We start from the raw sequence: 57,671 nt of genomic DNA, 5'->3' as shown, positions 1-57,671 counted from the left end.
AAAAGCCATACGTTATACCCGCCAGGTGACCATCGCCTGGAGTGTGTTTTTCCTTTGTAACGGAGTAATCGCCGCGGCCCTGACCCTCTGGGCGCCGCTGAGCTGGTGGACGTTGTACAACGGCCTGATCGCCTACGGGCTGATGGGTTTGCTGTTTGCCATTGAGTGGCTTTTACGACAACGGGTACGAGGCCGTAGATGAACTGGATTGCCCTTGAGCGGCTATTGCTCAGGACCCAAGCACCGCGGGTGGTCAGCGCCCACCCCGATATCGACCTGGAAGGCTTGCAGACCCGGGCCCTGGGCCTGGCCGCGGCCTTGCAAGCGCGCGGCGTGCGACGCCTGGCGCTGCATCTGGAAGATGCCGTCGACCTGGCCGTAGCCCTGCTGGGTGCCTGGCGCGCCGGGGTCAGTGTGTTGCTGCCCGCCGACCTGCAGGCCCAGACCCGCCAGCGCTGGGCGGCGGACGTCGACCTGTGGCTGACCGACCAGGACCCGCCCTTGCAGCCACTGCAGGCTGCGCCGCTGGAACCGGCGGAGCTGGACCTGGACGCCTGCCAACTGAGCCTGTGCACCTCAGGCTCCAGCGGCGAACCCAAGCGCATCGAGAAAAACCTGCGCCAGTTGGCCAACGAGGTCAGCGCCCTGGAACAGCTCTGGGGCGCCGACCTGGGCCCGGCCTGGATCATCGGCAGCGTCGCCACCCAGCATATCTATGGCCTGCTGTTCCGCGTGCTCTGGCCACTGTGCGCCGGGCGTCCCTTCGTGCGCCGTCAATTGCCGTTCCCCGAAGACCTGCAACGGGCCAGCCGCGAATGCCCGGCATTCGCCTGGGTGGCCAGCCCGGCCCTGCTCAAGCGCATGGGCGACAACCTCGACTGGCCGGCCCTGAGCCCGGTGCGCCGGGTGTTCTCCTCCGGCGGCGCCTTGCCTGCCGAGGCCGCCAGCGGGCTGCAACAGCGCCTGCAGCAATGGCCGACGGAGATCCTCGGCAGTTCGGAAACCGGTGGTATCGCCTGGCGCCAGGGGCCAGAGCTGTGGCAGCCCTTTGCCGAGGTGCACCTGAGCCAGGACAGCGACGGCGCACTGCTGATCGCATCGCCCTACCTGCCGCCCGGGCATGTCGAACACACGGCCGATGCCGCGCGCATCGCCGCCGACGGCCGTTTCGAGCTGCTGGGCCGCCTGGACCGCATCGTCAAGCTGGAAGAAAAACGCATCTCCCTGCCCATGCTCGAACAGGCCCTGGAGCAGCACGACTGGGTCGCGGAAGCGCGCCTGGGGGTGATCGAAGACAACCGCGCCTACCTTGGCGCCCTGCTGGTACTCAGTGAGTCCGGCCTGCATGCCCTGCGCAACCAGGGCCGACGCCACCTGACCCAAGCCCTGCGCCAGCACCTGGCCGGGCATTGCGAAGCCCTGGCCCTGCCCCGGCGCTGGCGCCTGCTGCGGCAAATGCCCCTGAACAACCAGGGCAAGCTGCCCCAGGCCGAGGTCCAGGCCCTGCTGTTGGCGCCGCGTCCGCAAGCGCCGGAGGTACTGGAGCAGGTGCAGCACGCAGAAGAGTGGCAACTGCAACTGGCAATCCCGCCAGACCTGGCCTATTTCAGCGGGCACTTCCCCCAGACTCCGGTGCTACCGGGGGTGGTGCAAGTGGACTGGGCCCTGGCTCTGGGTCAGCAGTTGCTCGATCTGCCGGGCCGCTTCGCCGGCATGGAAGTGCTGAAGTTCCAGCAACTGGTGCGCCCCGGCGACCGCATCCAGCTCAACCTGCGCTTCGACGTCCAGCGCCAGAAACTGTATTTCGCCTTCCTGAATGACGGCGCCCCCTGCTCCAGCGGGCGGATCATCCTGGAGGCCAGCTGTGGATAACTCCTCCCACTTCGCGGTTGCAGGCGCTGGCTTGCCAGCCAAGGGTCCAGCGCCGACCCACAAGCCCTGCGCCGTCATTCCGGTCTACAACCATGAAACCGCCGTGCCCGCCGTGGTCGACGCGCTCCTGGCCCGGGGCCTGCCCTGCGTATTGGTGGACGACGCCAGCAGCCCGGCCTGTGCGGCGGTGCTGGAACAACTGGCCGAGCGCGAGCAGGTGTTCCTGATTCGCCTGGCCATCAACCAGGGCAAGGGCGGCGCAGTCATGGCCGGCCTGCGCGAAGCCGCTCAGTTGGGCTTCAGCCACGCCTTGCAGGTGGACGCCGACGGCCAGCACGACCTGGCGGATGTGGATCACTTCATCCAACGCTCACAGGCCCATCCCGAGGCGCTGATCTGCGGTTATCCACAGTACGACGCCAGCGTGCCCAAGGGGCGCCTGTACGCCCGCTACCTGACTCACGTCTGGGTCTGGATCAACAGCCTGTCGCTGCAGATCCCGGACTCCATGTGCGGCTTCCGAGTCTATCCCCTGCCCGCCACGTTGGCCCTGCTGGACTCGGTGCAACTGGGGCGGCGCATGGACTTCGACCCGGAGATCCTGGTGCGCCTGTCCTGGCGCAACCAGCCCATGCACTGGCTGCCGACCCGGGTGCACTACCCCCAGGACGGCCTCTCGCACTTTCGCCTGTTCCACGACAACGCGCTGATTTCCAAGATGCACGCCAAGCTGTTCTTCGGCATGTTGCTGCGCCTGCCGCTGATCCTCTGGCGCCGGTGGCGTTCATGAGCCTGGAGCAACCCAAGGAGCCCGGCAGCGAACACTGGGCCGGCCATCAGGAGCGCGGCAGCTTCTGGCTGATGAAGCTCACCGCCTTCGGTGTACGGGTGCTGGGGCGCCGGGTGCTGAGCCCGGTGCTGTACGCCATAGTTTTCTACTTCTTCCTGTTCGGCCGCCGCGCCCGGCGCAGCATCTGGCAGTACCAGCAGCGCCTGGCCCAATGGAGCGGGCGCGATGAGTTGCGCCCCAGCCACTGGCGGGTGTTCGGCCAGTTCATGGCCTTTGCCGATGCCCTGCTGGACAAGCTCGATGTGTGGAACGGCAAGTTGCGCATCGAACAGATCGAAATCGTCGACCCGGCGCAGCTGCGCCATCAGCTGCGCGGGGAACGCGGACAGCTGCTGGTGGGCGCGCACCTGGGCAACCTGGAAGTCTGCCGGGCCCTGGCCGAGCTGGGCGAGCAAGTGACCATGAACGTGCTGGTGCACACCAAGCACGCCGAACGCTTCAACCGCCTGCTGGGCGAGGCCGGGGCCAGCAACCTGCGGCTGATCCAGGTCAGCGAGCTGGACCCGGCGATCATGCTGCAACTGAGCCAGCGCCTGGACCGCGGCGAGTGGCTGGCGATTGCCGGCGACCGCGTACCGCTGCACGGCGGGCGCAACGTGCGGGTGGATTTCCTCGGCCATCAGGCCGCTTTTCCCCAAGGCCCCTGGCTGCTGGCCGGGCTGCTCAAGTGCCCGGTCAACCTGCTGCTGTGCCTGAAACAGCAGGGCCGCTACCAGGTGATCCTCGAGCCCTTCGCCGAGGCCGTGCAGTGGAAGCGCAATGACCGCCAGCAGGTGATCGCCCAGTGGACCGCCCGCTACGCCGAGCGCCTGGGCCAGTACTGCCTACAGGCACCGCAACAATGGTTCAACTTTTACCCATTCTGGAAGACCGATGACGACCTCGACCCATGAGCCGGTAACCTTCGGCGAACACCCCCTGCGCATCGAAGACGTGCTGGCCCTGGCCAACCGCCAGGTGCCGACGCGCCTGCAAAGCGACGCCGCCTGGCGCCAGCGGATTGCCAAGGGTGCACAGTTCCTCGACTCCCTGCTGGACAAGGAAGGGGTGATCTACGGCGTGACCACCGGCTACGGCGACTCGTGTGTGGTGGCGGTGCCGCTGCAGCATGTCGAGGCCCTGCCGCGTCATCTGTACACCTTCCACGGCTGCGGCCTGGGCAAGCTGCTGGACGCCCAAGCCACCCGCGCCGTATTGGCCGCACGCCTGCAGTCGCTGTGCCACGGGGTTTCCGGGGTCCGGGTGGAACTGCTGGAGCGCCTGCAGGCCTTCCTCGATCAGGACATCCTGCCGCTGATCCCGGAAGAGGGCTCGGTGGGCGCCAGCGGCGACCTGACGCCGCTGTCCTACGTGGCGGCCACCCTGTCCGGCGAACGCGAGGTGCTGTTCCGCGGCGAGCGTCGTGAGTCCGCCGACGTGCACCGCGAGCTGGGCTGGGAGCCCCTGGTGCTGCGCCCCAAGGAAGCCCTGGCGCTGATGAACGGCACCGCAGTGATGACCGGACTGGCCTGCCTGGCCTTTGCCCGGGCCGATTACCTGCTGCACCTGGCCACCCGCATCACCGCCCTCAACGTGGTGGCCCTGCAAGGCAACCCGGAGCACTTCGACGAACGCCTGTTCGCCGCCAAGCCGCACCCGGGGCAGATGCAAGTGGCCGCCTGGCTGCGCCAGGACCTGGCCATCGACGCACCGACCGCGCCCCTGCACCGCCTGCAGGACCGTTACTCGCTGCGCTGCGCGCCCCATGTTCTCGGCGTGCTGGCCGACAGCCTGAACTGGCTGCGGGGCTTTATCGAAACTGAACTCAACAGCGCCAACGACAACCCGATCATCGACGCCGAGGCCGAACGCGTGCTGCACGGCGGGCACTTCTATGGCGGGCATATCGCCTTCGCCATGGACAGCCTGAAGAACCTGGTGGCCAACGTCGCCGACCTGCTGGACCGGCAGTTGGCGCTGCTGGTGGACGTGCGCTACAACCACGGCCTGCCGAGCAACCTGTCCGGCGCCAGCGCCGAACGCGCCATGCTCAATCACGGGTTCAAGGCGGTGCAGATCGGCGCCAGCGCCTGGACTGCCGAAGCCCTGAAAAACACCATGCCGGCCAGCGTGTTCTCACGTTCCACCGAGTGCCACAACCAGGACAAGGTGAGCATGGGCACCATCGCTGCCCGCGACGCGATCCGCGTGCTGGAGCTCACCGAGCAAGTGGCCGCGGCCACCTTGCTCGCAGCCAACCAGGGCGTCTGGCTGCGCCGCCAGGAAGCCGATGCCCGGCCATTGCCACCGGCCCTGGAGGCCATGCACCAGCAACTGGCCGCAGACTTCCCACCGGTGATCGAGGACCGCGCCCTGGAGCGCGAGCTGCGCCTGTGCCTGCAACGTATCGCCGAACAACACTGGAGGCTGCATGCGCAGTAAGGGAGTGATCCACGCCGACACCCAGGTCCAGGTGCCGTTCTTCGACGTCGACACCATGCATGTCGTCTGGCACGGGCATTACGTCAAGTACCTGGAAGTCGCCCGCTGCGCCCTGCTGGACAAGCTCGGCCACAACTACAACCAGATGCTCGAATCCGGCTACGCCTGGCCGGTGATCGACCTGCAACTGCGCTACGTGCGCGGCGCGGTGTTCGGCCAGACCCTGAACGTGCGCGCCAGCCTGGTGGAGTGGGAGAACCGCCTGAAGATCAACTACCTGATCACAGACCTGGCCAGTGGCGAGCGCCTGACCCGCGCCAGCTCGGTGCAGGTGGCCGTGGAGATCGCCAGCCGGGAGATGCAGCTGGCCTCGCCCAAAGTCTTCACCGACGCCGTTGCCAGGGCCCTGCCATGAGGGTAGGAGCGAGCTTGCTCGCGAAGATCGTTGGTCTATCTGCCCATTGCACAGGGCTAAGCAACCTGGTGCGGCGGTTCGCGAGCAAGCTCGCTCCTACGGTTTTGGTGCTGTGGTGTGTGCCGGGGTTGGCCCAGGCCTTCGATCTGCAACAACTGAGCGACCAGCTGTCGCGGCCGGAGGTGATCCACGGTCGCTTCATCCAGGAAAAACACCTGCGCGCCCTGCCCCAGCCATTGACCAGCAAGGGCCACTTCGTCCTGGCGAAAAACCATGGCCTGCTGTGGCTGCTGCAGACCCCGTTGCAGCAGGACTACCGCATCACCGCCACCGGCATTGCCCGGCGCGATGCCGGCGGCTGGCAGATGCTTCCGGGCAAGAGTGCCGGTGCCGAACAGAACCGCCTGTTCCTCGCCGTGCTGCAAGGCGACAGCAGTGGCCTGCAGCGGGACTTCGAACTCAAGCTGCAAGGCAGCGCCGATGACTGGCAATTGCAATTGATCCCCCGCTCCCTGCTGCTGAAACAGATCTTCAACCAGATCAACATCGACGGCGGCGCGCTGGTGCAACGCATCGAACTGCTGGAAGCCCAGGGCGACCGTACCTTGCTGATCATGCAGGACAGCAGCAGTGCCCAACCCTTGAGTGAAGCGGAGCAACATGACTTTGCCGAGTGAACGCTGGCTGCCGCGATCCTTCCTGATCCTGCTGGCCCTGGTGCTGGCCTTGGGCGCCTGGCAATGGCGCCACGGCGCGCCCCTGTCCGCCAACCTGATGGAGCTGGTGCCCGGCACCGCCCCGGACGCCCTGGAGCTGCAGGCCGAACAACGCATGCAGGAACCGCTGAACCGGGAAATCCTGGTGCTGGTGGGGCATGCCGAGCGCGAAAAAGCCGTGGCCATGGCCCGGCAACTGGCCGAGCAATGGCAGGCCAGCGGGCTGTTCGAGAAGGTCCAGTGGAACCTGCAGGCCGACCTGCCGGCCTTGCGCAAGCAACTGCTGCAAGGCCGCCTGGCCATGCTCTCGGCCCATGACCGCGAGCAGTTGATCAGCCAGCCCCAGGCGTTCATCGAGCAGCGCGTGCAAAGCCTCTTCGACCCCTTTGCCGGCTTCTCCCTGGTGCCGAGCCAGGAGGACTGGCTGGGCCTGACCGGACGTATTCAGAACAGCCAGCCGCAACACGGCGCGGTGCAATTGGACATCGGCAGCGGCGCCCTGGTGGCCGACGCCGATGGCAAACAATGGGTACTCCTGCGGGCCCGCACCAACGGCAATGCCTTCGACCTGCAATTGCCCTTGCAGGTGGCCGAACTGCTGGACCACAGCCGCGAACAGGCCGGCCACAGCGATGTACAACTGCTGGCCGCCAGCGGCTTGCTGTACGCCGCCAACGGCCAGCAGCAGGCCAGCCGGGAAATTACCTGGGTTGGCGGAGGCGCCACCCTGGGCATCCTCTTGCTGCTGCTCCTGGCCTTCCGCCGCTGGCGCGCCTTGCTGGCCTTCGTCCCGGTGCTGGTGGGCATGCTGTTCGGCGCCGTGGCCTGCGTCGCGCTGTTCGGGCGCATGCACGTCATGACCCTGGTGCTGGGCTCAAGCCTGATCGGCGTGGCCGTCGACTACCCCCTGCATTACCTGTCCAAGAGCTGGAGCCTGAAACCCTGGCGCAGCTGGCCGGCCCTGCGCCTGACCCTGCCCGGGCTGAGCCTGAGCCTGATCACCAGTTGCATCGGCTACCTGGCCCTGGCCTGGACCCCATTCCCGGCGCTGACCCAGATCGCCGTGTTCTCCGCCGCCGGCCTGCTGGGAGCCTACCTGTCGGCGGTGTGCCTGTTGCCGGCCCTGCTCAAGGGCGTCGAACTGCGTCCGGCGCAATGGCCGCTGCGGGTCGCCGAAGCCTTGCTCGGGGTGCGTGCCGCGCTGCTCAAGCGTGTGCCGAGCCCGGCGTTGCTGGCCCTGTTGGCGCTGTTCTGCGCCGCTGGTTTGTGGCAGCTCGAGAGCAAGAACGACATTCGCCAATGGGTCGGTGCACCGCCGCAACTGATGCAAGAGGCCCAGGCCATTGCCCGGATCACCGGTTATCAACCCACCAGCCAGTTCTTCCTGGTGCGCGCGGCCGATCAGCAGCAATTGCTGGAACGCCTACGCGCCCTGGACCTGCGCCTGCAACAACTGGTGAGCCTGGGCAAGCTCAAGGGCTACCTGTCCCTGGACCAACTGGTGAGCCAACCCGCCGAGCAGCAGCAAGTACGCGAGGCCCTCAAGCAACTGCCGGGCGTCTGGCAGCCGCTGCTGGCGCTGGGGGTGCCCCTGCCGGCCCTGCAAGCGGAGTTGAAACAACTGCAGGACCTGCCCGTGGCCGACATTGATACCGCGCTCATCGGTCCCCTGGCCGAGCCTTATCGCCCGCTGTGGCTGGGCAGCAACGCCAGCGGCGTAGCGGCCATGGTCAGCCTGCAAGGCCTGAACGACGCTGCCCTGCTGCGGGTCCAGGCCGATGACCTGCCAGGGGTGCAACTGGTGGATCGCCTGGGCGAGCTGAACCGCGTGTTCGCCGCAACCCAGGTCAGCGCCGCCGAACTCAAGCTGGCGTCCTGCGTGCTGATCGTGCTGCTGCTGATCCTGCCCTTCGGTTTCGGTGGCGCCTTGCGCCTGGTGGCCCTGCCGCTGCTGGCAGCCTTGTGCAGCCTGGCCAGCCTCGGCTGGCTGGGCCAGCCGCTGACCCTGTTCAGCCTGTTCGGCCTGCTGCTGGTGACCGCCATCAGCGTCGACTACGCGATCCTCATGCGCGAGCAGATCGGTGGCGCCGCCGTGAGCCTGCTGGGCACCTTGCTGGCGGCCCTGACCACCTGGCTGTCGTTCGGTCTGCTGGCGGTGTCCAGCACCCCGGCGGTGAGCAACTTCGGTCTGGCGGTGAGCCTGGGGCTGACCTTCAGCTTCATCCTCGCGCCCTGGGCCGGCCACACGCCGCATCCGACGCCGGCCGCGGAGAACCCGCCATGCTGATCCTGCTGTTCTGGCTGCTGGCCCTGGCCCTGTTCGCCCTGGCCACCTACATCGGGCGCCACCTGGGCCTGATTCCGATTGTCAGCCAACTGCTGCTGGCGACCTTCGGCCTGCCGTTGCTGATGCTGCTGTGGATCGAACCCCACTGGCAGCTCAGCGGCGCGCAGCTGGTCTCCCCGCAATGGCTCAAGTTCCTCTACGGCCTGAGCTTCGCCCTGCTGCTGGGGCACATCCTCAGTGATGTGATCGACCTGCGCCTGGACCGTCAGAGCCTGAAGATCGCCGTGCCGAGCTTCTGCATACCCTTTGCCTGTGGCCTGGCCACGGCCTTCTGGCTGCTGCCGGCGCAACCCTGGATCAGCTCCCTGGCGGTGGGCCTGCTGTTCGCCATTACCGCAATCCCGGTGCTCTACCTGTACCTGCGACACATCCAGTACCCGCCCGCCGCCACCCGGCGCCTGGTGCAGACCGCGATCCTCATCGACCTGACCTGCTGGACCCTGTTCGCCCTGGCCCAGGGCAGCCTGCAGGTCAGCAGCCTGCTGCTGCCCCTGGCGGGCGCCTGCCTGCCACTGGTGCTGCGGGTCCTCGGCCTGCGCCAGCCCCTGCTGCACAGCCTGGGGTTCTTCGGCCTGCTGGTGCTGGCCGAGCACTACAAGCTCAATGCGCTGATCTTCGGCATCGGCTACCTGTTGTGCATGGCCGCCCTCAAGCTGCCGCTGGTGCTGCCGTTAAAGGCTGCCTGGATGAACCGCTTGCAGACCTTGGTCGCCATCCCGCTGATCCTGACGTTCGGCATCGTGCAGATCAATGTGCACAGCGCCATGGACAGCCTCGGCTGGGTGCAACTGGCGGCGCTGCTGTTGCTGCCGATTGCCAGCAAGCTGCTGGGCAACTGGCTGGGCCTGAGCTGGGCCGGCGCCTCCTTCGAGGGCGCCAGCCGCTGGCGGGAAAGCCTGCTGCTGAACATTCGCGGCTTGAGCGAGATCGTCTTTCTCAACCTGCTGCTGCAACAACAGTTGATCAGCCCGGCGCTGTACTTCGCGCTGATGCTCATGGGCCTGATCGCCACCCTGCTGCCGGCCCTGGCCGGGATGCACCGAACGCCTGCGGCCGCGGTAAACGCGGCCCCCTTGAACCTGAACATCGCCGAACCGGCAAGGAGCCCCAGTGCCAACAGTTGAAATGCAACGTCGCCAGGTCGTGGTGATTGGTGCCGGCCCCTCGGGGGCCATCGCGGCCGCGCTGCTCAAGCGCCAGGGCCACGACGTGCTGATCGTCGAGCGGCAACATTTCCCGCGTTTCTCCATCGGTGAAAGCCTGCTGTCCCACTGCCTGGATTTCGTCGAGGAAGCCGGCATGCTGGAGGCGGTGCAAGACGCCGGTTTCCAGCTCAAGAACGGCGCAGCCTTCGCCTGGGGCGAGCACTACAGCGCCTTCGATTTTGGTGACACCTTCAGTAACGGCAAGCCCACCACCTTCCAGGTGCAGCGCGCCGATTTCGACAAGCTGCTGGCCGACCAGGCCGCCCTGCAAGGGGTCGAGATCCGCTACGGCGAAGAGATTGTCGCCGTAGACGTGGAACGGCCGTTGCCGCAGCTCGACTGCCGCCGTGAAGACGGCAGCCAGTACCGCATCGAAGCCGACTTCATCCTCGACGCCAGCGGCTACGGCCGGGTCCTGCCACGCCTGCTGGAACTGGAAGCACCGTCGAACTTTCCGGTACGCCGGGCGGTGTTCACCCATGTCGAGGATCGCATCGACTGCGAGCATTTCGACCGCAACAAGATCCTTATCACCACCCACCCGGAACACCGCGACATCTGGTTCTGGAGCATCCCCTTCAGCAACGGCCGCTGCTCGGTGGGCGTGGTGGCCGCCGACGAACACTTCGCCGGGCGCGATGGCGACCTGGACGCCTGCTTGCGCGGCTTCATCAACGAAACCCCGAGCCTGGCCCAGGTCCTGAAAAACGCCGAGTGGGACACCCCGGCGCGGACCATCGGCGGCTACTCGGCCAACGTCACCACCCTGCACGGCCCGGGCTTCGCCCTGCTGGGCAATGCCGCGGAATTCCTCGACCCGGTGTTCTCCTCCGGCGTGACCATCGCCATGCGTTCATCGAGCATGGCCGCCGCGGTGCTGCACCGTCAGTTGCAAGGCCAGAGCGTCGATTGGCAGAGCGAGTTCGCCGAACCGCTCAAGCGCGGCGTCGACACCTTCCGCTGCTACGTCGAAGGCTGGTACGCCGGCACCTTCCAGGACGTGATCTATCACCCGGGCAGCTCGCCGGAAATCCGCCGCATGATCAGCTCGATCCTCGCCGGCTACGCCTGGGATGAGCGCAACCCCTTCGTCAGCGAGCCCAAGCGCCGGCTCAAGGCCCTGTCGCAAGTCTGTGCGAGGGACGTGGCATGAGCGAACCATCCAGCCAGTACCTGAGCGCCAGCTACGTCGAGGAAACCCGCTTCGGCTTCTGGTTCCTGCGCAGCCACACCTGGCAGCACCATGTGCTGCGGGTGGCCATCAATGACCTGCGTTCGCTGTTCGATGGCGAGCTGCCGGCCCACCCGGTGCTGCTGGATGCTGGCTGCGGCCAGGGCAAGTCGTTCCAGTACCTGCGCCAGGTGTTCGCTCCGCAGCGCCTGATCGGCCTCGACGCCGACCCCCACAGCCTCAAGCTCAGCGCCGAGGAAGCCCGGCGCCAGCAACTGCAGGTGGAACTGATCGGCAGCGACTGCGCGACCCTGGAGCTGGCGGACGCCAGCGTCGACCTGTTGTTCTGCCACCAGACCTTCCATCACCTGGTGGAACAGGAAAAGGCCCTGGCCGAGTTCTATCGCGTGCTCAAGCCTGGGGGCTACCTGCTGTTCGCCGAATCCACCGAGGCCTACATCGATACCTGGGTGATCCGCTGGCTGTTCCGCCATCCGATGCATGTACAGAAAAGCGCCGCCGAGTATCTAGAGATGATTCGTCGGCAGGGCTTTGAGTTCGGCCCGCAGAACGTGTCTTATCCTTACCTGTGGTGGAGCCGCGCCAAAGACTTCGGCCTGTTGGAGCGCTTCGGCCTGCGCCAGCCGCCGCCGGTGGGCCAGCGCGAGGAAACCCTGGTCAATGTGGTGGCCCGCAAGCCCCTGAATCCCCCGGTCGCCGAGGAAGGTCTGCCCGCATGATCCGCGCTCTGCTGCTCGGTTGTGTCCTGTTGCTGAGCGCTTGCGTCAGTCAGGCTCCGCTGCCCGAGCGCACGCCTTCCCTGGTGTTGCCGTTGCAGTTGCATGTGCAGCGCCAGGCGGATGGCCAACGCCAGGACTGGCTGCTGGTGATCCAGGCTGAAGGCGCGGACCTGCGCTGGTCGCTGATGGACCCATTGGGCATTCCCCAGGCCCGTCAGCGCCTGGTGGCAGGCCGGTGGCAGGCCGATGGCCTGCTGCCCCCCAACCCGGAGGCCCGGGAGCTGTTCGCAGCGCTGCTGTTCGCCCTCACACCCGAGGCGGAACTGGCCGCCAACTACCCGGGCGCCCGTCAGCAAGGCGCCCAACGTACCCTCGGCCCACGCTGGCGGATTGACTATCAACAACTTCTGGATTTCGAGTTGAACCTGCCTCAAGGCCCGCACTACCACATCACTGCACTGAGTACCGAGGCCACCCCATGACGGCCTACCTCAATGCCCTCGGGGTGATTTGCGCCCTGGGCCGCAATCGCCAGGAAGTCGCCCGCAGCCTGTTTGCCGGCGACTGTTCAGGCATGCGCGACGAAAGCCACTGGGTGCCCGAGCGCACCTTGCCGGTGGCGGCGGTACGCGGTCCACTGGCCCCCATGCCCAGTGGCTTCCAGGCGCAAAACAGCCGCAACAACCAATTGCTGCTGGAGGCCACGCTGCAGATCGAGGACGACATCCGCCAGGCGATCCAACGCTATGGCCGTGGCCGCATCGGTATCGTCCTGGGCACCAGCACCTCGGGCATCGACGAAGCCAGTCGCGGCATTGCCCGTTATCTGCAGGACCGGCAATTCCCGGCGGATTACGACTACCGCCAGCAGGAGCTCAGCGCGCCGGCAAACTTCCTCGCCGACTGGCTGCAACTGTGCGGCCCGGCCTATGTGATTTCCACCGCCTGCACTTCCAGCGCCCGGGCCCTGATCAGCGCCCGGCGCCTGCTGGACCTGGGCCTGTGCGACGCGGTGCTGTGCGGCGGGGTCGACAGCCTGTGCCAGCTCACCCTGAACGGCTTCACCGCCCTGGAGGCGGTGTCCGCTCAGCGCTGCAATCCATTTTCCCGCCACCGCGACGGCATCAACATCGGTGAAGCGGCGGTGCTGTTCCTGATGAGCAAGGAACCGGGCCGTGACTCGCCCATTGCCCTGCTGGGCGGCGGTGCCAGTTCCGATGCCTACCATATTTCCGCCCCGGCCCCCGACGGTCGAGGAGCCTTGCAGGCCATGAAACTGGCCCTGCACAGTGCCGGCTTGCAGCCACAACAGATCGGCTACCTGAACCTGCACGGCACCGCCACCCAGCACAACGACGCCATGGAGAGCCTGGCGGTGGCGCAGCTGTTCCCCGAAGGCGTGCCCTGCTCATCGACCAAGCCCATGAGCGGCCACACCCTGGGGGCCGCTGGTGCCCTGGAGGCCGCGTTCTGCTGGCTCAGCCTGAGCGCCGAGAACCCCGCCCAGGCACTGCCGCCGCACCTCTGGGACGCCCAGGCCGACCCGGCCCTGCCGGCACTGCGCTGGGTCACCCCGGCCGACCGCCTGGACCCGCACGCCCCGCGCCGCCTGATGAGCAATTCCTTCGCCTTCGGCGGCAACAACGTCAGCCTGATTATCGGAGACGCCCCATGATTGACTGGCCGCTCGCCGAGTTGCTGCCCCATGCCGGGGACATGATCCTCATCGATCAGGTCCTGGCCTTTGATGAAGAACAGATCCGCACTCGCCTCCAAGTTCGCCCCAGCGGCCTGTTCAACCGCGCCGATGGCAGCCTGCCGGCCTGGGTCGGCATCGAACTGATGGCCCAGAGCGTCGCCGCCTACGCCGGTTGCCGCGCCCGCCAGCAGGGCTTGCCGGTGGAGCTGGGTTTTCTTCTGGGCACCCGTAAATTCGAGTGCAACGTTGAACATTTCCCCGTCGGCAGCACCCTGGAAATCCACGCCCTGCGCTCCCTCGAAGACGACAACGGCATGGGCGTGTTCGAGTGCCACCTCAGCGGCCCCGGCATTGCCGCCAGCGCGCGCCTGAATGTGTTCCGCCCGCCCCAGGCCGCCGACTATCTGCATGAAACACCTGCCTCTTCTACAGGAACCCCGTCATGACTGACTCCGTACTGGTCACCGGCTCCAGCCGTGGCATCGGCCGTGCCATCGCCCTGCGTCTGGCCCAGGCTGGCTATGACCTGGTGCTGCATTGCCGCAGCGGCCGCAGCGAAGCCGAAGCCGTCAAGGGCGAAGTCGAGGCCCTGGGCCGCAGCGCCCGCATCCTGCAATTCGACGTGTCGGACCGAGCGGCCTGCAAGGCCGCGCTGGAAGCCGACGTTGAGACTCATGGCGCCTATTACGGCGTGGTGCTCAATGCCGGACTGACCCGCGACGGCGCCTTTCCGGCCCTCAGCGAAGAGGACTGGGATCAGGTGCTGCGCACCAACCTCGACGGTTTCTACAACGTCCTGCACCCGGTGATGATGCCGATGATCCGCCGCCGCGCCGCCGGGCGCATTGTCTGCATCACCTCGGTGTCGGGGCTGATCGGCAACCGTGGCCAGGTCAACTACAGCGCTTCCAAGGCCGGGTTGATCGGCGCCGCCAAAGCCCTGGCCATCGAGCTGGGCAAGCGCAAGATCACCGTCAACTGCGTGGCCCCGGGCCTGATCGACACCGCCATGCTCGACGAGAACGTGCCGGTGGACGAACTGATGAAGATGATTCCCGCCCAGCGCATGGGCACCCCGGAAGAAGTCGCCGGCGCGGTGAACTTCCTGATGTCCGCCGAGGCCGCCTACATCACCCGCCAGGTGCTGGCGGTGAACGGGGGCCTGTGCTGATGAAACGCGTGGTCGTCACCGGCATGGCCGGCATCACCTCCCTGGGCAGCGACTGGGCCCGCATCGCCGAGCGCTTCGCCGCCAACCGCAGCGGCATCCGGCGCATGGACGAGTGGGACAGATTCAGCGAGCTCAATACCCGCCTGGCCGGCCCCATCGATGACTTCCAGGTGCCCGGCCACTGGACCCGCAAGCAACTGCGCAGCATGGGCCGGGTTTCGCGCCTGGCCGTGGGCGCCGCCGAGCAGGCCCTGGCCGACGCCGGGCTGCTAGGCGACCCGTCGATCAAGGACGGGCGCATGGGCGTGGCCTGCGGTTCTTCCACCGGCAGCACCGACGAGATCAAGGCCTTCGGCAACATGCTGCTGAACTCAGTGGCCGAAGGGCTCAACGCCAACTCCTACGTGCGCATGATGCCCCACACCACCGCGGCCAATATCAGCATCTTCTTCGGCCTCACCGGGCGCCTGATTCCCACCTCCAGCGCCTGCACCAGTGGCAGCCAGGGTATCGGCTACGCCTATGAAGCGATCAAGTTCGGCCGTCTGCCGCTGATGCTTGCCGGCGGCGCCGAAGAGCTGTGTCCCACCGAGGCCATGGTGTTCGACGCGCTGTATGCCACCAGCCTGAAAAACGATGCACCCCACACCAGCCCGCGGCCCTACGACACCGACCGCGACGGTCTGGTGATTGGTGAGGGCGGCGGCATGCTGGTGCTCGAAGAACTGGAACATGCCCTGGCCCGCGGCGCCCGCATTCACGCGGAAATCGTCGGCTTCGGCAGCAACGCCGACGGCCAGCACACCACCCGTCCCGAGCAGAGCACCATGCGCCGGGCCATGGAGCTGGCGCTGGAGGATGCGGCCCTGTTCCCGGCGGCCATCGGCTACGTCAACGGCCATGGCACGGCCACCGAACAGGGCGATATCGCCGAGACCCAGGCCACCAGCAGCCTGTTCGGCAGTCGCATGCCCATCAGCTCGCAGAAGAGCTTTCTCGGCCACACCCTGGGCGCCTGCGGCGCGCTGGAATCCTGGTTCAGCATCGAGATGCTCAACCGGGACCTGTACGTGCACACCTGCAACCTGGACCAGGTCGACCCGCGCTGCGGCGAGCTGGACTACCTGCAGGGCGGTTTCCGGGCCATGAGCCACGAATACGTGATGAACAACAACTTTGCCTTTGGCGGCGTCAACACCTCGTTGATCTTCCGCCGCTGGCGCTAATGCCTCACCTCACTGGAGAAATGGAATGTCTTCCCTGTTTCGCGCCACCCTCATCGTCCTCGCCCTGCTGAGCGTCACCGCCTGTACCAGCAAGCGCATGTACACCCCCAACCGAGTGATCCCGGCCACCATCCAGGCCGACCAGGAGCAGGTCAAACAGGCGATCCTGAAGAACCTGGTGGCCCGCAAGTGGACCGTGCAGCGCATCAGCCCGGAGCTGATCCAGGCCGAGATCACCGTGCGTGAGCAGTTCCACGCCGAGATCGATATCCAGTACTCCGCCAGCTACTACAAGATCATCTACCGCGACAGCCGCGACCTGGATTACAAGGACGGCAAGATCCACAAGAACTACATCCGCTGGGTACGCCTGCTGGACAAGGGCATCCTGCGCGAGCTGCGGGACAACCAGAACGAGCGGACCGCGCAACAGCTGTCCGACGCCGCGGCCAAGAGCTTCCCGGCCGCGCAATGAGCCCTTCCCTGTGACCCCGGTCACAGGGCTGCTTCACCCCCTTTAATGTCATGGAGAATGCGATGCGTTTGAAGACACTGGCGGCCACCGCCACCCTGCTGCTGTGCACCCTGCCCGGCATCAGCCAGGCCCGCGATACCACCCTATTCCTGCCCTTCGACAAGGTGGTGGCCGAGGCCATCAGCACCGGCAAGATCGATGGCAGCGTGAAGTTCTACCTGGCGGGCAACAAGCCGGCCGGCAAGGTCAGTGTGCTGAGCCCGGGCGCCGTGACCAACAAGAAGACCAACGCCTTCGGCAAGGCCGACCAGGTGGCCTGCGAGTGGGCCTTGCAGTCGGCGCTGATCACCCTGCATGAAGCGGCGAAGAAAGTCGGCGCCAACGCCGTGACCGACATCGCCAGCTTCTACAAGAGCCGTGAGCGCAAGGACGCCACCACCTATGAGTGCCATGCTGGCGCCATCATGGCTGGTGTCGCGCTGCGCGGGGATCTGTCCAAGGTCCAGTGAGCTGCGGCTGACAATGAAAAGGGCGCCCCACATAGCCTGGTGGGGCGCCCTTTTTGTTTCCGGGATTTTTTCGGGAGCCCGGCCAGCGCCGTCTACACTCGCAACAGCAGGCCGGGCCACCGTCGCCTGCGGGAGCCAAGCGCTACGACTGGACCTGGGCCGGCGCGACGCTGGCTCTTCTTTCACGTCCGTCAAGGAGCCGACCATGCAAGTGAAAGCGCTGATTGCCCTGGCCCTGCTAGCCGTCCTGAGCCCCACCAGCCAGGCCACCAACCTGATGTACATGCCCTTCGAAAAAGTCGTGGCCGACGCCGAGCGCGCCGGGCGCCTGGATGGCAGCGTGAGCTTCCACCTGGCCGGCAACCCGCTGCCACCGGTGCTCCAGGTGCGGCTCACTGAAGTGACCACCCACAAGAAGACCAATGCCTCCAACAAGAGCGATATCGCTGCCTGCGAGTGGGCGTTGCAGTCGGCGCTGATCACCCTGCAAGCCGCAGCCAAGCGGGTCGGCGCCAACGCGGTGACCAACATCGTCAGCTACTACAAGCGCCGCGTACGCAAGGACCTCAACACCTACGAATGCCGCGCCGGGGTGCTGATGGCGGGCGTCGCCCTGCGCGGCGACCTGGTCATCCTGCAGCCCCCGGTGCGCCCCAACAGCCCCTCAGGACGCGGCCCCGGTCTTGCGCGTCAGTAGCTCGACAAAGGCCTTGGCCATGGGCGAGGCCTGGTCCTTGCGCTGTACCAGCCACACCGCCGACATGGCCTCCGGGTCCAGCAGCCGCCGATAGACCACGCCGTCGATGCGCATGCGCTGGTAGGACGCCGGCAGTACCGAGACGCCCAGCCCCGCTGCGACCAGGCCGATGATGGTCATGGCTTCACCCGCCTCCTGGGCGAAATGCGGGGTAAACCCGGCCTCCCGGGACAGGCTCAGCAACTGGGCATACAGGCCGCTGCCATAGCTGCGGGGAAAGAACACAAAAGGCTCCTGGGCCAGTGCCGCCAGGTGCAAGCCTTCTTCACTGCCGCTGGCCAGCGGATGCTTGGCGCTGAGCACCGCCACCAGCGGCTCGCGCAGCAGCTCCACCACCGACAAGGAGTCCGGCAAGGGCAAGGGCCGCATGATGCCCACCTGGATCGTCTGGTCCACCAAGGCTTCGGCCACCTGGGTGCTGCTCATTTCCTTGAGCTTGAGGTGCACCGCGGGAAAGCGCTGGCGAAAGGCAAAGATGGCCTGGGGAATGGTCGAGTTGAAGGGGGCTGACGAGGTGAAGCCGATCTTCAGCTCGCCCAGTTCGCCCAACTGCGCGCGCCGGGCCACGTCTGCCGCCTTGTCCACCTGAGCCAGCACCAGGCGCGCCTCTTCGAGGAACAGGCGCCCGGCCTCGCTAAGCTCGACCCGACGATTGGTACGCTCGAACAGCCGGGCGCCCACCTCCTGCTCCAGGGCCTGGATCTGTTGGCTCAGCGGTGGCTGGGAAATGCCCAGCACCTGGGCCGCGCGGCCGAAGTGCAGCTCTTCGGCGACGGCAATGAAGTAGCGCAAATGACGCAATTCCATGGGCAACTCCATTGAGTCGTTAAAACTATCAAACAGGTCGAACAATATATTGGAAATGATCATTAGCCAGCTATATGCTTTTTTCCATTGCCTGACCGGCTGCGTCTCCCCGAGGTTCCTGTGAAAACCGCTGTTGCCCCCCTTGCCCACACCCTCGCCGCTACGCCCCTGGACGAAGTGGTCGCCCAACTCAACGAGGTCTACATCGAGAAAGGCACACCGCTGTTCATGCGCACGGTGCTGGCGCTGTTCTCCGGGGGCTTTGCCACCTTCGCCCTGCTGTACTGCGTGCAACCGATGATGCCGCTGCTGTCCCGGGAGTTTTCCATCAATGCGGCCCAGAGCAGCCTGATTCTCTCGGTGTCGACGGGCATGCTTGCCATCGGCCTGCTGATCACCGGGCCCATTTCCGACCGCATCGGCCGCAAGCCGGTGATGGTGGCGGCCTTGCTCGCCGCCGCCCTGTGCACCATCGCCAGCGCACTGATGCCCAGCTGGCACGGAGTGCTGGTGATGCGGGCGCTGGTGGGGCTGTCCCTGAGCGGGCTGGCGGCGGTGGCCATGACCTACCTCAGCGAAGAGATTCACCCCCAGCACATCGGCCTGGCCATGGGCCTGTACATCGGCGGCAATGCCATTGGTGGCATGAGCGGGCGACTGATCACCGGGGTGCTGATCGACTTCGTCAGCTGGCACACAGCGATGCTGGTGATCGGCGGCCTGGCATTGATCGCCGCCGCGGTGTTCTGGCGCATCCTTCCCGAGTCGCGCAACTTCCGCCCCCGCTCGCTGCACCCACGCAGCCTGCTGGACGGCTTTACCATGCACTTTCGCGACGCCGGCCTGCCCTGGCTGTTTCTTGAAGGTTTCCTGCTGATGGGGGCCTTCGTCACCTTGTTCAACTACATCGGCTACCGCCTGCTGGCCGATCCCTATCACCTGAGCCAGGCCTGGGTCGGGATGCTGTCGGTGGTCTACCTCTCGGGGATCTACAGCTCGGCGAAGATCGGCGCCCTGGCGGACCAACTGGGCCGACGCCGAGTGCTCTGGGCCACCATCGTGCTGATGCTGGCGGGGATCGCCCTGACCCTGCTGACGCCGCTGTCCCTGGTGCTGATCGGCATGCTGCTGTTCACCTTCGGCTTCTTCGGTGCCCACTCGGTGGCCAGCAGCTGGATCGGCCGCCGGGCCACCAAGGCCAAGGGCCAGGCCTCCTCGCTGTACCTGTTCAGCTACTACGCCGGTTCGAGCATTGCCGGCACCGCTGGCGGGGTGTTCTGGCACCTGGCGGGGTGGAACGGCATCGGCCTGTTTATCGGCGCCTTGCTGGTGGGAGCACTGCTGATTGCCTTGAAACTGGCCAAACTACCGCCTTTGTAACGCCTGGCCAGCTCCTACACGAATCGGGTCTGTGCCGGCGGGCCCTTGTAGGAGCTGGCTTGCCAGCGAAGGCGTCTGCCAGGCAGGTGCAAGTCTCGAGGGCCCATTCGCCAGCAAGCTGGCTCCTACAGAAAGTGTCCGCCAATGAAAACGCCCGGCAGGTGCCGGGCGTTTTTTATGGGGTGGCGCTTACGCGTGGTATTGCGCCGACAACTCGTGCACCGCTTCCAGGAAAGCACCGGCATGCTCCGGCTTCACTTCCGGGGTGATGCCGTGGCCCAGGTTGAACACGTGGCCGCTGCCGGTGCCGTAGCTGGCGAGGATGCGCGCGACTTCGCTGCGGATCGCCTGCGGATTGGCGTAGAGCACGGTAGGGTCCATGTTGCCTTGCAGGGAAACCTTGCTGCCGACACGCCGACGGGCTTCGCCAATGTCGCAGGTCCAGTCCAGGCCCAGGGCATCGGCGCCAGCATCGGCAATGCTCTCCAGCCACAGGCCGCCGCCCTTGGTGAACAGGATCACCGGCACCTTGCGCCCCTCGTGCTCGCGGATCAGGCCGCTGACGATCTTGCGCATGTAGGCCAGGGAGAATTCCTGATAGGCCGCCGACGAAAGGCTGCCGCCCCAGCTATCGAAAATCTGCACCGCCTGGGCACCGGCCAGGATCTGCCCGTTGAGGTAGGAAGTGACCGACTGCGCCAGCTTGTCCAGCAGCAGGTGCATGGCTTGTGGGTTGTCGTAGAGCATGGCCTTGGACTTGCGGAAATCTTTCGACGAACCGCCTTCGACCATGTAAGTGGCCAGGGTCCAGGGGCTGCCGGCAAAACCGATCAGCGGCACGCGGCCATTGAGTTCGCGACGAATGGTGCTGACCGCGTCCATCACGTAGCCCAGGTCCTTTTGCGGATCGGGGATCGGCAGCGCTTCGATGTCGGCCAGGGTGCTGACCACTTTCTTGAAGCGCGGGCCTTCACCGGTCTCGAAGTACAGGCCTTGGCCCATGGCGTCGGGGATGGTGAGGATGTCGGAGAAGAGGATCGCCGCATCCAGCTGTGGATAGCGGTCCAGAGGCTGCAGAGTGACTTCGCAGGCGAACGCCGGGTTCATGCACAGGCTCATGAAGTCACCGGCATTGGCACGGCTGGCGCGGTATTCAGGCAGGTAGCGCCCGGCTTGCCGCATCATCCACACCGGGGTGACGTCTACGGGTTGCTTGAGCAGGGCACGAAGGAAACGGTCGTTCTTCAGGGCAGTCATGTCGGCATCCGGAAAAAAAGTGGGGGCATTTTCTCAGAGCGCGACACAAAAGGCACGGCAAGAGCCGTTTCTTTATGTCTATGGGGTCAATTTGTCACGGGGACGGGCACAGATCCCGTAGGAGCCCGCTTGCTGGCGAAACGATCGACGCGGTGCATCAACAGCACCGCGTTATCGTTGTTCGCCGGCAAGCCGGCTCCTACAGGAGCGATCAGACGCCCAGGTAGTCGAGGATGCCTTCGGCGGCGTTACGCCCTTCGAAGATCGCCGTCACCACGAGATCAGAACCGCGCACCATGTCGCCACCGGCAAAGATCTTCGGGTTGCTGGTCTGGTGCTTGAACGCGCCCTGCTCCGGCGCCACGACGCGGCCCTGGCTGTCGGTCTGGATGCTGAACTGCTCGAACCAAGGCGCCGGGCTCGGGCGGAAGCCGAAGGCGATGACCACGGCGTCGGCCGGGATGATCTCTTCGGAACCGGGGATCGGCTCGGGGCTGCGGCGGCCACGGGCGTCCGGCGCACCGAGACGGGTCTCGACCACCTTCACGCCTTCGACCTTGTCTTCACCGACGATGGCGATCGGCTGGCGGTTGTAGAGGAACTTCACGCCTTCTTCCTTGGCGTTCTTCACCTCTTTGCGCGAGCCGGGCATGTTGGCTTCGTCACGACGATAGGCGCAGGTCACCGACTTGGCGCCCTGGCGGATCGAGGTGCGGTTGCAGTCCATCGCGGTGTCGCCACCGCCCAGTACCACGACCTTCTTGCCCTTCATGTCGACGAAGTCTTCCGGCGACTTTTCAAAGCCCAGGTTGCGGTTGACGTTGGCGATCAGGAAGTCCAGCGCGTCGTACACGCCCGGCAGGTCCTCGCCGGCAAAGCCGCCCTTCATGTAGGTGTAGGTGCCCATGCCCATGAACACGGCATCGTATTCGGCGAGCAGTTGCTCCATGGTCACGTCCTTACCCACCTCGGTGTTGAGGCGGAACTCGATGCCCATGCCGCTGAAGACTTCGCGACGATTGCTCAGCACGGTCTTTTCCAGCTTGAACTCGGGGATACCGAAGGTCAGCAGACCGCCGATTTCCGGGTTCTTGTCGAACACCACCGGGGTCACGCCGCCACGCACCAGCACGTCGGCACAGCCCAGGCCCGCCGGGCCCGCACCGATGATCGCCACGCGCTTGCCAGTGGGCTTGACCTTGGACATGTCCGGGCGCCAGCCCATGGCGAAGGCGGTGTCGGTGATGTACTTCTCCACCGAGCCGATGGTCACCGCGCCAAAGCCGTCGTTGAGGGTGCAGGCACCCTCGCACAGCCGGTCCTGGGGGCAGACCCGGCCGCAGACTTCCGGCAGGGTGTTGGTCTGGTGCGACAGCTCGGCGGCAGCGAGGATGTTGCCCTCGGCCACCAGCTTGAGCCAGTTGGGAATGAAGTTGTGCACCGGGCACTTCCATTCGCAGTACGGGTTGCCGCAACCCAGGCAGCGGTGGGCCTGGTCGGCCGACTGCTGGGGTTTGAAGGGTTCGTAGATCTCCACGAACTCTTTCTTGCGTTGACGCAACAGTTTCTTCTTCGGGTCTTTACGCCCGACCTCGATGAACTGGAAGTCGTTATTGAGACGTTCGGCCATGTTCAGGAACCTCTTTACGACAGCCTCAAGCGACGAGCTTCAAGCTGCAAGACAATCACATTAAGTCGGCACACCGCGCACGAGCTTCAAGCTTGCCGCTTGAGGCTCGTAGTCTGCAGCTGCGTTACTGCGGATTCGCACGAGTACTGGAGAGCAGGGACTTCAAGCTCGCCGCCTTGGGCTTGACCAGCCAGAAGCGACGCAAGTAGTCGTCGAGGTTCTCAGCGAGGTTACGACCCCATTCGCTGTCGGTTTCCTCGACATACTCGTTCAGCACACGCTGCAGGTGGCTGCGATAGGCTTCCATCGCTTCGCCGCTGATCCGCTGGATTTCCACCAGTTCGTGGTTGACCCGGTCAACGAAAGTGTTGTCCTGGTCGAGCACGTAGGCGAATCCGCCGGTCATGCCTGAGCCGAAGTTGTAACCGGTCTTGCCCAGGACGCAGACAAAACCACCGGTCATGTACTCGCAGCAGTGATCGCCAGTGCCTTCCACCACCGTGTGGGCACCGGAGTTACGCACGGCGAAACGCTCGCCCGCGGTGCCGGCGGCGAACAGCTTGCCGCCGGTGGCGCCGTACAGGCAGGTGTTGCCGATAATCGCGCTGTCCTGAGTCTTGTAGACGCTGCCCTTGGGCGGAACGATGACCAGCTTGCCGCCGGTCATGCCCTTGCCCACGTAGTCGTTGGCATCGCCTTCCAGGTAGAGGTTCAGGCCACCGGCGTTCCACACGCCGAAGCTCTGCCCCGCAGTGCCCTTGAAGCGGAACGTGATCGGTGCCTGGGCCATGCCCTGGTTGCCGTGCAGCTTGGCGATTTCACCGGAGATCCGCGCACCGATGGAACGGTCGCAGTTGCAGATATCCAGGGCGAAGTCGGCACCGCTCTTGTCGTTGATCGCCGAACGCGCCATCTCGACCATTTTCTCGGCCAGCAGGCCCTTGTCGAACGGTGGGTTGCGGTCCACCTGGCAGAACTGCGGTTTGTCCGCCGGGATATGGTCGCTGCCCAGCAACGGGGTCAGGTCCAGGTGGTGCTGCTTGGCGGTCTGGCCTTCGAGGATTTCCAACAGATCGGTACGACCGATCAGTTCTTCCAGGGAGCGCACGCCAAGCTTGGCCAGCCACTCGCGGGTTTCCTCGGCGACGTAGGTGAAGAAGTTCACCACCATGTCGACGGTGCCGATGTAGTGATCCTTGCGCAGCTTCTCGTTCTGCGTCGCCACGCCAGTGGCGCAGTTGTTCAGGTGGCAGATGCGCAGGTATTTGCAGCCCAGGGCGATCATCGGCGCGGTGCCGAAGCCGAAGCTCTCGGCGCCGAGGATGGCCGCCTTGATCACGTCGAGGCCGGTTTTCAGGCCGCCGTCGGTCTGCACCCGGACCTTACCGCGCAGGTCGTTGCCGCGCAGGGTCTGGTGGGTTTCCGCCAGGCCCAGTTCCCACGGCGCACCGGCGTACTTGATCGAGGTCAGCGGCGAAGCGCCAGTGCCGCCGTCGTAGCCGGAGATGGTGATCAGGTCGGCATAGGCCTTGGCCACACCGGCAGCGATGGTGCCAACGCCGGCTTCAGCCACCAGCTTCACCGAAACCAGGGCCTGAGGGTTGACCTGCTTGAGGTCGAAGATCAGCTGCGACAAGTCTTCGATGGAGTAGATGTCGTGGTGCGGCGGTGGCGAGATCAGGGTCACGCCAGGCACCGCGTAACGCAGCTTGGCGATCAGGCCGTTGACCTTGCCGCCAGGCAGTTGACCACCTTCGCCGGGCTTGGCGCCTTGAGCCACCTTGATCTGCAGCACTTCGGCGTTGACCAGGTATTCCGGGGTCACACCGAAACGGCCAGTGGCCACTTGCTTGATCTTGGAGCTCTTGATGGTGCCGTAGCGCGCCGGGTCTTCGCCGCCTTCACCGGAGTTGGAACGCGCACCGAGGCGGTTCATGGCTTCGGCCAGGGCTTCGTGGGCCTCGGGCGACAGGGCGCCCAGGGAGATGCCGGCGGAGTCGAAGCGCTTGAGGATCGATTCCAGGGGCTCGACTTCGCTGATGTCCATCGGCGTGTCCAGGGTCTTCACCTGGAACAGGTCGCGGATCATCGACACCGGACGGTTATCCACCAGCGCGGTGTATTCCTTGAACTTGGCGTAGTCGCCCTGCTGCACGGCGGCTTGCAGGGTGTTGACCACGTCCGGGTTGTAGGCGTGGTATTCGCCACCGTGGACGAACTTCAGCAGGCCGCCTTGCTGGATCGGCTTGCGCGGGCTCCAGGCTTCGGTCGCCAGGGCTTTCTGCTCGGCTTCGATGTCGACGAAACGTGCGCCCTTGATCCGGCTCGGCACGCCACGGAAGCTCAGGTTGCAAACTTCCTCGGACAGGCCGATGGCTTCGAACAGCTGCGCGCCACGGTAAGAGGCGATGGTGGAGATGCCCATCTTCGACAGGATCTTCAACAGGCCCTTGGTGATGCCCTTGCGGTAGTTCTTGAACACCTCGTAGAGGTCGCCCAGCACTTCACCGGTACGGATCAGGTCACCCAGCACTTCATAGGCCAGGAACGGATAGACCGCCGAAGCACCAAAACCGATCAGCACCGCAAAGTGATGCGGATCGCGGGCAGTGGCGGTTTCCACCAGGATGTTGGAGTCGCAGCGCAGGCCTTTTTCGGTCAGACGGTGGTGCACCGCGCCCGTGGCCAGGGAGGCGTGGATCGGCAACTTGCCCGGCGCGATATGACGGTCGCTGAGGACAATCTGGGTGCGGCCGGCGCGCGCGGCTTCTTCCGCCTGGTCGGCGACATTGCGGATCGCCGCTTCCAGACCGACGCTCTCGTCGTAGTTGAGGTCGATGACCTGGCGCTCGAAGCCCGGGCGATCGAGGTTCATCAGCGAACGCCACTTGGCCGGGGAGATCACTGGCGAGCTGAGGATCACCCGCGAAGCATGCTCAGGCGACTCCTGGAAGATGTTGCGCTCGGCGCCGAGGCAGATCTCCAGGGACATGACGATGGCTTCGCGCAGCGGGTCGATCGGCGGGTTGGTGACCTGGGCGAACTGCTGGCGGAAGTAGTCGTAAGGGGTACGCACGCGCTGGGACAGCACCGCCATCGGCGTGTCATCGCCCATGGAGCCCACCGCCTCGTAGCCCTGTTCGCCCAGCGGACGCAGCACCTGGTCACGCTCTTCGAAGGTGACCTGGTACATCTTCATGTACTGCTTGAGCTGGTCGACATCGTAGAAGGCCGAACCGTGGTCGTTGTCTTCCATGGTGGCCTGGATGCGCAGAGCGTTCTTGCGCAGCCATTGCTTGTACGGATGACGGGACTTCAAACGGTTGTCGATGGCGTCAGTGTCGAGGATCTGCCCGGTTTCGGTGTCCACGGCAAAGATCTGCCCTGGCCCCACACGGCCCTTGGCGATCACGTCCTCGGGCTGGTAGTTCCACACGCCGATTTCCGAAGCCAGGGTGATGAAGCCGTTCTTGGTGGTGACCCAACGCGCCGGGCGCAGGCCATTGCGGTCCAGCAGGCAGACGGCGTAGCGACCGTCGGTCATGACCACGCCGGCCGGGCCGTCCCACGGCTCCATGTGCATGGAGTTGTATTCGTAGAACGCGCGCAGGTCGGCGTCCATGGTCTCGACGTTCTGCCACGCTGGCGGAATGATCATGCGCACGCCGCGGAACAGGTCGATGCCACCGGTGACCATCAGCTCCAGCATGTTGTCCATGCTCGAGGAGTCGGAACCCACGCGGTTGACCAGCGGGCCGAGCTCTTCCAGGTCAGGGATCAGGTCGTTGGCGAACTTGGTGCGCCGGGCCACGGCCCAGTTGCGGTTGCCGGTGATGGTGTTGATCTCGCCGTTGTGGGCGAGGAAGCGGAATGGCTGGGCCAGCGGCCATTTCGGCAGGGTGTTGGTGGAGAAACGCTGGTGGAACACGCAGATCGCGGTTTGCAGGCGCGGATCGCCCAGGTCCGGATAGAAGGCGGCGAGGTCCGCCGGCATCATCAGGCCTTTATAGATGATGGTCTTGTGGGAAAAGCTGCAGATGTAGTGGTCGGTGTCGGCGGCGTTGGCCACCGAGGAGCGACGACGGGAACTGAACAGCTTGATGGCGAAGTCCTGGTCGCTCAGACCCTGGCCGCCGATGAACACTTGTTCGATCTGTGGCAGGCGCTCCAGGGCCAGACGCCCGAGCACACTGGTATCGATCGGTACTTTGCGCCAGCCCACCAACTGCAGGCCGGCGGCCAGGATCTCGCGGTTCATGTTTTCGCGAGCGGCTTCGGCTTTCACCGGGTCCTGGTTGAAGAACACCATGCCCACTGCATATTGCTTGGGCAGTTCGACGCCGAAATGCTCCGTGGCGACGGCGCGCAGGAACAGGTCGGGCTTTTGCATCAGCAGACCGCAACCGTCGCCGGTCTTGCCGTCCGCGTTGATCCCACCGCGGTGGGTCATGCAGGTCAGGGCCTCAATGGCCGTTTTCAACAGGGTATGACTGGGTTCGCCCTGCATATGGGCTATCAGGCCGAAACCACAGTTATCCTTAAACTCATCTGGTTGGTACAGACCTGCTTTCATAGACACTTTCTCACCAGGCTGCCTCTTATCGAGACAAATTTCTTTTCAATTCAACCACTTACCGTCCACGCCGAACGTACGCCAGCTTTGCGGGGGCAAAAGGGAGGTCATTGTACACACCGACACAAAGCCCCACAAATTTGACGACGATCTGTCGCAAATTCATGTCGCATTTATGAACGTTTTAAAGCGATATGCTGTGCTAGTCAAAAAGTTTTGCTTTTGACTGCCGCGACTCAAAAACTACTGTGACGCAGACACCACAAGGCACGCGGCCTGTAAGGCAGCATGCCGATGCGGAAATTTGAGGTTGCCGGGAGAGGCGGCCTGGGTAAGGCCGCCGAATCTTCAGCGAGTTGTTGCCAGTTCTTGTTGAACGCTAGCGACAGTGCGAGGCCAAGGTTTACCAGCCTGAACCTTCGCTGGCAAGGATTTGATGGCGCTGACCGCTGCATCGCGGCTTGCGAAGTTGCCGTAGGTGATCACATACAGCGGCTTGCCGTTGAGGACTTTCTTGAAGTAGCGGTATTCGCCGCCCTGTTCCTTAACAAAATTCTGCGCGGCGGCTTCCGAGCTGGTGCCGAGAATCTGCACCACATAGTTGCCTGGCGCTTGTCCGGCGTACCAACTGCCACCGGCAGCCTTGGCTACAGTGACCGGCTTTTCCGCTGGCTTGGCGGCCGGAGCAGGCTTGGCAGCAACCGGTTTCTCTACCGGCTTGGGCGCAGGGGTCGGCTTGGCGGTGGCGACCTGGGTCGGGGCCGGAGTCGGTGCAGGACTGGCCACTGCACCAGCAGGTGGCGCGGTGGTGGTTACGGTTGGCGGAACGGCGCTGGAGCCTTCCACAGGAACCCCATCGTCGCCCTCGGTGATACCGCCTGCGGCTTCAGCCAGAGGACCGCGCATGACCGGTTGCGACTGGCCGACCAACGGCAGCGGCATCGGCTGAGACGAGCCGGCAAATTCCACCGATGGACTGCCATTGGCATTCGGTGTCGGTGTCTGCCCGAGGGGCAGTTGCGCTTGCTCGCTGGCCGGAGCCCCGGTGGTTGGCGCCTTACTGCGACCCGGCATCAACCAGGCTGCAGCCAGGGCCACAACCACTACAGCGGAAATGGCCAATACGTGTTTCTTCGGCATGTTGAACCCCATACTTGGACGCTTGACCGCGGAGCGGCTGGCGATCATGGCTTCGATCATTGCATCCCTGGCGACCTGGTTGATGTTGCCCGGCCAGCCATCGGAGCTTTCGTGAATATCACTGATCTGATCTGCGGAGAAAAGTTCGATGCCCTGACCCGCGCCTTCGAGGCGCTGAGCCAGATATTCACGGGTTTCCTCTTCGGTGTATGGCTGCAATTCGATGACGTGGAAGCGCTCTTCCTCGGCGCTCAACTGATCCAGGGACGCGATCAGCGACGACTCGCCGAACAGGAATACATGAGGGCGACCTTCCGGAGCGCCTGCCGCCAGGGCCAGCAGGGCCTCAAGTGCAGACTCGTCAAGCTGCTCGGCATCATCCACCAGCAGGTAGACTTCCTGACCGGTCAGGGCCAGTTGCACCACTTGGGCGAGGATTGCGCCGATCTCGGCCTGGGCCACGTTCAAGGCCTGGGCTACCTGGTGCAACACTCCGGCAGCATCGCTGGCGCCGCGGGCGGAAACCACCACGCTTTGCACCGATTGCTTGTTGGTACTGGCGACCAGAGCCTGACGCAACAGCGTCTTGCCACTGCCCTGAGGGCCGGTAACCACCAGCAGCAGCTGACTGTAACGTGCCAAGTGATGCAACTGCCCCAGCACAGGCTTGCGTTGGGCAGGAAAGAATTTGAAGCCAGGGACCCGGGGAGCGAAAGGATCATGGCTCAACTGGTAATGGCCGAGGAAAGCCTCGTCGGCGTGCAAACTAGTCATCGGGATCTTATTAACCTTTAAGCTGAGCCAGGGCGCGGTAATCCGCTCCCAGCGTGGCCTGTAAAATCTCTTTCGGATAATCGTCGGTCACTACGGCTTCGCCCATGCGGCGCAACAGCACCAGACGCAAACGACCGTCGATCACTTTCTTGTCAATTGCCATATGTTCGAGGAAGTCCGCTTCGGTCATCTCTTCAGGCGGGATGACCGGCAAGCCCGCGCGCTGGAACAGGCGAATACCGCGGTCACGCTCCTGGCTGGTGATCCAGCCCAGGCGCGCGGACATTTCCAAGGCCATTACGGTGCCAGCAGCCACCGCCTCACCATGCAGCCAGACACCGTAGCCCATATGAGTCTCGATCGCATGGCCGAAGGTATGGCCCAGGTTGAGGGTGGCACGCACCCCCGATTCACGCTCGTCGGCACCGACCACCGCAGCCTTGGCCGCGCAAGAGCGTTCGATGGCGTAGGTCAGCGCCTGCTGGTCCAGGGACCGCAGGCGATCGACATTCTCTTCCAGCCAGGTCAGGAACGGCTCGTCGCAGATCAGGCCGTACTTGATCACTTCCGCCAGGCCCGCCGACAGTTCACGGTTCGGCAGGGTATTGAGGCTGGTGGTATCGATCAGCACCACGTTCGGCTGATAGAAAGCGCCAACCATGTTCTTGCCCAGGGGGTGGTTGATGCCCGTCTTGCCCCCCACCGAGGAATCCACCTGGGACAACAGGGTGGTAGGAATCTGGATAAAGTCCACGCCGCGCTGATAGCAGGCTGCGGCGAAGCCGGCCATGTCGCCGATCACTCCGCCGCCGAGGGCAATGATGGTGGTCCGACGGTCGTGGCGCGCAGTGAGCAGGCCGTCGAAGATCAGTTGCAGGGTTTCCCAGTTCTTGTAGGCCTCGCCATCGGGCAGGACCACCGAAATCACCGAAAACTGCGCCAGACTGCGGGTCAAACGCTCAAGGTACAGCGGCGCAACGGTCGCATTGGAAATGATCGCCACTTGCCGCCCGGCGATATGGGGCACCAGCAGCTCGGGCCGGTCCAACAGTCCTTCACCAATGTGAATCGGGTAGCTGCGCTCGCCTAGATCGACCTTAAGTGTCTGCATGTGTCCCCACAGTGAAGATGGAAGCAGGCGTTGTGCCTTGTATTGACGATGGGCCTCGTCTGGTCTTCTGACGCTGCCCGATAGCTCTGCGCCACACCTTGGCGGTCATGGCGCGACGCCGAGAATAGCGCATTTCGCTCGACGCATTAACGGGGTGGCAGCTGCTGCAGGCGCTCGAGTATGTCCAGCACCACCATTCGTGGCGGCCGCTCATCGGTTTCCACCACCAGGTCGGCGATTTCCCGATAAAGCGGATCACGGATTTCCAACAGGTCGCGCAGGGTCTTGGCCGGATCGGCGGTGCGCAGCAAGGGACGATTGCGGTCCCGGGCGGTGCGCCCTACCTGCTGTTCCACCGAAGCGTGCAGATAGACCACGCGTCCACCGGCATGCAGCGCCCGACGATTGGCTTCGCGCATCACCGCACCACCGCCGGTAGCCAGGACCACGCCGTCGGTGCCACAGAGCTCGGCGATCATTGCCTGCTCACGATCGCGAAAGCCCGGCTCGCCTTCTTTATCGAAGATCCACGGAATATTCGCGCCTGTACGCAGTTCAATTTCCTTATCGGAATCTTTGAATGGCAGGCGCAGCTCTTTGGCCAGTAAGCGGCCTATGGTGCTTTTTCCAGCCCCCATCGGCCCAACAAGAATCAAATTTCGCACAGAATCAACGACTCACAGCAATCGCCTGGTTGTTCATGATACGCGGAGTGAGAAATACCAGCAGCTCGGATTTTTTCTCCGACACCACGTCACGCCGGAAAAGGCGGCCAAGATACGGCACATCGCCAAGAAATGGCACTTTATCTACAACCTTGCTTTGGGTATTGGAGAAAACCCCACCGATGACGATGGTCTCGCCATCAGTGACCAGGACCTTGGCATTGACCTCGTTCTTCTTGATCGGCGGCACATCCTGAACCTTGTTCAGGTAGTCCGGCTCATCCTTGGTGACCTTGACGTCCATGATGATGCGATTATCCGGGGTGATCTGCGGCGTCACCTCAAGAGAAAGCGAGGCTTCCTTGAACGACACCGAAGTGGCGCCACTGGAACTGGCTTCCTGGTAGGGAATTTCGGTGCCCTTGAGAATCCTCGCGGTTTCCTTGTCGGAGGTGACCACCTTGGGCTGGGACACGATTTCACCGTTGCCGGTCTTCTCCATGGCGGTCAGCTCCAGGTCCAGCAGCACACTGTCAGTGATGTAGGCAATGCCGAGGCCCGAGGTGTTGGCCGTGACACCCAGATCGACGAAAGGCGAGTTGCTGCCACTGCTGCCCGGGGTGCCGATGGTCGAAGAGCCTTTGGCGCCGCTCTGCACCCCGGAAGCATTCCAGTTGCCCCTGTTTTGCACCGAGCCGCCCCAGCGCACGCCCAGGCTCTTGTCGTAGTCGATGTTGGCCTCGACGATTCGCGCCTCGATCATCACCTGACGCACCGGGACGTCCAGCTGAATGACCATGCGCCGCAGCTCATCGAGGCGCTCCTGGGTCTGGTAGGCAATGATGTTGTTGGTGCGCTCATCCACGGTGATGGAGCCACGTTCGCCAGCCTTCTCCTCGGTACCGGTCACGGACTGGAACAGCCTGGCGATATCCGCAGCCCTGGCGTAATTGACCTGCAGCAGACCCCGGCGCAGGGGCGCCAGGTTTTCCAACTGCTTCTGCAACTCCAGCTCCTGGCGCTCGCGGGCCGCGATCTCATCCGCCGGAGCCACCAGCAAAACGTTCCCGACCTTGCGCTTATCCAGCCCCTTGGTCTTGAGTACCAGATCCAGAGCCTGGTCCCAGGGCACGCTCTGCAAGCGCAAGGTGATATTGCCTTGCACGGTGTCACTGGCCACCAGATTGAGCCCGGAGAAATCGGCGATCAGTTGCAACACCGCGCGCACCTCGATGTCCTGGAAATTCAGCGAAAGCTTTTCACCGGGCAGACGCATTGCGCCCTCACCTGAAACGCCAATGTTTTCCGGCTCAAGCGGGGGGCTGCTGGCAAATCGATTGTGCTCTTCAGAGGCGAAGGCCCTGAGCGCGGTGGCGCCAACCAGCGATGCCAGCAGCACTATCCATAGCGCCACACCGAAGGCTGAAACAGTCCTGTTCATTTTGCAGATTCCACTTAAGAGTGTTTTTTCAGAGACAGTGTTCGCGGCCGCTCCTGCCAGGCTCCCGCTCCATCGGCGACAATTTCCACCACGTCCACCCGGGACTCGCTGATGGCCACGATCCGGCCCTCGTTTCGCCCCAGGTAATCACCGACCTGCAAGGGAAAGACACCGCCTGCGCTGCGCAACAGCGCAAAGCGGCCGGAGGCACGGGACAGAGTCCCGACCATTTGCAACTGCTCAATATCGAAGCCCTCAAGATGTTGCCGGACCCGCCGCGAATTGGGCCGGACAGCACTAGCGCCCTGTCGAGCAGTGATCTGCTCGACTCTTTGGGGTGGCTGAAATGGGCTGCGCAGCGCGCTGGCGCCATAAGTGACCGAGGGGTAGGAGCGCATGACCGGAGGCGGATCAATCGCCCCCGGTGATTGCAGGTGCACCTCACTCATGTAGGCATCCAGGTCGGCAAATTCAGCGCCACCTTCACATCCCAGCAGTGCCACACAGAAACAACCGAACACCCAGCAACGCGAACCGATCATGAGTGAGGCTCCCGACTGTCATACCTGTAGGTCCGCGCCTCGATGCTCATGCGCAGTTGTGTGGAATTGCCCCTGTCCACGGGCTTGATCTGAAAATCATGCAAGGTGACGACTCTCGGCAGACCGGCGACGCCACTGACGAAAGTCGCCAGGTCGTGATAGGCACCAGTGACCGCGATCTGAATTGGCAGCTCGACATAAAACTCCCGGACCACCTCCGGTTGCAGCTTGATCTCCTCGAACGCCAGGCTGCTGTCCTGCCCCATGCGACTGATGTCTTCCAGCAGTCCTGGGACCTCGGTCTCGCTGGGCAACTGGCGCACCACCAGAGAGAAGCTGTCCTGCAGGGCCCCAAGCTGCTCACGGTAGCGCTCAAGATTGGCGACCTTTCCAGCTTTGTCAGCGAACTGCAGCTTGAATCGATGCTCCTCCCGGCGCAGTTGCCCCAGCGTCTCCAGATGCGGACTCAGGTAAAAGCTATAGCCCGCCACCTGGGGCAGTAGCAGAAGCAAGACCGCCAGCAGCGCCTTGATCGACCCGGGCCAGCAACCGAGGTTGCTCAGTTCCAGCTCACGTAGATCGGTACTACGCAACTGCGCCAACCAATGTCCCAGGCTCATCGCGGGGCCTCCTGCGGCAGCAAGGGCATCCACCCAACGTTGAGCCGAAACAGATTGCCCAACCCCTGATCCGCCGCCACAACATGCTTTACCTCGGTCAGACTGGGTGCGGCAAACCCCTCGGCGGACTGCAGATTGCGCATCAACTCGGACACCCGCTGATTGGACTCCGCGGCCCCACTAATGCTCAGGCTCTGCCCTAGCAGACCCACCTCGGTAAAGTACAAGCCAGCGGGCAGGCTGCGGGCCAATTGCTGGAAAATCCGCACACTGGCCGAGCGACTGCCTTGCAGGTCCTCAATGATCCCCATGCGCTCCACCAGTTGCTGACGCTGGACCTTGAGTTGGTGAATGGTGGCAATTTGGTTATCCAGGCCAGCCGTCGCCTGCCTGAGATACTGGTTGCGAGCCTGTTGCCGACCGATCAGCCGGTCGATGCAGGCATCGGCCAGGAGCACAAGCCCTACGCCCAGCACCAGCATTGCCGCCAATGCCTGGAGGAAACGTCGGCGGCGCAACGCTCGTGCGGCCTCGCGCCAGGGAAGAAGGTTGATGCCGGCCATCAATCAAACCCTCGCAGGGCCAGACCGCAGGCACGCAGCAGGTACGGCGCCTGTTCAGCAAGCGCTCGGGCATCCACATGGGGAGCAATGGACATGCTGACGAACGGATCGGCGATGACTGTGACGATTCCCACTTGTTCTGCTAGCCGACCATCAAGACCGGTCAAGCGGCTGCCGTCACCGGCCAGCAGCAACCGCTCAACAGGCTGTTGTTGCGGCGATTCGGCAAACAGTTGCAAGGAACGATGCGCCTGCTGCAACAACGCTTGCTCGAACGGCCGCAGCGTGTCCTCGGCACAACCTTGGGGCAAACAGCCCTGGCGCTCGGCCAGCAACGCCTGATCCAGGGTTAGCGCGTAGCGGTGCTCCAACGCCTGGGTCAGCTGTCGACTGCCAAACAACTGCTCCCGGCTATAGATGATTCGCTGGCCGTGCATCACGCAGAACGTGGTCATATCCGCACCTATGTCCAGTAGCGCCACGGCCAAGGGCGATGCAGACGGCAACGACTCCGTCAGCATTGCCAGACAACGCTGCAGGGCCAGGGGCGCGGTATCCACCACCCTTGGCGTCAGGCCTGCCAGGGTCATTGGCGCTTCCAGGGCTTCGACATCCTCGTTGCGACAGGCCACCAGCAGCACCTGAACCCGCTGGGGATCACCGGGCACGGCGCCCTGGACCTCGAAATCAATGGCCACGTCCTCCAGGGGATAAGGAATGTACTGGGCCGCCTCCAGCTGGAGCTGATGTTCCAGCTCATCGTCGCCGAGCCCGGCCGGCATCTCGATCAGCTTGCTGATCACTGCCTCGCCCGACACCGCCACAGCCACATCCCGGCGACGGCTGCCGCTCTTGAGCCAGGCCCGGGACAACACCCTGGCCAGCGCCTCGGGATCGGCCCCGAACGGGTCCGAAGCCAGGTCTTCCCTGGCATAGGCCTCGACTCGATAGCTGCGCCGCTGGTGACTCAGAGCCAGAAGCGTGACCGATGTCGCACTGATGTCGATCCCCAGCAGGGAACCCGACTTTTTGCTGAAGAGTCCAAGCACGATCATTTCCCTATGACTATCCGTAACTTACGAACTTCCTGAGCTCAATTGCACTCGTTCGCCACGTCTTGACAGACGGGCAAATGACGCTCTCGGCGGAAAATGCTTATAATGCGCAGCGTTTTTTTTCCGCTTTCCTGCTGCGTAGGTCGGTCCCTGAATACCTTGAATGCCCTGACGCCTAATTCATTCCTTTCTCTGGAAATCCAAAAGCCTTGATTCGTCTGCTGAAGTTTTTCGGGTGGTCCATCGTCGCTGTGTTCTGCGGGCTGCTTCTCGCCCTCTCCGGTGCGTTTCTCTATCTTAGTCCCGGCCTTCCCTCGGTTGAGGCCTTGAGAAGTATCCAGTTGCAGATTCCTCTGCGGGTGTACAGCAGCGACGGCAAGTTGATCGCAGAATTTGGCGAAATGCGCCGTACCCCTATACGTTTCGCCGAAATTCCCCCCAACTTCATCAATGCGTTACTAAGTGCTGAAGACGACAACTTCGCTAACCATTACGGAGTTGACCCCAGCAGCCTGATGCGCGCTGCGACCCAATTGGTCAAGAGCGGACACATCCAGTCCGGCGGCAGCACCATCACCATGCAGGTGGCAAAAAACTTCTTCCTCAGCAGCGAGCGCAGCTTCTCGCGCAAGACCACCGAAATCCTCCTGGCCCTGCAGATCGAGCGGCAGTTGACCAAGGACGAGATCCTCGAGCTGTACGTCAACAAGATCTATCTGGGCAACCGCGCCTATGGCATCGAGGCTGCGGCCCAGGTGTATTACGGCAAGTCCATTCGCGACGTGAGCCTGGCGCAGATGGCGATGATCGCCGGCCTGCCCAAGGCCCCATCGCGCTTCAACCCCCTGGCCAACCCGGCGCGCAGCAAGGAGCGTCGTGACTGGATCCTGGGGCGCATGTACAAGCTCGGCAAGATCACCGAAGCGGCCTACACCGAAGCCATCAACGAGCCGCTGAACGCCAGCTATCACGTGCCGACACCGGAAGTGAGCGCGCCGTACATCGCCGAGATGGCCCGTGCCGAAATGGTTGGCCGCTATGGCAGCGACGCTTATACCGAAGGTTTCCGAGTCACCACCACGGTGCCCAGCGATCTGCAGGAAATGGCCAACACCGCGGTCCATGAAGGCTTGATGACCTACGACCAGCGCCACGGCTATCGTGGGCCTGAGTCCCGCCTGCCAGGCAAGACTCAGGCGGCCTGGGCCACCGAACTGACCAAGCAGCGGACCATCAGCGGCCTGGAACCGGCGATCGTCACCCAGATCGAGAAGAACGGCGTACAAGTGTTGACTCGCAACGGCGAGGAGCACGTGGCCTGGGACACCATGAAATGGGCCCGGCCGTTCCTCAACACCAACAGCATGGGCGCCGTCCCTCGCCAGCCGGCGGACGTGGCTCAGGTCGGCGACCTGATTCGCGTACAGCGTCAGCCGGACAATTCGCTGAAGTTCAGCCAGATTCCGGTCGCCCAAGGCGCCTTGGTGACCCTGGACCCGAAAAACGGCGCGATCCGTGCGCTGGTGGGGGGCTTTGCCTTCGAGCAGAGCAACTACAACCGTGCGATGCAGGCCAAGCGCCAACCCGGCTCGAGCTTCAAGCCGTTCGTCTATAGCGCAGCCCTGGACAATGGCTACACCGCGGCCAGCCTGGTCAATGACGCCCCGATCGTGTTTGTCGATGAGTACCTGGACAAGGTCTGGCGTCCGAAGAACGACACCAACACCTTCCTCGGCCCGATCCGCATGCGTGAAGCGTTGTACAAGTCGCGCAACCTGGTATCGATCCGCCTGCTACAGAGCATGGGTGTGGACCACACCATCGACTACATCAGCAAGTTCGGCTTCAACAAGCAGGACCTGCCGCGCAACCTGTCCCTGGCACTGGGCACCGCGACCCTGACGCCCATGGAGATCGCCACTGGCTGGAGCACCTTTGCCAACGGCGGCTACAAGATCACCCCATACATCATCGACAAGATCGAAAGCCGCAACGGCGAGATGCTGTTCAGCGCCAACCCGCCCAGCGTCCCCACCGGGGATACCACCAGCAGCGGCATTGCGGCGCCGGAACACAGCTTCACGGTCAATACCGTGGCGGGCGAAAATCCGATCCAGGCCCCCGTGCAGACCCCCGCGGTCGCCGAGCGGATCATCGACGGGCGCACCACCTACATCCTCAACAGCATGCTCCAGGACGTGATCAAGCTGGGCACCGGACGCCGGGCCCTGTCCCTGGGCCGTACGGACCTGGCCGGCAAGACCGGTACTACCAACGAATCCAAGGACGCTTGGTTCTCCGGCTACAACGCTGACTACGTGACCACCGTGTGGACCGGCTTTGACCAGCCGGAAAGCCTGGGACGCCGTGAGTACGGCGGCACTGTGGCTCTGCCGATCTGGATTAACTTCATGGGCGCCGCCCTCAAGGACAAGCCGGCGCACACCCAGGCGGAGCCGGAAGGCATCCTCAGCCTGCGGGTGGACCCGGTCAGCGGCCGCGCGGCCACCCCAGGCACGCCGAATGCCTATTTCGAGCTGTTCAAGAGCGAAGACACTCCGCCCTCAGTCAACGAGCTGGGCAATGGGGTCGCTCCGGGCAGCCCGTTGCCGGCGGACGAGGCGGCACCGATCGATCTGTTCTAGGTCTGCTGGGGCCGACTGGCCAGCGAAGGTCGATGGGTGTCTTACCTGGTTTATCGGCCTCTTCGCGGGCGAGCCCGCTCCTAAGGCAAGGCCATGACAGGGCGCAAAGCGCCCACAAAAAAAGCCCCGGCTCGCGAGAGCCGGGGCTTTTTGCATGACGCTACAACAGCTTAGCCGTTGAACACATCATCCACGCTTTTGAGCGGGTAGTTCTTCGGATACGGCAGGGTCGCAACGCCGGTCTCGATGGCAGCCTTGGCCACGGCATCGGAGATCACGGTGATCAGGCGGGCATCCATTGGCTTCGGAATGATGTACTCACGACCGAATTCCAGCTTGATGCCGCCGTAGGCGTCGCACACTTCCTGAGGCACTGGCAGCTTGGCCAGTTCACGCAGGGCGTTGGCTGCAGCGATCTTCATTTCTTCGTTGATGCGCTTGGCGCGAACGTCCAGGGCACCACGGAAGATGAACGGGAAGCCCAGAACGTTGTTCACCTGGTTCGGGTAGTCCGAACGGCCAGTGGCCATGATCACGTCATCACGGGTGGCGTGAGCCAGCTCTGGAGCGATTTCCGGATCAGGGTTCGAGCAGGCGAACACGATCGGGTTCGGCGCCATGGACTTCAGGCCTTCAGCGCTCAGCAGGTTCGGACCGGACAGACCCACGAACACGTCGGCGCCTTGCAGGGCATCGGCCAGGGTGCGCTTGTCGGTAGCGTGGGCAAACACGGCCTTGTACTGATTCAGGTCGTCACGGCCGGAGTGAATCACACCGGTACGGTCAACCATGAAGATGTTCTCGATCTGCGCACCCATGCTCACCAGCAGTTTCATGCAGGAGATGGCGGCAGCACCGGCACCCAGGCAGACGATCTTGGCGTCGGACAGGGTTTTGCCAGCGATTTCCAGGGCGTTGATCATGCCGGCTGCGGTCACGATCGCGGTGCCGTGCTGGTCATCGTGGAAGACCGGAATGTCGCACTGCTCGATCAGAGCACGTTCGATCTCAAAGCACTCTGGGGCCTTGATGTCTTCCAGGTTGATGCCACCGAAGGTGATGGAGATGCGCTTGACGGTGTCGATGAAGGCTTGCGGGCTTTCGGAGTCGACTTCGATGTCGAATACATCAATGCCGGCGAAACGCTTGAACAGTACGCCCTTGCCTTCCATCACAGGCTTGGAGGCCAGTGGGCCGAGGTTACCCAGGCCGAGAATCGCGGTGCCATCGGAAATGACGGCAACCAGGTTGCCTTTGCCGGTGTACTTGTAGGCCAGTTCCGGATCGCGAGCGATTTCGCGTACCGGTTCGGCTACGCCGGGGCTGTAGGCCAGCGCCAGATCACGAGCGGTAGCAGTGGCCTTGGTGAGCTCGACACTCAGCTTTCCTGGACGAGGATTGGCATGATATTCGAGAGCGGCAGTTTTCAAATCAGACATGTGGGCATTCCGCTTTTTACTGTTGGACAGACGGACCGCCGAGGATACGCGTGTCGCATAGTCCCTACAAGACTGCCCAGTCACCCCTGTCAAGGCCTGTAGCGTACGACTTTGGGCCAAGAGCCACGGTGCACAAGGCTTTCAACTGTTCACAATCCAATTAAAAAATGTCTACAATTTTTCTTTATCAGAGACGTCTGACCATGGAAGTGTCGGTCACTGACAACATCCAGCGCGCCCCACCCGATGTGGAACCCTCTCGACGCGAGCGCTCCACCACCCAGCCGCGAGCCTCGATTCGCTGCCCCGAAAGCCCCTTGAGCCAGCGACGATCAAAACGCTCCAGGACATTGGGTGCAATGCGCAATACAACCGCGCCCCGCAATGTGATCCAAACACCCCCGCGATTGCGCCGCACCTTGCTCACACGCCCCTCAAGCACAACAAAACCCGAACCGCGAATCTGCTCCGCTTTCAGTACAGGTGAACGCCGCCAGAGCCCCAGCCCGGCTCGGCGCGCATGTTTTTCAGCGGCTTGCTGACAAGCCACCAGGGCGACGTTCGGCGCCAGTGCAATCTGGTAGGCCAGCCCTTCAGCGATCAAGCGCGCCTCAAAGTTGATGCCATTGGCACCATAGACATGAGCCAGGGTCCGGCCATAGCGATCACGCCGCTCACGCCCGGGCAACAAACCGACTCGACCACCACTCAGCGTCACCAATTGCTGCAAGCGTTGCCGCGCCGCCACCGCGAAAGGCTCGGCCGACCGCCCTTTAGCGGCCAGCTCCGGCGCATTGAGGCCGATCATGCGTACGCTGCGGCCATCCTTGAGGCGCAGCGTGTCGCCATCCACCACCCGCTGCACGGTTGCAGGAATCAGTCCCTTCGGTACCGGGCAAAACGCCTCGGCGGTGGTCAGCCAAATCGCAGACACAAAAAAGGCGCCCACTAGGGACGCCTTTTTCATCAGCGAGGAAAGTCGGTAACGGCTTTCCAGAACGATCAGCCTCAGGCCTTTTTCGTTGCGCCGAAAGCACCGAAGCGCGACTTGAACTTGTCGACACGACCGCCAACGTCCAGAGTCTTTTGCTTACCGGTGTAGAACGGGTGGCACTCGTTGCACACGTCCAGGCTCAGAGGCTTGGCCAGGGTGGAGCGAGTTTCGATGACGTTACCGCAGCTGCAAGTGGCGGTAATGGCTTCGTATACTGGATGGATATCGGCTTTCATGGTGTATTCCTCAGGCTAGCGTGCCGCCACCCAACACTATTGTTGAATACCGCACGAATTAGGGCGCGAATTCTACCAGACCCCGTCAATCGCGCAAGAGATCCTGACTGCACTCCATCAGAAAAACCCCGAGCAGCCTTGACAGCACCCGGTTTGCCGTTCCGTGAGCGACGACGGCCGTCCCGGCACAGCTCAAAGGTCGCAGGAACCGGAGCCGTACACGCTTGTGCAGGACACTCCAGAGCGCCTCTGTTAGGCTCCGGGGCTTATTTACTGTCCGCTCAACGAGATTTTCCCGCGTGCCCGACGCCATCCTGCGCCTCGCCCTGCCTTCGCCCCTGCGCCGCTTGTTCGACTACCGTGCACCCGCCGGCGTGCTGCGCACCCAGTTGCACCCGGGCATGCGCCTGCGGGTGCCGTTCGGCCGTCGGGAAATGATCGGCATTCTGGTGGAAGTGGCGGATCACAGCGAAGTCCCGGCCGAGAAACTCAAGCCGGCGCTGGCCTTGCTGGACCCCACCCCGCCACTGCCACCCGCCCTGTTCAAGCTGTGCCTGTGGACCGCCCAGTATTATCAGCACAGCCTGGGCGACACCCTGAGCTGGGCGCTGCCGGTGCTACTGCGCCAGGGAGAGCTGGCCGAGGCCCGCCAGGAGCGTTTCTGGTCGATTGCCCCTGGCGCCCGCCTTGACGACCCACGCATCGCCCGTGCCCCGCGCCAGCGTGAAGCCCTGGCAACCCTGGCCCAGCATCCCCATGGCGTGCCCCATGCATTGCTGAGCAAGCTGATGCTGAGCAAGGACAGCCTGGATCTGCTTCTGGCCAAGGACCTGGTGCAGGTGGAAGTACGCAAGCACGCTCCGGGCGTGCGCCACGAACACTGGCTGGCCCAGCCCGAGTTGCCGCTCAACAGCGAGCAGCGCGCCGCCTACGAGGCCATCCGCGCCGGGTTCGACAGTTATCACGCCTTTCTCCTGGCTGGCGTCACCGGCAGCGGCAAGACCGAGGTCTACCTGCAACTGATCCGCGAGACCCTGGAAGCCGGCAAGCAGGCGCTGGTGCTGATCCCGGAGATCAACCTGGGGCCGCAAACCCTGGCGCGCTTCGAGCAACGTTTCAACGCACGCATCGCCCTGCTGCACTCGGCGGTCAATGATCGGGAACGCCTGGACGCCTGGCTCGCGGCCCGGGATGGCGAAGCCGATATCATCATCGGCACCCGCTCGGCCCTGTTCACCCCGATGAAGAATCCCGGGCTGATCATCATCGACGAGGAGCACGATGGCTCCTATAAACAGCAGGAAGGCCTGCGCTACCACGCCCGGGACCTGGCACTGGTGCGGGCACGCCAGGAAAACATCCCGATTGTCCTGGGCTCGGCCACCCCATCCCTGGAAAGCCTGCACAACGCCTACACCGGTCGCTATGGCCTGCTGCGCCTGAACGAGCGGGCCGGTGGCGCCAAACAGCCACGTTTCCTGCGCCTGGATGTGAAGAGTCGCCCCTTGGACAGCGGTATTTCAGGCCCCATGCAACAAGCCATCGGTCAGACCCTGGCCGCCGGGCAGCAAGTGCTGGTGTTTCTCAACCGCCGGGGCTTCGCTCCGACCCTGCTCTGCCATGACTGCGGCTGGATGTCTGAATGTCAGCGCTGCGATGCTCGGATGACCGTGCACCAGCGCTCCGGCGAGTTGCGCTGCCACCATTGCGGCCATGTGGAACGGGTGCCGCGGCACTGCCCGCAATGCGGCAAGGTCGACCTGCGCCCCGTGGGCGCCGGAACCGAGCGGGCGGAAGAACGCCTGGGAATACTCTTCCCCGACTACCCGGTACTACGGGTGGACCGCGACAGCACCTCACGCAAGGACGCGATGAACCAACTATTCGCCACCATCCAGAAAGGTCATCCGTGCATCCTGGTGGGCACCCAGATGCTGGCCAAGGGGCACCACTTCCCCCGGGTCACCCTGGTATCGATCCTCGATGCCGACGGCGGCCTGTTCTCCGGCGACTTCCGTGCCAGCGAGCGCATGGCGCAACTGATCGTCCAGGTGGCCGGGCGCGCGGGACGCGCCGAAGAACCGGGCAAGGTGATCATCCAGACTCACCTCGCCGACCACCCGCTACTGGTGCAACTGACCGAACAGGGCTACTTCGCCTTTGCCGAGCAGGCCCTGAGCGAGCGCCGCGCCGCCGGCCTGCCACCCTTCGCCCATCTGGCGCTGCTGCGGGCCGAAGCCCACAAGCCAGGCCAGGCCGAAGGTTTTCTGGACGAAGCCTGCAGCGAAGCCGAGCGCTTGCTGACGGAACAGAACCTGGGCGGCATCGAACTGTTGGGCCCGGTGCCGGCGCCGATGGAGCGGCGCGCCGGACGTTACCGTGCACAATTGCTGCTGCAGGCCAACGCCCGGGCACCGCTGCACCGGCTACTCAGCAGCTGGCTGCTGGTGCTGGAGCAAATGCCCAGCGGGCGCCAGGTGCGCTGGTCGCTGGATGTGGACCCGGTGGATTTGTATTGATCAACATCGCGCCTTTGCGAGCAGGCCGGCTCCCACGATAGATAGCAACCCACCCACAAGAGCAGGCTCGCCCGCGGACGGGACCCAGTAGCCACCACCGATCCCTCAGCAGCCCTCTATAGTTGGCAAGCCCGCTTCAGCAACGGATAATGCCCAGTTTTTCCACCCGCGCACCGAAGCGCCGCCGCGCCAGCGGTCGAACGAGAAGACCATGAAAGACACCATTCGCCAGCTCATCCAGCAAGCCATCACCCAACTCGTCACCGAAGGTGTGTTGCCAGAAGGCCTGACGCCGGCGATCCAGGTCGAAAACACTCGCGACAAGACCCACGGTGACTTCGCCAGCAATATCGCCATGATGCTGGCTAAGCCCGCCGGCATGAAGCCTCGCGACCTGGCGGAAAAAATCATTGCCGCATTGCCGGCCCATGAAGACCTGAGCAAGGCAGAAATCGCCGGCCCGGGCTTCATCAACTTCTTCCAGAACACCCAGGCCCTGGCCGCGCGCCTGGACGCCGCCCTTGGCGACGAACGCCTGGGCGTGCGCAAGGCCAGCCCGGCACAACGCACCGTGGTCGACATGTCGGCGCCTAACCTGGCCAAAGAGATGCACGTCGGCCATCTGCGCTCCACCATCATCGGCGACGGCGTGGCGCGGGTCCTGGAGTTCCTCGGCGATACCGTGATCCGCCAGAACCACGTCGGCGACTGGGGCACCCAGTTCGGCATGCTGATGGCCTACCTGGAAGAGAACCCGATCACCAGCGACGAGCTGTCCGACCTGGAGAACTTCTACCGCGCCGCCAAGCAACGCTTTGACGAATCCGAAGCCTTTGCCGACCGTGCCCGCAGCCTGGTGGTCAAGCTGCAAGCCGGCGATCCGGACTGCCTGGAGCTGTGGACCAAGTTCAAGGACATCTCCCTGTCTCACTGCCAGAAGATCTATGAGCTGCTGAACGTCAAGCTGACCATGGCCGACGTCATGGGCGAAAGCGCCTATAACGACGACCTGATCAATGTGGTCAACGACCTCAAGGCCAAGGGCATGCTGGTGGAGAGCAACGGCGCCCAGTGCGTGTTCCTCGACGAGTTCAAGAACGCCGAAGGCGAACCGCTGCCAGTGATCATCGTCAAGGCCGACGGCGGCTACCTGTACGCCACCACCGACCTGGCCGCCGTGCGCTACCGCAGTGGCAAGCTCAAGGCTGATCGCGCCCTGTACTTCGTCGACCAGCGCCAGGCCCTGCACTTCCAGCAAGTGTTCGCCGTCGCCCGCAAGGCCGGCTTCGTGACCCATCCGATGGAGATGGAACACATGGGCTTTGGCACCATGAACGGCGCTGACGGCCGTCCGTTCAAAACCCGCGACGGCGGCACCGTAAAACTCATCGACCTGCTGACCGAAGCCGAAGAACGCGCCTACGCCCTGGTCAAAGAGAAAAACCCGCAACTGCCGGAAGCCGACCTACGCAGCATTGCCAAGGTAGTGGGCATCGACTCGGTGAAATACGCCGACCTGTCCAAGCACCGCACCAGCGACTACAGCTTCAACTTCGACCTGATGCTCAACTTCGAAGGCAACACCGCCCCTTACCTGTTGTACGCCTACACCCGCGCCGCCGGTGTGTTCCGCAAGCTGGGCAAGGACTTCAGCGAAGTCGATGGCCAGATCGAACTGCACGCGGCCCAGGAACTGGAGCTGGCGGCCAAGCTGGCGCAGTTCGGCGAGATCCTCAACAACGTCGCCGACAAGGGCACGCCGCACATCCTCTGCACCTACCTGTACGACGTGGCCGGGCTGTTCTCCAGCTTCTACGAGAACTGCCCGATCCTGGCGGCCGAGACGCCGACGCAGATGCACAGCCGCCTGCGCCTCACCGAACTGACCCGTCGCACCCTCAAGCAAGGTCTGGAACTGCTGGGCCTCAAAGTCCTGGAGCAAATGTAAGTTGGCTGCCAAGAAAAAACCTGCACCCAAGCGTGGCGCCAGCCGTTACCAGGCCCCGGCCAAGAAGCCGATTCCAGGCTGGTTGTGGCTGGCCATCGGCCTGACCATTGGCGCCTTCATCGTATTCCTGATGAAGCTCGAACCAGGCAAGGGCGGCGACAGCGTCAAGCGCGAGAAGATCGAACAGCAGAAAGCCAGCAAGATCGCCGAGGCCAACAAGACCCCGCCAAGCCCGCAGCAACCGGTGAAGCCCAAGTACGACTTCTATACCCTGCTGCCGGAATCGGAAGTGATAGTGCCGCCCGAGGCCGTGCCGGAGAAAACCCTGCCGACGCCGCAAGTGCCACCGGTGCCTACCACCCCGGTGACCCCGGCGGAAGCGGCGAAGATCGACACCGCCAGGGCCCAGGCGGCCCTGGCCGGCATCACCCCACCGCCAGCGCCACCGGTGGCCAAGGCGGCGCCGGTGACCAAGTTCTTCCTCCAGGCCGGCTCGTTCCGCAAGCAGGCCGATGCCGACAAGGTACGGGCGCAGATCATCCTGCTGGGCCAGTCGGTGGCGGTGGAATCCGGCACGGTGAAGGACGAAACCTGGTACCGGGTATTGGTGGGGCCGTTCAGCAACCGTGAACAACTGACCGTGGCCCAGAAACAACTGGCCGGCGCCGGCTTCAGCAACCTGCTGTTACAACAGCGCCAGAGCCGCTAAGCCGACGGCTACACGATTGATCGCGAACAAGCCCACTCCTGCACAACGCGCGGTAGGAGCGGGCTTGCCCGCGAAGCGCTTGCAACTTGCAACAAAGACCGCCGGTCCCCCGCTACAGCCTCCAGTTGAAAAACGCTCAGCCACCCCCATATGAGTTTCCATCAGGGCACTTTCGCCCCGCTGTGTGGAGACTTCCCCTTGACCACCATCGTTTCAGTCCGCCGCCACGGCAAAGTCGTCATGGGCGGCGACGGCCAGGTATCTCTCGGCAACACCGTGATGAAAGGCAACGCGAAAAAAGTCCGTCGCCTGTACCACGGCCAGGTGATCGCCGGTTTTGCCGGGGCCACCGCTGACGCCTTCACCCTGTTCGAACGCTTCGAAGGCCAGCTGGAGAAACATCAGGGTCACTTGGTGCGAGCCGCTGTTGAACTGGCCAAGGAATGGCGCACCGATCGCTCCCTCAGCCGCCTGGAAGCCATGCTGGCTGTCGCCAACAAGGACGCTTCCTTGATCATCACCGGCAACGGCGACGTGGTTGAGCCCGAAGACGGCCTGATCGCCATGGGTTCCGGCGGCGCCTACGCCCAGGCCGCAGCCAGCGCCTTGCTGAAGAAGACCGACCTGTCGGCCCGTGAAATCGTCGAGACCGCCCTGGGTATCGCCGGCGACATCTGTGTATTCACCAACCACACTCAAACCATCGAGGAGCAGGATCTCGCGGAATAAGCCTGTTACGGCGCTCGCGCCACGGCATTCATTCTTGCTTGAGGACCGCCAATTACTATGTCCATGACACCCCGCGAAATCGTCCACGAACTCAACCGCCATATCATCGGCCAGGACGATGCCAAGCGCGCCGTCGCTATCGCTCTGCGTAACCGCTGGCGCCGCATGCAGCTACCGGCCGAGCTGCGCGTTGAAGTAACCCCCAAGAACATCCTGATGATCGGCCCGACCGGTGTCGGCAAGACCGAAATCGCCCGGCGCCTGGCCAAACTGGCCAATGCCCCCTTTATCAAGGTCGAAGCCACTAAATTCACCGAGGTCGGCTATGTCGGCCGCGACGTTGAATCGATCATTCGTGACCTGGCCGACGCGGCGATCAAGATGTTCCGCGAACAGGAGATGATCCGGGTTCGCCACCGCGCCGAAGACGCCGCCGAAGAACGCATCCTCGATGCCCTGCTGCCACCGGCACGCACGGGTTTTGGCGGCGATGAAGCGCCAGCCCAGGACTCCAACACTCGCCAGCTGTTCCGCAAGCGCCTGCGCGAAGGCCAACTGGACGACAAGGAAATCGAGATCGAAGTAGCGGAAATCAGTGGTGTCGACATCTCTGCGCCACCAGGCATGGAAGAAATGACCAACCAGCTGCAAAGCCTGTTCGCCAACATGGGCAAGGGCAAGCGCAAGAGCCGCAAGCTCAAGGTCAAGGAAGCGCTGAAGCTGGTGCGCGACGAAGAAGCCAGCCGCCTGGTCAACGATGAGGAACTCAAAGCCAAGGCCCTGGAGGCCGTCGAGCAGCATGGCATCGTGTTCATCGACGAGATCGACAAGGTGGCCAAGCGCGGCAATTCCGGCGGCGTCGACGTGTCCCGCGAAGGCGTACAACGCGACCTGCTGCCGCTGATCGAGGGCTGCACCGTCAACACCAAGCTGGGCATGGTCAAGACCGACCACATCCTGTTCATTGCCTCCGGCGCCTTCCACCTGAGCAAGCCCAGCGATCTGGTGCCAGAGCTGCAAGGCCGCCTGCCGATCCGTGTGGAGCTCAAGGCACTGTCGCCGGAAGACTTCGAGCGCATCCTCAGCGAGCCCCATGCTTCGCTGACCGAGCAGTACCGAGAGCTGTTGAAGACCGAGGGCCTGAATATCGAGTTCCTGCCCGACGGCATCAAGCGCCTGGCGGAGATTGCCTGGCAGGTCAACGAGAAGACCGAGAACATCGGTGCCCGTCGCCTGCACACCCTGCTCGAGCGCCTGCTGGAAGAGGTATCGTTCAGCGCCGGTGACTTGGCCAGCGCCCATAACGAAGAGCCGATACGCATCGATGCTGCCTACGTCAACAGCCACCTGGGCGAATTGGCGCAGAACGAAGACCTGTCCCGTTATATCCTTTAAGCCTTCACTACCCACGTAGGAGCCGGCCTGTCGGCGATAGGGCCAAACCCGATCGCCGACAGGCCGGCTGCTACCGGAAGGACTACAGGTCATGAGCAAACTCCCCACCGGCATCAACCTGCATAAAGCCTCGAAAACCCTGACCCTGACCTATGGGCCAGACGAGGTCTATCAGTTGCCCGCAGAATTCCTGCGGGTGCACTCCCCCTCCGCCGAGGTCCAGGGCCACGGCAAACCCATCCTCCAGTTCGGCAAGCTAGGCGTGGGCCTGAGCAAGGTTGAACCGGCTGGCCAGTACGCACTGAAATTGACCTTCGATGATGGCCATGACAGCGGATTGTTCACCTGGGAATACCTGTATCAGTTGGCGCTGCGCCAGGACGATCTGTGGAACGATTATCTGGCGGAGCTCAAAGCAGCCGGAAAAACCCGCGATCCGAATCAGTCCGTCATCAAGCTGATGCTCTAACTCAAGCCTCCGACTGTTTAGAGGGCATTTTCTAATTCCATCTGTTTGAATGCTGGGCTGTATGGCCAATGAATGGCCTGCTTGCGAAAAAAATTAAACTCGGGTAACCAATGGAGCTGGCAAGTTCCCTGCAGAGTTTTGCGAGCCTGTAAGGCAGCGGTGCGCAATTAACGGTCACCCGAGCAGTAGTACCTGGCATCGTGCTGTGTGACTGCACAGCAGGTCCGGTACTCGTCTCAGGACAATGGAGCGTCGTAGATGAGTAACAAGAATAACGATGACCTGAAACGCCAAGCCTCGGAAAACACCCTGGGGCTCAATCCGGTCATCGGCTTGCGTAGAAAGGATCTGCTTACCTCTGCTCGAATGGTGCTTGCCCAGGCCATCAAACAACCCATCCACAGCGTCAAGCACGTTGCGCATTTCGGCCTCGAACTGAAGAACGTGATGTTCGGCAAGTCGACGCTGCAACCGGAGAGCGACGACCGTCGCTTCAACGATCCGGCCTGGAGCCAGAACCCGCTGTACAAACGCTACCTGCAAACCTATCTGGCATGGCGCAAAGAGCTCCATGACTGGATCGGCGACAGCAGCCTGTCGGAACAGGACATCAGCCGCGGCCACTTCGTGATCAACTTGATGACCGAGGCCATGGCCCCGACCAACAGCGCGGCCAACCCTGCCGCAGTCAAACGCTTCTTCGAAACCGGCGGCAAGAGCCTGCTCGATGGCCTGTCCCACCTGGCCAAGGACCTGGTGCACAACGGCGGCATGCCCAGCCAGGTGAATATGGACGCCTTCGAAGTCGGCAAGAACCTGGGCACCAGCGAAGGGGCTGTGGTGTTTCGCAACGATGTCCTGGAACTGATCCAGTACCGGCCGATCACCGAGCAGGTGCATGAACGCCCACTGCTGGTGGTGCCGCCGCAGATCAACAAGTTCTATGTCTTCGACCTCAGCCCGGACAAGAGCCTGGCGCGGTTCTGTCTGCGTAACAATGTGCAGACCTTCATCGTCAGCTGGCGCAACCCCACCAAGGCGCAGCGGGAATGGGGCCTGTCCACCTATATCGAGGCCCTGAAAGAGGCCGTCGACGTGGTGACCGCGATCACCGGCAGCAAAGACGTGAACATGCTCGGTGCCTGCTCCGGCGGCATCACCTGCACGGCCTTGCTGGGCCACTATGCAGCGCTGGGGGAGAAGAAGGTCAATGCCCTGACCCTGCTGGTCAGCGTGCTCGACACCACCCTGGATACCCAGGTAGCCCTGTTCGTCGACGAGCAGACTCTGGAAGCGGCCAAGCGCCACTCCTATCAGGCCGGCGTCCTCGAAGGCCGGGACATGGCCAAGGTGTTCGCCTGGATGCGCCCCAACGATCTGATCTGGAACTACTGGGTCAACAACTACCTGCTGGGCAATGAGCCGCCGGTGTTCGACATCCTGTTCTGGAACAACGACACCACCCGCCTGCCTGCCGCGTTCCACGGCGACCTGATCGAGATGTTCAAGAACAATCCGCTGATCCGCCCCAATGCACTGGAAGTGTGCGGGACGCCGATCGACCTGAAGCAGGTCACGGCCGATATTTTCTCCCTGGCCGGCACCAACGATCACATCACCCCGTGGAAGTCCTGCTACAAGTCGGCACAACTGTTCGGCGGCAATGTGGAGTTCGTGCTGTCCAGCAGCGGTCATATCCAGAGCATCCTCAATCCGCCAGGCAACCCGAAAGCGCGTTACATGACCAGCAGCGATATCCCTGCCTGTCCCGATCAGTGGCAGGAAAACTCGGTCAAGCACACCGACTCCTGGTGGCTGCACTGGCAAGCCTGGCAAGCCGAGCGCTCAGGCGAACTGAAAGCGGCACCCAGTGTTCTGGGCAACAAGAAATACCCAGCCGCCGAGGCTGCACCGGGGACCTACGTCCACGAACGTTGAGCCCAGGAAGTAAACGACGCGGCGCCAGGAGGTGCCGCCAAGCCCTATTCTTGGTACGAGGCCTGGCCTCAGGAAATCCGGAGGACGCCCGGGAAGGCGCCTCCAATGGTTCAATTCACAGGGCTACGGCATGCCACACTCTTTCATCTTCCGTACCGTTGATCTGGACGGCCAGACCATCCGCACTGCGGTACGCCCCGGCAAGCCTCACTTGACGCCGCTGCTGATCTTCAACGGTATCGGCGCCAACCTGGAGCTGGTGTTCCCCTTCGTCCAAGCCCTGGACCCGGACCTGGAGGTCATTGCCTTCGACGTCCCGGGGGTTGGCGGCTCCTCGACCCCAAGCCGGCCTTATCGTTTCCCGGGCCTGGCCAAGCTGACCGCACGCATGCTCGATTACCTGGACTATGGCCAGGTCAACGCGGTGGGCGTTTCATGGGGCGGGGCCCTGGCCCAGCAATTCGCCTACGACTACCCGGAGCGCTGCAAGAAGCTGGTGCTGGCAGCCACCGCCGCCGGCGCTTTCATGGTCCCCGGCAAGCCCAAAGTGCTGTGGATGATGGCCAGCCCGCGGCGCTACGTGCAGCCCTCCCACGTAATGCGCATCGCCCCGCTGATCTACGGCGGCGCCTTCCGCCGCGACCCGAACCTGGCCGCTGAACACGCGGCCAAGGTGCGCTCGGCCGGCAAGCTGGGCTATTACTGGCAGCTGTTCGCCGGCCTGGGCTGGACCAGCATTCACTGGCTGCACAAGATCCGCCAGCCAACCCTGGTGCTGGCCGGTGATGACGATCCGCTGATCCCCTTGGTCAACATGCGTATGCTGGCCTGGCGAATTCCCAACGCCCAGCTGCACATCATCGATGACGGCCACCTGTTCCTGATCACCCGGGCCGAGGCCGTTGCCCCCATCATCATGAAGTTCCTCCAGGAGGAACGACAAAGGGCAGTGATGCATCCGCATCCCCAGCCTTTGCGTCCCGTGAAGTAAAAGATACCTGTCGACAGGATCGTCGCGCGCAAGAAGGGCCAGGACCGACTATGTTGTCTGTCTTGGATTGGTCTGCTTGTTAGTGGTTTGACGAAGGAGTGTTGACTCATGCAAGACAAACCTGCGCAGGGCTCGCTGCCCTCCCCCGCAGCCTATATCAACGCACAGAATGCGATCACCGGTCTGCGCGGCCGGGATCTGCTTTCCACGTTGCGCAGCCTCGCGGCCCACAGTCTACGTAATCCGTTGCACAGCGCCCGTCATACCTTAGCGCTGGGCGGCCAGCTGGGACGCGTGCTGCTGGGGGAAACCCTGCACAAACCCAACCCCAAGGACAACCGTTTCGCCGACCCGGCCTGGACCCTCAACCCTTTTTACAAACGGGGTCTGCAGGCTTACCTGAGCTGGCAGAAGCAAGTCCGGAACTGGATCGACGAGAGCACAATGAGCGAGGACGACCGGGCCCGGGCACACTTTGCCTTTTCCCTGCTCAATGACGCCGTGGCGCCCTCCAACACCCTGCTCAACCCGCTGGCCCTCAAGGAGATTTTCAACACCGGTGGCAACAGCGTGGTGCGCGGCATCAGCAACCTGGTGGATGACCTGCTGCACAACAACGGATTGCCCAGCCAGGTGACCAAACACGCCTTCGAAGTCGGCCGGAACCTGGCCGTAACCCCGGGTTCGGTGGTGTTTCGCAATGAATTGCTGGAACTGATCCAGTACAGCCCCATGAGCGAAAAACAGTACGCCAAGCCAGTGCTGATCGTGCCGCCACAGATCAACAAGTACTACATTTTCGACCTCAGCCCGGCCAACAGCTTCGTTCAGTACGCGCTGAAGAACGGCCTGCAGGTGTTCATGATCAGCTGGCGTAACCCGGACGTGCGCCATCGCGAATGGGGCCTGTCGAGCTATGTGGAAGCGGCCGAAGAGGCACTGAATGTCGCTCGCGCCATTACCGGCAGTCGGGAAGTCAATCTGGTGGGCGCCTGCGCCGGCGGCCTGACCATCGCCGCCCTGCAAGGCCACCTGCAGGCCAAGCGGCAACTGCGCCGGGTCGCCAGCGCCACCTACCTGGTGAGTCTGCTGGACAGCCAGCTGGACAGCCCGGCCACCTTGTTTGCCGATGAGAAAACCCTGGAGGCAGCCAAGCGTCGCTCCTACCAGCAAGGGGTGCTGGACGGCCGCGACATGGCCAAGGTGTTTGCCTGGATGCGCCCCAACGACCTGATCTGGAACTACTGGGTCAACAACTACCTGCTGGGCAAGGAGCCGCCGGTCTTCGACATCCTGTACTGGAACAACGACAGCACCCGCTTGCCCGCCGCCTTGCACGGCGATCTGCTGGACTTCTTCAAGCACAACCCGCTGAGCCACGAGGGTGGACTGGAAGTCTGCGGCACACCGATCGACTTGCAGAAGGTCACGGTGGACAGCTTCAGCGTGGCCGGGATCAACGACCACATCACGCCCTGGGACGCGGTGTACCGCTCGACCCTGCTGCTGGGAGGCGAGAAACGTTTTGTACTGTCCAACAGCGGGCACGTGCAGAGCATCCTCAACCCACCAAGCAACCCCAAGGCCAACTACGTGGAGAACCACAAGCTCAGCAGCGACCCCCGAGCCTGGTACTACGACGCCAAACACGTCGACGGTAGTTGGTGGAGCCAATGGTTGACCTGGGTTCAGGAACACTCCGGAGCGCAGCGGGAAACCCTGACCACCCTGGGCAACCAGAACTACCCACCGATGGAGGCTGCTCCAGGCACCTACGTGCGCGTGCGCTGAAGACACTTTGCACCACGACTCCGCCGCTGGAGTCGTACCCCTCAATGGACCGACAAGAAGTCAGGATGAAGACCCGCGACCGGATACTCGAATGTGCCCTGCAACTGTTCAACCAGAAGGGCGAGCCCAATGTCTCCACCATGGAGGTGGCCAATGAAATGGGGATCAGCCCCGGCAACCTCTACTACCACTTCCATGGCAAGGAACCTCTGGTGCTCGGCCTGTTCGAGCGTTTCCAGAACGAGCTGACACCGCTGCTGGACCCTCCGTCCGATGCCCAACTGGCGCCGGAAGACTATTGGTTGTTCCTACACTTGATTGTCGAGCGCCTGGCCCACTACCGCTTTCTGTTCCAGGACCTCTCCAACCTTGCGGGACGCCTGCCGAAACTGGCCAAAGGCATTCGCAATCTGCTCAACGCCCTCAAGCGCACCCTGGCTTCCCTGCTGGCTCGGCTCAAGGCCCTAGGCCAACTGGTCAGCGGCACCCAAGCCCTGGGCCAGCTGGTGGAACAGATCACCATGACCTTGCTGTTCTCACTGGATTACCAACGGATTCTCGATCGCGAAGGCGAAGTACGCCTGGTGGTCTACCAGATCATGATGCTGGTGGCGCCGCACCTGCTGCCACCGGCAAAACTGGCCACGGAACAGATGGCCCTGCGTTACCTGGATGAACAGGGGTAGCCGATGGCTCCCCAATAAAAAACGCCCGACCTTCGCAGGCCGGGCGTTTTTTGTGTGCCTGATGTAATCAGGACTGGCTGCTTGGCGTCACTGGAGTTGGCGCTGCAGTCGGAGTTACAGCCGGGGCAGGTGCTGCGGCGGAATTCGCCGAGTTGGCCGAGGCCACTGGTGCCGCAGTTGCAGGCTTGGCTGCTGCAGCGGGCTTGGCTGCTACAGGCTTCTTGGCTACAGGCTTTTTCGCCACGGCCGGCTTCGCAGCGGGTTTGGCGGCGGCTTTCACCGCTGGCTTGGCAGCGGGTTTGGCCGCTGGCTTGGCGGCAACGGGCTTGGCGGCGGGTTTGGTTGCCGGTTTGGCGGCCGCTGTTTTCGCTGCTGGCTTGGCGGCAGGTTTTGCGGCGGCCTTGACTGCCGGTTTGGCGGCAGGCTTGGCCAGTGGTTTGGCAGCAGGTTTGGCGGCAGCGGTTTTGGCCGCAACCGGCGCGACCTTGGCACCTGTGAGTTTCTCGATCTGCTTGGTCAGGGTATCGACCTTGTCGTGCAGCGCCTTGACCTCATTGCGGCTCGGTACGCCCAGACGCGAGATGGCACTGTTCAAACGCTTGTCGAAAGCGCCTTCCAGTTCATCCCACTTGCCCAGGGCGCGGTCCTTGACGTCGCTGATGCGCGACTTGGCGGAACTTGCGGAGTCTTTGGCAGCATCCACTTTCTTGCCAACTACGCTCTTGGTCAGTTTCTCGGCTTTCTCACCGTCCTTGACCAGTGTCTCGAAAAGCTTGCTGCCGTCAGAGTCGATTTTCGAGTACACGCCTAAACCAGCAAGCCAAATTTTACGGGAGTACTCTTCGACTTTCCCGATCCACGAGCTGCCTTCTTTTTCAGTATTCTTTTTACCAGCCATCCCGTTCTCCTTAATGTTTACGCGCGACACGTTCGAGCAACGCCGTCAGCTCATCGAGCTTAGCAGAGAGTGTCTCAACGTCATGTTTAGACGGAATGCCGATACGATTCAAGGCACTGGCGACGCGCGTGTCAAAAGCCTTCTCGACTTTATCCAGTTGCACTTCGACTTTGCCTTTAAGAGTGCTGACATCCCCTTTAACGCTATCAATCTGACTGTTGGCAGCTTCAAGTTGTTCAGTGACAACTTTTTTGCCTTTCTTTTCAACGGATTGACCAGCCTTGATCAACTCCTGGAAGTAGTCGCTGCCTTCCTGGCCAACTTTGGCGTAGGCACCCAGGCCTGCCAGCCAGATCTTGCGGGCATAGGATTTGACTTCGCTCAGAGCAGTTGATTGAACATCAACTTTTTTCTTCAGAATTACTTTGGCCATGGTGCACCTCACGCGCAGAAGGTTTGAGGAACTGCCCTCGGAAAGAGGACCTGAGGCACAACCTAAAGAGAAAAATTAGAATCGGCACCCTAACGAATGTCATCAAATCATGTAGGAGCCTGCTGGCCGGCGAGGCGCTTTGCCTGGCACCGTTGCAGTGCCTGCGATGCGCCGACAAGCCGGCTCCTGCGGGTGGACTCAGGTCAGGGCCTTGTCCAGGGCCTTTTCGATTTCCGACTTGATGGTGCCGCTCATGGCGGACATCAACAGCCCCAGTTCCACATCGATACGGATCGATTCTTCGCCCACATGCACCGCGCCTTTGACGCCTGAGCGCTTGAGATTCAGGGTATCCCCTGCCCATTGCGGCTCCAGGCCATACTGATCGGCGAGTTTCTGCGCCAGTTTGTCAGCCTTTTCACGGGCCACCTGCTTACCCAGGCCATGGGCACGTTCAACACTAATACGGGCCATTGAAGGACTCCTGCTGTTTCGGGACTTGCCTGAAGCATCTTGACCCTGAGTGCGTCAAAACGTCCCGGCGGATCGCTATCTTACATTCAGCCTTGCCAAGACAAAGACCGCCACCGGCATTAGAATGTCGCGCATTCTCTTTTGGTGACAGCGATATGACTGATCAGCGCAAAGGCAGCGATGCCGAACCCACCACGCACTTCGGCTTCAAGAACGTTCCTGAAAGCCAGAAGGCGGAAAAAGTCGCAGAAGTGTTCCACTCGGTAGCGGCCAAGTACGACCTGATGAATGACGTACTGTCCGGCGGCATGCACCGTTTGTGGAAACGCTTCACCATCGAGCTGTCGGGCGTACGCGCCGGCAATCGCGTACTGGACATCGCGGGCGGCACTGGCGACCTGACCAAGCGCTTCTCCCACCTGGTAGGCCCTACTGGCCAAGTGGTATTGGCCGACATCAACGAGTCCATGCTCAAGGTCGGTCGCGACCGCCTGCTGGACCTGGGTGTGGCCGGCAACGTCGAATTCGTCCAGGCCGATGCGGAAAAACTGCCCTTCCCGGACAACCATTTCGACTGCGTGACCATCGCCTTCGGCCTGCGCAACGTCACCCATAAAGAAGACGCCCTGCGCTCCATGCTGCGAGTGCTCAAGCCCGGCGGCCGGCTGTTGGTGCTGGAGTTCTCCAAGCCGACCAACGCGCTGATGTCCAAGGTCTACGACGCCTATTCGTTCGCCTTCATGCCCCTGGCCGGCAAGCTGATCACCAACGACTCGGAGAGCTATCGCTACCTGGCCGAATCGATCCGCATGCACCCCAACCAGGAAACCCTGAAGTCGATGATGGTCGAGGCCGGTTTCGACCGCGTGACCTATCACAACATGACCGCAGGCATCGTCGCCCTGCACCGCGGCATCAAGCCCTGATGTTGCTCAGCGGCCTGCTCGCCAGCGTCGAGACCGGCATCAATCGGGTGTTGCGTCTGGACAGTACGGCCCTGCCGCGCCTGCAGCACCTCAATGGCAAGGTGATCGCAGTGGATTGCCGCAACCCGGCATTGCAGCTGTTCATCCTGCCCAGCGACGAAGGCCTGATGCTGGCCTCCCAGTGGGCTGCGGACCCTGACTGCACCCTCCGCGCACCGGCTTCAAGCCTGATGCGCCTGGCACTGAGCAAGGACAAGACCGCGATCCTGCACAGCCCCGAAGTAGAGCTGGAAGGCGACAGCGGCGTGCTGCTGGACCTGGCGGCCATCCTCCAGGACCTGGAGCTGGACTGGGAATACGAACTGTCCCGGTGGCTGGGCCCCGTGGCCACCCAACTGTTCAGTGGCCATGTGCGCAGCCGCGCCCGCTGGTATCAGCAAGGATTTGCCAGCCTGAATCAGAACCTCGCCGAATTCCTCGCCGAAGAATCGCGCACCCTGGTGGGTCAGCGCGAAGCCGAAGCGCGCTTTCGTGAGCTGGATCAGGCCAAACTCGACCTGGAACGTCTTGAGGCGCGCTTCGAGCGCCTTTCCCGCTCCCTTGACCCAAGCGATAACGCATGAAGCTGCTTGCCGTCCGCCGTCTGTTGCGCATCCAGCGCGTCGTGATCCGTTACCGCCTCGATGACCTGCTGTTTGCCCTGCCCCTGCCCTGGTTTCTCCTGGCCCTGCGCTTCGCCCTGCCCTGGCGCTGGTTCCCGCGCAAGCCGCTGGAACTGAGCCGCGGTGCCCGGCTGCGCCTGGCGCTGCAGGACCTGGGGCCGATCTTCATCAAGTTCGGGCAGATCCTCTCCACCCGCCGCGACCTGCTGCCGGAAGACATCGCCGACGAACTGATGCTGCTGCAGGACCGGGTGCCTCCGTTCGATTCGCAGAAATCCGTGGCCCTGATCGAAGAGCAACTGGGCAAGAAGATCAGCGACGTGTTCAGCCGCTTCGATATCGAGCCGCTGGCCTCGGCCTCGGTGGCCCAGGTCCACGCCGCCAAGCTCAAGACCGGTGAAGAAGTGGTGGTCAAGGTGATCCGCCCCGGGCTCAAGCCAATCATCGCCCAAGACCTGGCGTGGCTATTCATTCTCGCCCGCGCCGCGGAAAAGCTTTCGGCCGACGCGCGCCTGCTGCACCCGGTGGACGTGGTCAGCGACTACGAGAAAACCATCTACGACGAGCTCGACCTGCTGCGCGAGGCGGCCAATGCCAGCCAGCTCAAGCGCAACTTCGAAGGCTCGCCGCTGCTGTATGTGCCCCAGGTCTACTGGG

51 protein-coding genes and 1 pseudogene (2 of these 52 running past the window's edge) are annotated in these 57,671 nt (G+C 63.2%); 34 read left to right on the top strand and 18 right to left on the bottom strand.

Annotated elements, in window-relative coordinates:
* The 19 genes from WIN67_RS02375 to WIN67_RS02285 form a co-directional block, all read left to right on the top strand.
* Positions 1-202: the end of a hypothetical protein gene (locus WIN67_RS02375; RefSeq protein WP_110651002.1), read on the top strand. The gene continues 344 nt to the left of window position 1, outside the view; only the last 202 of its 546 coding nucleotides appear in the window; the start codon falls outside the window, past its left edge; its stop codon occupies positions 200-202.
* The gene (locus WIN67_RS02370) at positions 199-1,872 is read left to right on the top strand and encodes an AMP-binding protein (protein WP_265074086.1); all 1,674 of its coding nucleotides are present in this window, start codon (positions 199-201) and stop codon (positions 1,870-1,872) included. The genes WIN67_RS02375 and WIN67_RS02370 overlap by 4 nt, the downstream gene beginning before the upstream one ends.
* Positions 1,873-1,903: 31 nt before the next feature.
* Positions 1,904-2,662 carry a glycosyltransferase family 2 protein gene (locus tag WIN67_RS02365; RefSeq protein WP_102882201.1) on the top strand — a complete coding sequence of 253 codons (759 nt, stop codon included), beginning with the start codon at positions 1,904-1,906 and terminating at the stop codon, positions 2,660-2,662.
* Entirely contained in the window at positions 2,659-3,615 is a 957-nt protein-coding gene (locus WIN67_RS02360) for a glycosyl transferase (protein ID WP_102882067.1), read from the top strand. The genes WIN67_RS02365 and WIN67_RS02360 overlap by 4 nt, the downstream gene beginning before the upstream one ends.
* Positions 3,596-5,143, top strand: a complete 1,548-nt coding sequence (locus tag WIN67_RS02355; RefSeq protein ID WP_102882068.1) for an HAL/PAL/TAL family ammonia-lyase — start codon at positions 3,596-3,598, stop codon at positions 5,141-5,143. Before WIN67_RS02360 ends, WIN67_RS02355 begins: the two co-directional genes overlap by 20 nt.
* Positions 5,133-5,558: an acyl-CoA thioesterase gene (locus tag WIN67_RS02350; protein WP_102862823.1), complete on the top strand. Its 426-nt coding sequence runs from the start codon at positions 5,133-5,135 to the stop codon at positions 5,556-5,558. The genes WIN67_RS02355 and WIN67_RS02350 overlap by 11 nt, the downstream gene beginning before the upstream one ends.
* Positions 5,555-6,235: an outer membrane lipoprotein carrier protein LolA gene (locus WIN67_RS02345; protein ID WP_110595405.1), complete on the top strand. Its 681-nt coding sequence runs from the start codon at positions 5,555-5,557 to the stop codon at positions 6,233-6,235. Before WIN67_RS02350 ends, WIN67_RS02345 begins: the two co-directional genes overlap by 4 nt.
* Complete coding sequence (locus tag WIN67_RS02340; RefSeq protein WP_339070584.1) at positions 6,219-8,561, top strand: hypothetical protein; 2,343 nt, start codon at positions 6,219-6,221, stop codon at positions 8,559-8,561. The genes WIN67_RS02345 and WIN67_RS02340 overlap by 17 nt, the downstream gene beginning before the upstream one ends.
* Positions 8,555-9,745, top strand: a complete 1,191-nt coding sequence (locus WIN67_RS02335) for a sodium:proton antiporter (RefSeq protein WP_272754232.1) — start codon at positions 8,555-8,557, stop codon at positions 9,743-9,745. Before WIN67_RS02340 ends, WIN67_RS02335 begins: the two co-directional genes overlap by 7 nt.
* Entirely contained in the window at positions 9,732-10,979 is a 1,248-nt protein-coding gene (locus WIN67_RS02330) for an NAD(P)/FAD-dependent oxidoreductase (protein ID WP_339070583.1), read from the top strand. The genes WIN67_RS02335 and WIN67_RS02330 overlap by 14 nt, the downstream gene beginning before the upstream one ends.
* Positions 10,976-11,737, top strand: a complete 762-nt coding sequence (locus WIN67_RS02325; protein ID WP_110595402.1) for a class I SAM-dependent methyltransferase — start codon at positions 10,976-10,978, stop codon at positions 11,735-11,737. Before WIN67_RS02330 ends, WIN67_RS02325 begins: the two co-directional genes overlap by 4 nt.
* Positions 11,734-12,219: a DUF3261 domain-containing protein gene (locus tag WIN67_RS02320; RefSeq protein ID WP_110651012.1), complete on the top strand. Its 486-nt coding sequence runs from the start codon at positions 11,734-11,736 to the stop codon at positions 12,217-12,219. The genes WIN67_RS02325 and WIN67_RS02320 overlap by 4 nt, the downstream gene beginning before the upstream one ends.
* Positions 12,216-13,412 (top strand): beta-ketoacyl-[acyl-carrier-protein] synthase family protein, encoded by a 1,197-nt coding sequence (locus WIN67_RS02315; RefSeq protein WP_102862816.1) that lies wholly within the window; start codon positions 12,216-12,218, stop codon positions 13,410-13,412. The genes WIN67_RS02320 and WIN67_RS02315 overlap by 4 nt, the downstream gene beginning before the upstream one ends.
* On the top strand, positions 13,409-13,882 hold the full coding sequence (locus WIN67_RS02310) for a hotdog family protein (RefSeq protein ID WP_170004045.1): 474 nt from the start codon (positions 13,409-13,411) through the stop codon (positions 13,880-13,882). The genes WIN67_RS02315 and WIN67_RS02310 overlap by 4 nt, the downstream gene beginning before the upstream one ends.
* Complete coding sequence (gene fabG, locus WIN67_RS02305; RefSeq protein ID WP_102862814.1) at positions 13,879-14,607, top strand: 3-oxoacyl-ACP reductase FabG; 729 nt, start codon at positions 13,879-13,881, stop codon at positions 14,605-14,607. The genes WIN67_RS02310 and fabG overlap by 4 nt, the downstream gene beginning before the upstream one ends.
* Positions 14,607-15,833 carry a beta-ketoacyl-ACP synthase gene (locus WIN67_RS02300; RefSeq protein ID WP_102882075.1) on the top strand — a complete coding sequence of 409 codons (1,227 nt, stop codon included), beginning with the start codon at positions 14,607-14,609 and terminating at the stop codon, positions 15,831-15,833. The genes fabG and WIN67_RS02300 overlap by 1 nt, the downstream gene beginning before the upstream one ends.
* Before the next feature lie 25 nt (positions 15,834-15,858).
* A complete protein-coding gene (locus WIN67_RS02295; RefSeq protein ID WP_339070582.1) occupies positions 15,859-16,308 on the top strand; it encodes a hypothetical protein in 450 nt (149 codons plus the stop codon).
* Between the two features lie 62 nt (positions 16,309-16,370).
* On the top strand, positions 16,371-16,817 hold the full coding sequence (locus WIN67_RS02290; protein WP_102862811.1) for an excinuclease: 447 nt from the start codon (positions 16,371-16,373) through the stop codon (positions 16,815-16,817).
* A gap of 205 nt (positions 16,818-17,022) precedes the next feature.
* Positions 17,023-17,514, top strand: a complete 492-nt coding sequence (locus WIN67_RS02285; protein WP_102882077.1) for an excinuclease — start codon at positions 17,023-17,025, stop codon at positions 17,512-17,514.
* Here the strand turns inward: WIN67_RS02285 and WIN67_RS02280 are convergent.
* Complete coding sequence (locus WIN67_RS02280; RefSeq protein ID WP_102882202.1) at positions 17,482-18,381, bottom strand: LysR family transcriptional regulator; 900 nt, start codon at positions 18,379-18,381, stop codon at positions 17,482-17,484. The two genes, WIN67_RS02285 and WIN67_RS02280, sit on opposite strands and share 33 nt — an antisense overlap.
* Before the next feature lie 168 nt (positions 18,382-18,549).
* Between WIN67_RS02280 and WIN67_RS02275 the strand changes: the two genes are divergently transcribed.
* The gene (locus WIN67_RS02275) at positions 18,550-19,761 is read left to right on the top strand and encodes an MFS transporter (RefSeq protein ID WP_339071675.1); all 1,212 of its coding nucleotides are present in this window, start codon (positions 18,550-18,552) and stop codon (positions 19,759-19,761) included.
* 189 nt (positions 19,762-19,950) lie between these two features.
* On the opposite strand, the gene hemE is transcribed toward WIN67_RS02275, so the two are convergent.
* The 11 genes and pseudogenes from hemE to pilM all read right to left on the bottom strand — a co-directional run bounded on the left by hemE (position 19,951) and on the right by pilM (position 35,126).
* The gene (gene hemE / locus WIN67_RS02270) at positions 19,951-21,018 is read right to left on the bottom strand and encodes a uroporphyrinogen decarboxylase (protein WP_110651016.1); all 1,068 of its coding nucleotides are present in this window, start codon (positions 21,016-21,018) and stop codon (positions 19,951-19,953) included.
* Between the two features lie 211 nt (positions 21,019-21,229).
* A complete protein-coding gene (locus WIN67_RS02265) occupies positions 21,230-22,648 on the bottom strand; it encodes an FAD-dependent oxidoreductase (RefSeq protein WP_272754234.1) in 1,419 nt (472 codons plus the stop codon).
* 124 nt (positions 22,649-22,772) lie between these two features.
* Complete coding sequence (gltB, locus tag WIN67_RS02260) at positions 22,773-27,221, bottom strand: glutamate synthase large subunit (RefSeq protein ID WP_102882080.1); 4,449 nt, start codon at positions 27,219-27,221, stop codon at positions 22,773-22,775.
* A gap of 348 nt (positions 27,222-27,569) precedes the next feature.
* Positions 27,570-29,135, bottom strand: a complete 1,566-nt coding sequence (locus WIN67_RS02255) for an SPOR domain-containing protein (RefSeq protein ID WP_265074080.1) — start codon at positions 29,133-29,135, stop codon at positions 27,570-27,572.
* 10 nt (positions 29,136-29,145) lie between these two features.
* Positions 29,146-30,246, bottom strand: a complete 1,101-nt coding sequence (gene aroB, locus WIN67_RS02250) for a 3-dehydroquinate synthase (RefSeq protein ID WP_102862804.1) — start codon at positions 30,244-30,246, stop codon at positions 29,146-29,148.
* A gap of 146 nt (positions 30,247-30,392) precedes the next feature.
* Entirely contained in the window at positions 30,393-30,911 is a 519-nt protein-coding gene (gene aroK / locus WIN67_RS02245; protein ID WP_011058824.1) for a shikimate kinase AroK, read from the bottom strand.
* 4 nt (positions 30,912-30,915) lie between these two features.
* Positions 30,916-32,175: pseudogene (locus WIN67_RS02240) on the bottom strand (type IV pilus secretin PilQ); the annotation flags it as partial.
* Positions 32,176-32,366: 191 nt separating this feature from the next.
* The gene (locus tag WIN67_RS02235; RefSeq protein WP_110595394.1) at positions 32,367-32,894 is read right to left on the bottom strand and encodes a pilus assembly protein PilP; all 528 of its coding nucleotides are present in this window, start codon (positions 32,892-32,894) and stop codon (positions 32,367-32,369) included.
* A complete protein-coding gene (locus tag WIN67_RS02230; protein ID WP_339070581.1) occupies positions 32,891-33,514 on the bottom strand; it encodes a type 4a pilus biogenesis protein PilO in 624 nt (207 codons plus the stop codon). The genes WIN67_RS02235 and WIN67_RS02230 overlap by 4 nt, the downstream gene beginning before the upstream one ends.
* A complete protein-coding gene (locus WIN67_RS02225) occupies positions 33,511-34,077 on the bottom strand; it encodes a PilN domain-containing protein (RefSeq protein WP_110595393.1) in 567 nt (188 codons plus the stop codon). The genes WIN67_RS02230 and WIN67_RS02225 overlap by 4 nt, the downstream gene beginning before the upstream one ends.
* A complete protein-coding gene (pilM, locus tag WIN67_RS02220) occupies positions 34,077-35,126 on the bottom strand; it encodes a type IV pilus assembly protein PilM (protein WP_339070580.1) in 1,050 nt (349 codons plus the stop codon). Before pilM ends, WIN67_RS02225 begins: the two co-directional genes overlap by 1 nt.
* Before the next feature lie 218 nt (positions 35,127-35,344).
* Here pilM and WIN67_RS02215 point away from each other — a divergent pair, with 218 nt between their 5' ends.
* A complete protein-coding gene (locus WIN67_RS02215) occupies positions 35,345-37,777 on the top strand; it encodes a penicillin-binding protein 1A (RefSeq protein ID WP_181430795.1) in 2,433 nt (810 codons plus the stop codon).
* A gap of 170 nt (positions 37,778-37,947) precedes the next feature.
* Here the strand turns inward: WIN67_RS02215 and WIN67_RS02210 are convergent, their stop codons facing one another.
* From WIN67_RS02210 to rpmE, 3 genes are all read right to left on the bottom strand, one after another.
* Positions 37,948-39,216: a malic enzyme-like NAD(P)-binding protein gene (locus tag WIN67_RS02210; RefSeq protein WP_102862798.1), complete on the bottom strand. Its 1,269-nt coding sequence runs from the start codon at positions 39,214-39,216 to the stop codon at positions 37,948-37,950.
* A gap of 187 nt (positions 39,217-39,403) precedes the next feature.
* Complete coding sequence (locus WIN67_RS02205) at positions 39,404-40,183, bottom strand: thermonuclease family protein (protein WP_339070579.1); 780 nt, start codon at positions 40,181-40,183, stop codon at positions 39,404-39,406.
* Positions 40,184-40,224: 41 nt separating this feature from the next.
* Positions 40,225-40,446 (bottom strand): 50S ribosomal protein L31, encoded by a 222-nt coding sequence (rpmE, locus tag WIN67_RS02200; RefSeq protein WP_011058815.1) that lies wholly within the window; start codon positions 40,444-40,446, stop codon positions 40,225-40,227.
* Between the two features lie 299 nt (positions 40,447-40,745).
* Here rpmE and WIN67_RS02195 point away from each other — a divergent pair, with 299 nt between their 5' ends.
* The 10 genes from WIN67_RS02195 to WIN67_RS02150 all read left to right on the top strand — a co-directional run bounded on the left by WIN67_RS02195 (position 40,746) and on the right by WIN67_RS02150 (position 53,621).
* Entirely contained in the window at positions 40,746-42,965 is a 2,220-nt protein-coding gene (locus tag WIN67_RS02195) for a primosomal protein N' (RefSeq protein WP_110595390.1), read from the top strand.
* 211 nt (positions 42,966-43,176) lie between these two features.
* A complete protein-coding gene (argS, locus tag WIN67_RS02190) occupies positions 43,177-44,913 on the top strand; it encodes an arginine--tRNA ligase (protein ID WP_339070578.1) in 1,737 nt (578 codons plus the stop codon).
* Position 44,914: 1 nt separating this feature from the next.
* Entirely contained in the window at positions 44,915-45,622 is a 708-nt protein-coding gene (locus WIN67_RS02185) for an SPOR domain-containing protein (RefSeq protein WP_016962745.1), read from the top strand.
* A gap of 198 nt (positions 45,623-45,820) precedes the next feature.
* Entirely contained in the window at positions 45,821-46,351 is a 531-nt protein-coding gene (gene hslV / locus WIN67_RS02180) for an ATP-dependent protease subunit HslV (protein ID WP_003186641.1), read from the top strand.
* Between the two features lie 57 nt (positions 46,352-46,408).
* Positions 46,409-47,746: an ATP-dependent protease ATPase subunit HslU gene (gene hslU, locus WIN67_RS02175; RefSeq protein WP_110595389.1), complete on the top strand. Its 1,338-nt coding sequence runs from the start codon at positions 46,409-46,411 to the stop codon at positions 47,744-47,746.
* A gap of 91 nt (positions 47,747-47,837) precedes the next feature.
* A complete protein-coding gene (locus tag WIN67_RS02170) occupies positions 47,838-48,215 on the top strand; it encodes a gamma-butyrobetaine hydroxylase-like domain-containing protein (RefSeq protein ID WP_102862793.1) in 378 nt (125 codons plus the stop codon).
* A gap of 258 nt (positions 48,216-48,473) precedes the next feature.
* On the top strand, positions 48,474-50,153 hold the full coding sequence (gene phaC, locus WIN67_RS02165) for a class II poly(R)-hydroxyalkanoic acid synthase (RefSeq protein ID WP_102862792.1): 1,680 nt from the start codon (positions 48,474-48,476) through the stop codon (positions 50,151-50,153).
* A 130-nt stretch (positions 50,154-50,283) separates the two neighbouring features.
* Entirely contained in the window at positions 50,284-51,144 is an 861-nt protein-coding gene (gene phaZ, locus WIN67_RS02160) for a poly(3-hydroxyalkanoate) depolymerase (protein ID WP_123391519.1), read from the top strand.
* A 108-nt stretch (positions 51,145-51,252) separates the two neighbouring features.
* A complete protein-coding gene (phaC, locus tag WIN67_RS02155) occupies positions 51,253-52,935 on the top strand; it encodes a class II poly(R)-hydroxyalkanoic acid synthase (protein WP_306382559.1) in 1,683 nt (560 codons plus the stop codon).
* A gap of 65 nt (positions 52,936-53,000) precedes the next feature.
* Positions 53,001-53,621 carry a TetR/AcrR family transcriptional regulator gene (locus WIN67_RS02150; RefSeq protein WP_102862789.1) on the top strand — a complete coding sequence of 207 codons (621 nt, stop codon included), beginning with the start codon at positions 53,001-53,003 and terminating at the stop codon, positions 53,619-53,621.
* Positions 53,622-53,688: 67 nt separating this feature from the next.
* On the opposite strand, the gene WIN67_RS02145 is transcribed toward WIN67_RS02150, so the two are convergent.
* From WIN67_RS02145 to WIN67_RS02135, 3 genes are all read right to left on the bottom strand, one after another.
* Positions 53,689-54,519: a phasin family protein gene (locus tag WIN67_RS02145; protein ID WP_306398972.1), complete on the bottom strand. Its 831-nt coding sequence runs from the start codon at positions 54,517-54,519 to the stop codon at positions 53,689-53,691.
* Positions 54,520-54,529: 10 nt separating this feature from the next.
* Positions 54,530-54,952 carry a phasin family protein gene (locus WIN67_RS02140; protein ID WP_102862787.1) on the bottom strand — a complete coding sequence of 141 codons (423 nt, stop codon included), beginning with the start codon at positions 54,950-54,952 and terminating at the stop codon, positions 54,530-54,532.
* Positions 54,953-55,150: 198 nt separating this feature from the next.
* Entirely contained in the window at positions 55,151-55,426 is a 276-nt protein-coding gene (locus WIN67_RS02135; protein WP_102862786.1) for a polyhydroxyalkanoic acid system family protein, read from the bottom strand.
* A gap of 155 nt (positions 55,427-55,581) precedes the next feature.
* Here WIN67_RS02135 and ubiE point away from each other — a divergent pair, with 155 nt between their 5' ends.
* The 3 genes in view from ubiE to ubiB are tightly spaced (each overlapping or abutting the next) and all read left to right on the top strand, a layout consistent with a single transcriptional unit that may run on beyond the window.
* The gene (gene ubiE, locus WIN67_RS02130; RefSeq protein WP_011058802.1) at positions 55,582-56,352 is read left to right on the top strand and encodes a bifunctional demethylmenaquinone methyltransferase/2-methoxy-6-polyprenyl-1,4-benzoquinol methylase UbiE; all 771 of its coding nucleotides are present in this window, start codon (positions 55,582-55,584) and stop codon (positions 56,350-56,352) included.
* Positions 56,352-56,975 carry a ubiquinone biosynthesis accessory factor UbiJ gene (locus WIN67_RS02125; RefSeq protein WP_102882093.1) on the top strand — a complete coding sequence of 208 codons (624 nt, stop codon included), beginning with the start codon at positions 56,352-56,354 and terminating at the stop codon, positions 56,973-56,975. Before ubiE ends, WIN67_RS02125 begins: the two co-directional genes overlap by 1 nt.
* Positions 56,972-57,671 carry the 5' portion of a ubiquinone biosynthesis regulatory protein kinase UbiB gene (ubiB, locus tag WIN67_RS02120; protein ID WP_102882094.1) on the top strand. 905 nt of this gene lie beyond the right edge of the window, so 700 of the gene's 1,605 nt are visible here — the first part of the coding sequence; its start codon is at positions 56,972-56,974; the stop codon falls past the right edge of the window. Before WIN67_RS02125 ends, ubiB begins: the two co-directional genes overlap by 4 nt.

Origin of the sequence: Pseudomonas idahonensis (genome assembly GCF_037903935.1) — a bacterium.
GTDB classification, from domain to species: Bacteria; Pseudomonadota; Gammaproteobacteria; order Pseudomonadales; family Pseudomonadaceae; genus Aquipseudomonas; species Aquipseudomonas danubii.
Note: the sequence above shows the minus strand (reverse complement) of the source record. Positions and strands in the feature narration are given on the sequence as shown.

What these genes read in the sequence shown, in the direction of transcription:
- WIN67_RS02295 (WP_339070582.1), top strand. Translation starts at nt 15,859, where the DNA reads ATGTCTTCCCTGTTTCGCGCCACCCTCATCGTCCTCGCCCTGCTGAGC.
- WIN67_RS02265 (WP_272754234.1), bottom strand. Translation starts at nt 22,648, where the DNA reads ATGGCCGAACGTCTCAATAACGACTTCCAGTTCATCGAGGTCGGGCGT.
- WIN67_RS02300 (WP_102882075.1), top strand. Translation starts at nt 14,607, where the DNA reads ATGAAACGCGTGGTCGTCACCGGCATGGCCGGCATCACCTCCCTGGGC.
- fabG (WP_102862814.1), top strand. Translation starts at nt 13,879, where the DNA reads ATGACTGACTCCGTACTGGTCACCGGCTCCAGCCGTGGCATCGGCCGT.
- WIN67_RS02150 (WP_102862789.1), top strand. Translation starts at nt 53,001, where the DNA reads ATGAAGACCCGCGACCGGATACTCGAATGTGCCCTGCAACTGTTCAAC.
- WIN67_RS02335 (WP_272754232.1), top strand. Translation starts at nt 8,555, where the DNA reads ATGCTGATCCTGCTGTTCTGGCTGCTGGCCCTGGCCCTGTTCGCCCTG.
- WIN67_RS02145 (WP_306398972.1), bottom strand. Translation starts at nt 54,519, where the DNA reads ATGGCTGGTAAAAAGAATACTGAAAAAGAAGGCAGCTCGTGGATCGGG.
- hemE (WP_110651016.1), bottom strand. Translation starts at nt 21,018, where the DNA reads ATGACTGCCCTGAAGAACGACCGTTTCCTTCGTGCCCTGCTCAAGCAA.
- WIN67_RS02290 (WP_102862811.1), top strand. Translation starts at nt 16,371, where the DNA reads ATGCGTTTGAAGACACTGGCGGCCACCGCCACCCTGCTGCTGTGCACC.
- WIN67_RS02325 (WP_110595402.1), top strand. Translation starts at nt 10,976, where the DNA reads ATGAGCGAACCATCCAGCCAGTACCTGAGCGCCAGCTACGTCGAGGAA.
- WIN67_RS02125 (WP_102882093.1), top strand. Translation starts at nt 56,352, where the DNA reads ATGTTGCTCAGCGGCCTGCTCGCCAGCGTCGAGACCGGCATCAATCGG.
- WIN67_RS02140 (WP_102862787.1), bottom strand. Translation starts at nt 54,952, where the DNA reads ATGGCCAAAGTAATTCTGAAGAAAAAAGTTGATGTTCAATCAACTGCT.
- argS (WP_339070578.1), top strand. Translation starts at nt 43,177, where the DNA reads ATGAAAGACACCATTCGCCAGCTCATCCAGCAAGCCATCACCCAACTC.
- WIN67_RS02205 (WP_339070579.1), bottom strand. Translation starts at nt 40,183, where the DNA reads ATGAAAAAGGCGTCCCTAGTGGGCGCCTTTTTTGTGTCTGCGATTTGG.
- gltB (WP_102882080.1), bottom strand. Translation starts at nt 27,221, where the DNA reads ATGAAAGCAGGTCTGTACCAACCAGATGAGTTTAAGGATAACTGTGGT.
- WIN67_RS02315 (WP_102862816.1), top strand. Translation starts at nt 12,216, where the DNA reads ATGACGGCCTACCTCAATGCCCTCGGGGTGATTTGCGCCCTGGGCCGC.
- WIN67_RS02225 (WP_110595393.1), bottom strand. Translation starts at nt 34,077, where the DNA reads ATGGCCGGCATCAACCTTCTTCCCTGGCGCGAGGCCGCACGAGCGTTG.
- WIN67_RS02345 (WP_110595405.1), top strand. Translation starts at nt 5,555, where the DNA reads ATGAGGGTAGGAGCGAGCTTGCTCGCGAAGATCGTTGGTCTATCTGCC.
- WIN67_RS02255 (WP_265074080.1), bottom strand. Translation starts at nt 29,135, where the DNA reads ATGACTAGTTTGCACGCCGACGAGGCTTTCCTCGGCCATTACCAGTTG.
- WIN67_RS02350 (WP_102862823.1), top strand. Translation starts at nt 5,133, where the DNA reads ATGCGCAGTAAGGGAGTGATCCACGCCGACACCCAGGTCCAGGTGCCG.
- WIN67_RS02170 (WP_102862793.1), top strand. Translation starts at nt 47,838, where the DNA reads ATGAGCAAACTCCCCACCGGCATCAACCTGCATAAAGCCTCGAAAACC.
- phaC (WP_102862792.1), top strand. Translation starts at nt 48,474, where the DNA reads ATGAGTAACAAGAATAACGATGACCTGAAACGCCAAGCCTCGGAAAAC.
- phaZ (WP_123391519.1), top strand. Translation starts at nt 50,284, where the DNA reads ATGCCACACTCTTTCATCTTCCGTACCGTTGATCTGGACGGCCAGACC.
- WIN67_RS02280 (WP_102882202.1), bottom strand. Translation starts at nt 18,381, where the DNA reads ATGGAATTGCGTCATTTGCGCTACTTCATTGCCGTCGCCGAAGAGCTG.
- rpmE (WP_011058815.1), bottom strand. Translation starts at nt 40,446, where the DNA reads ATGAAAGCCGATATCCATCCAGTATACGAAGCCATTACCGCCACTTGC.
- WIN67_RS02135 (WP_102862786.1), bottom strand. Translation starts at nt 55,426, where the DNA reads ATGGCCCGTATTAGTGTTGAACGTGCCCATGGCCTGGGTAAGCAGGTG.
- WIN67_RS02230 (WP_339070581.1), bottom strand. Translation starts at nt 33,514, where the DNA reads ATGAGCCTGGGACATTGGTTGGCGCAGTTGCGTAGTACCGATCTACGT.
- WIN67_RS02320 (WP_110651012.1), top strand. Translation starts at nt 11,734, where the DNA reads ATGATCCGCGCTCTGCTGCTCGGTTGTGTCCTGTTGCTGAGCGCTTGC.
- WIN67_RS02355 (WP_102882068.1), top strand. Translation starts at nt 3,596, where the DNA reads ATGACGACCTCGACCCATGAGCCGGTAACCTTCGGCGAACACCCCCTG.
- WIN67_RS02360 (WP_102882067.1), top strand. Translation starts at nt 2,659, where the DNA reads ATGAGCCTGGAGCAACCCAAGGAGCCCGGCAGCGAACACTGGGCCGGC.
- hslU (WP_110595389.1), top strand. Translation starts at nt 46,409, where the DNA reads ATGTCCATGACACCCCGCGAAATCGTCCACGAACTCAACCGCCATATC.
- phaC (WP_306382559.1), top strand. Translation starts at nt 51,253, where the DNA reads ATGCAAGACAAACCTGCGCAGGGCTCGCTGCCCTCCCCCGCAGCCTAT.
- aroB (WP_102862804.1), bottom strand. Translation starts at nt 30,246, where the DNA reads ATGCAGACACTTAAGGTCGATCTAGGCGAGCGCAGCTACCCGATTCAC.
- ubiE (WP_011058802.1), top strand. Translation starts at nt 55,582, where the DNA reads ATGACTGATCAGCGCAAAGGCAGCGATGCCGAACCCACCACGCACTTC.
- WIN67_RS02210 (WP_102862798.1), bottom strand. Translation starts at nt 39,216, where the DNA reads ATGTCTGATTTGAAAACTGCCGCTCTCGAATATCATGCCAATCCTCGT.
- WIN67_RS02235 (WP_110595394.1), bottom strand. Translation starts at nt 32,894, where the DNA reads ATGATCGGTTCGCGTTGCTGGGTGTTCGGTTGTTTCTGTGTGGCACTG.
- WIN67_RS02310 (WP_170004045.1), top strand. Translation starts at nt 13,409, where the DNA reads ATGATTGACTGGCCGCTCGCCGAGTTGCTGCCCCATGCCGGGGACATG.
- WIN67_RS02285 (WP_102882077.1), top strand. Translation starts at nt 17,023, where the DNA reads ATGCAAGTGAAAGCGCTGATTGCCCTGGCCCTGCTAGCCGTCCTGAGC.
- WIN67_RS02340 (WP_339070584.1), top strand. Translation starts at nt 6,219, where the DNA reads ATGACTTTGCCGAGTGAACGCTGGCTGCCGCGATCCTTCCTGATCCTG.
- WIN67_RS02370 (WP_265074086.1), top strand. Translation starts at nt 199, where the DNA reads ATGAACTGGATTGCCCTTGAGCGGCTATTGCTCAGGACCCAAGCACCG.